The 57,671-nt window shown below is 38.1% G+C and carries 49 protein-coding genes (2 of these 49 running past the window's edge); 7 read left to right on the top strand and 42 right to left on the bottom strand.

Annotation, left to right across the window (positions count from 1 at the left end; translation table 11 throughout):
• The 3 genes from QA584_RS01410 to QA584_RS01400 all read right to left on the bottom strand — a co-directional run.
• Positions 1–441, bottom strand: the 5' end (the start) of a protein-coding gene (locus QA584_RS01410) for an APC family permease (protein WP_278272743.1). 918 nt of this gene lie to the left of the window's left edge; the window shows 441 of its 1,359 coding nt (coding positions 1–441); it begins with the start codon at positions 439–441; its stop codon lies off the left edge, out of view.
• 330 nt (positions 442–771) lie between these two features.
• A complete protein-coding gene (gene spoIIID, locus QA584_RS01405; RefSeq protein WP_278275095.1) occupies positions 772–1,032 on the bottom strand; it encodes a sporulation transcriptional regulator SpoIIID in 261 nt (86 codons plus the stop codon).
• 64 nt (positions 1,033–1,096) lie between these two features.
• Complete coding sequence (locus QA584_RS01400) at positions 1,097–1,570, bottom strand: acyl-CoA thioesterase (RefSeq protein ID WP_278272742.1); 474 nt, start codon at positions 1,568–1,570, stop codon at positions 1,097–1,099.
• A gap of 339 nt (positions 1,571–1,909) precedes the next feature.
• Between QA584_RS01400 and QA584_RS01395 the strand changes: the two genes are divergently transcribed.
• Positions 1,910–3,061, top strand: a complete 1,152-nt coding sequence (locus tag QA584_RS01395) for an FMN-binding protein (RefSeq protein ID WP_278272741.1) — start codon at positions 1,910–1,912, stop codon at positions 3,059–3,061.
• Between the two features lie 138 nt (positions 3,062–3,199).
• On the opposite strand, the gene QA584_RS01390 is transcribed toward QA584_RS01395, so the two are convergent.
• From QA584_RS01390 to dtd, 4 genes are all read right to left on the bottom strand, one after another.
• Positions 3,200–3,565: a NusG domain II-containing protein gene (locus QA584_RS01390; RefSeq protein WP_278272740.1), complete on the bottom strand. Its 366-nt coding sequence runs from the start codon at positions 3,563–3,565 to the stop codon at positions 3,200–3,202.
• A 273-nt stretch (positions 3,566–3,838) separates the two neighbouring features.
• Entirely contained in the window at positions 3,839–4,771 is a 933-nt protein-coding gene (gene cysK / locus QA584_RS01385) for a cysteine synthase A (RefSeq protein ID WP_278272739.1), read from the bottom strand.
• Between the two features lie 620 nt (positions 4,772–5,391).
• Positions 5,392–6,384: a hypothetical protein gene (locus tag QA584_RS01380; RefSeq protein ID WP_278272738.1), complete on the bottom strand. Its 993-nt coding sequence runs from the start codon at positions 6,382–6,384 to the stop codon at positions 5,392–5,394.
• A 360-nt stretch (positions 6,385–6,744) separates the two neighbouring features.
• Positions 6,745–7,200, bottom strand: a complete 456-nt coding sequence (gene dtd / locus QA584_RS01375; protein WP_278272737.1) for a D-aminoacyl-tRNA deacylase — start codon at positions 7,198–7,200, stop codon at positions 6,745–6,747.
• Positions 7,201–7,497: 297 nt separating this feature from the next.
• Here dtd and QA584_RS01370 point away from each other — a divergent pair, with 297 nt between their 5' ends.
• Positions 7,498–8,169 carry a phosphatase PAP2 family protein gene (locus QA584_RS01370; protein ID WP_278272736.1) on the top strand — a complete coding sequence of 224 codons (672 nt, stop codon included), beginning with the start codon at positions 7,498–7,500 and terminating at the stop codon, positions 8,167–8,169.
• A 70-nt stretch (positions 8,170–8,239) separates the two neighbouring features.
• Here QA584_RS01370 and QA584_RS01365 read toward each other — a convergent pair whose 3' ends face one another.
• On the bottom strand, positions 8,240–9,256 hold the full coding sequence (locus QA584_RS01365; protein ID WP_278272735.1) for a glycosyltransferase family 2 protein: 1,017 nt from the start codon (positions 9,254–9,256) through the stop codon (positions 8,240–8,242).
• A 190-nt stretch (positions 9,257–9,446) separates the two neighbouring features.
• Between QA584_RS01365 and QA584_RS01360 the strand changes: the two genes are divergently transcribed.
• The gene (locus QA584_RS01360; protein WP_278272734.1) at positions 9,447–9,800 is read left to right on the top strand and encodes a helix-turn-helix domain-containing protein; all 354 of its coding nucleotides are present in this window, start codon (positions 9,447–9,449) and stop codon (positions 9,798–9,800) included.
• 5 nt (positions 9,801–9,805) lie between these two features.
• Here QA584_RS01360 and QA584_RS01355 read toward each other — a convergent pair whose 3' ends face one another.
• From QA584_RS01355 to QA584_RS01340, 4 genes are all read right to left on the bottom strand, one after another.
• Complete coding sequence (locus tag QA584_RS01355; protein WP_278272733.1) at positions 9,806–10,921, bottom strand: aminopeptidase; 1,116 nt, start codon at positions 10,919–10,921, stop codon at positions 9,806–9,808.
• Between the two features lie 129 nt (positions 10,922–11,050).
• Positions 11,051–13,585: a hypothetical protein gene (locus QA584_RS01350; protein ID WP_278272732.1), complete on the bottom strand. Its 2,535-nt coding sequence runs from the start codon at positions 13,583–13,585 to the stop codon at positions 11,051–11,053.
• Positions 13,586–13,597: 12 nt separating this feature from the next.
• Entirely contained in the window at positions 13,598–14,779 is a 1,182-nt protein-coding gene (locus QA584_RS01345) for a class I SAM-dependent methyltransferase (RefSeq protein WP_278272731.1), read from the bottom strand.
• A gap of 414 nt (positions 14,780–15,193) precedes the next feature.
• Positions 15,194–16,210 (bottom strand): hypothetical protein, encoded by a 1,017-nt coding sequence (locus QA584_RS01340; protein WP_278272730.1) that lies wholly within the window; start codon positions 16,208–16,210, stop codon positions 15,194–15,196.
• Between QA584_RS01340 and QA584_RS01335 the strand changes: the two genes are divergently transcribed.
• Positions 16,209–16,898 (top strand): hypothetical protein, encoded by a 690-nt coding sequence (locus QA584_RS01335; RefSeq protein WP_278272729.1) that lies wholly within the window; start codon positions 16,209–16,211, stop codon positions 16,896–16,898. The genes QA584_RS01340 and QA584_RS01335 overlap by 2 nt on opposite strands.
• A 162-nt stretch (positions 16,899–17,060) precedes the next feature.
• Here QA584_RS01335 and QA584_RS01330 read toward each other — a convergent pair whose 3' ends face one another.
• Positions 17,061–17,870 carry a YwmB family TATA-box binding protein gene (locus tag QA584_RS01330; protein WP_278272728.1) on the bottom strand — a complete coding sequence of 270 codons (810 nt, stop codon included), beginning with the start codon at positions 17,868–17,870 and terminating at the stop codon, positions 17,061–17,063.
• Positions 17,871–18,516: 646 nt separating this feature from the next.
• Between QA584_RS01330 and QA584_RS01325 the strand changes: the two genes are divergently transcribed.
• Complete coding sequence (locus QA584_RS01325) at positions 18,517–19,026, top strand: GNAT family N-acetyltransferase (protein ID WP_278272727.1); 510 nt, start codon at positions 18,517–18,519, stop codon at positions 19,024–19,026.
• A gap of 502 nt (positions 19,027–19,528) precedes the next feature.
• Here the strand turns inward: QA584_RS01325 and rpiB are convergent.
• The 7 genes from rpiB to QA584_RS01290 form a co-directional block, all read right to left on the bottom strand.
• Positions 19,529–19,957, bottom strand: coding sequence for a ribose 5-phosphate isomerase B (rpiB, locus tag QA584_RS01320; protein ID WP_278272726.1), 429 nt, complete (start codon positions 19,955–19,957; stop codon positions 19,529–19,531).
• The gene (locus QA584_RS01315) at positions 19,954–20,412 is read right to left on the bottom strand and encodes a low molecular weight protein arginine phosphatase (RefSeq protein WP_278272725.1); all 459 of its coding nucleotides are present in this window, start codon (positions 20,410–20,412) and stop codon (positions 19,954–19,956) included. Before QA584_RS01315 ends, rpiB begins: the two co-directional genes overlap by 4 nt.
• A gap of 67 nt (positions 20,413–20,479) precedes the next feature.
• The gene (locus QA584_RS01310; protein ID WP_278275094.1) at positions 20,480–21,535 is read right to left on the bottom strand and encodes an L-threonylcarbamoyladenylate synthase; all 1,056 of its coding nucleotides are present in this window, start codon (positions 21,533–21,535) and stop codon (positions 20,480–20,482) included.
• A gap of 202 nt (positions 21,536–21,737) precedes the next feature.
• Positions 21,738–22,511, bottom strand: a complete 774-nt coding sequence (locus tag QA584_RS01305) for an N-acetylmuramoyl-L-alanine amidase (protein ID WP_278272724.1) — start codon at positions 22,509–22,511, stop codon at positions 21,738–21,740.
• A gap of 68 nt (positions 22,512–22,579) precedes the next feature.
• On the bottom strand, positions 22,580–24,286 hold the full coding sequence (locus QA584_RS01300; RefSeq protein ID WP_278272723.1) for a glycosyl hydrolase family 18 protein: 1,707 nt from the start codon (positions 24,284–24,286) through the stop codon (positions 22,580–22,582).
• 717 nt (positions 24,287–25,003) lie between these two features.
• Complete coding sequence (locus QA584_RS01295; RefSeq protein ID WP_278272722.1) at positions 25,004–25,630, bottom strand: hypothetical protein; 627 nt, start codon at positions 25,628–25,630, stop codon at positions 25,004–25,006.
• 25 nt (positions 25,631–25,655) lie between these two features.
• Positions 25,656–27,017 (bottom strand): serine/threonine-protein kinase, encoded by a 1,362-nt coding sequence (locus QA584_RS01290; RefSeq protein WP_278272721.1) that lies wholly within the window; start codon positions 27,015–27,017, stop codon positions 25,656–25,658.
• Positions 27,018–27,350: 333 nt separating this feature from the next.
• On the opposite strand from QA584_RS01290, the gene QA584_RS01285 reads away from it, so the two are divergent.
• Positions 27,351–28,145, top strand: coding sequence for an adaptor protein MecA (locus QA584_RS01285; RefSeq protein ID WP_278272720.1), 795 nt, complete (start codon positions 27,351–27,353; stop codon positions 28,143–28,145).
• 224 nt (positions 28,146–28,369) lie between these two features.
• On the opposite strand, the gene QA584_RS01280 is transcribed toward QA584_RS01285, so the two are convergent.
• From QA584_RS01280 to QA584_RS01265, 4 genes are all read right to left on the bottom strand, one after another.
• Positions 28,370–29,533 (bottom strand): ABC transporter permease, encoded by a 1,164-nt coding sequence (locus QA584_RS01280; protein ID WP_278272719.1) that lies wholly within the window; start codon positions 29,531–29,533, stop codon positions 28,370–28,372.
• The gene (locus QA584_RS01275; RefSeq protein WP_278272718.1) at positions 29,520–30,659 is read right to left on the bottom strand and encodes an ABC transporter permease; all 1,140 of its coding nucleotides are present in this window, start codon (positions 30,657–30,659) and stop codon (positions 29,520–29,522) included. Before QA584_RS01275 ends, QA584_RS01280 begins: the two co-directional genes overlap by 14 nt.
• A 22-nt stretch (positions 30,660–30,681) precedes the next feature.
• Positions 30,682–31,623 carry an ABC transporter ATP-binding protein gene (locus tag QA584_RS01270; RefSeq protein ID WP_278272717.1) on the bottom strand — a complete coding sequence of 314 codons (942 nt, stop codon included), beginning with the start codon at positions 31,621–31,623 and terminating at the stop codon, positions 30,682–30,684.
• Positions 31,624–31,850: 227 nt separating this feature from the next.
• Complete coding sequence (locus QA584_RS01265) at positions 31,851–32,054, bottom strand: DUF1858 domain-containing protein (protein ID WP_278272716.1); 204 nt, start codon at positions 32,052–32,054, stop codon at positions 31,851–31,853.
• Between the two features lie 224 nt (positions 32,055–32,278).
• On the opposite strand from QA584_RS01265, the gene QA584_RS01260 reads away from it, so the two are divergent.
• Positions 32,279–32,446, top strand: coding sequence for a DUF362 domain-containing protein (locus QA584_RS01260; RefSeq protein WP_278272715.1), 168 nt, complete (start codon positions 32,279–32,281; stop codon positions 32,444–32,446).
• A gap of 162 nt (positions 32,447–32,608) precedes the next feature.
• Here QA584_RS01260 and QA584_RS01255 read toward each other — a convergent pair whose 3' ends face one another.
• The 18 genes from QA584_RS01255 to QA584_RS01170 form a co-directional block, all read right to left on the bottom strand.
• Entirely contained in the window at positions 32,609–33,277 is a 669-nt protein-coding gene (locus QA584_RS01255; RefSeq protein ID WP_278272714.1) for a helix-turn-helix domain-containing protein, read from the bottom strand.
• Positions 33,278–34,232: 955 nt separating this feature from the next.
• Positions 34,233–35,573 (bottom strand): replicative DNA helicase, encoded by a 1,341-nt coding sequence (gene dnaB, locus QA584_RS01250; RefSeq protein WP_278272713.1) that lies wholly within the window; start codon positions 35,571–35,573, stop codon positions 34,233–34,235.
• Positions 35,574–35,602: 29 nt separating this feature from the next.
• On the bottom strand, positions 35,603–36,049 hold the full coding sequence (gene rplI, locus QA584_RS01245; protein WP_278272712.1) for a 50S ribosomal protein L9: 447 nt from the start codon (positions 36,047–36,049) through the stop codon (positions 35,603–35,605).
• A 65-nt stretch (positions 36,050–36,114) separates the two neighbouring features.
• The gene (locus QA584_RS01240; RefSeq protein WP_278272711.1) at positions 36,115–38,175 is read right to left on the bottom strand and encodes a DHH family phosphoesterase; all 2,061 of its coding nucleotides are present in this window, start codon (positions 38,173–38,175) and stop codon (positions 36,115–36,117) included.
• Positions 38,176–38,751: 576 nt separating this feature from the next.
• The gene (locus QA584_RS01235) at positions 38,752–39,561 is read right to left on the bottom strand and encodes a GNAT family N-acetyltransferase (RefSeq protein WP_278272710.1); all 810 of its coding nucleotides are present in this window, start codon (positions 39,559–39,561) and stop codon (positions 38,752–38,754) included.
• 121 nt (positions 39,562–39,682) lie between these two features.
• Positions 39,683–40,552: a GNAT family N-acetyltransferase gene (locus QA584_RS01230; protein WP_278272709.1), complete on the bottom strand. Its 870-nt coding sequence runs from the start codon at positions 40,550–40,552 to the stop codon at positions 39,683–39,685.
• Positions 40,553–40,563: 11 nt separating this feature from the next.
• Entirely contained in the window at positions 40,564–41,292 is a 729-nt protein-coding gene (locus QA584_RS01225) for a LytR/AlgR family response regulator transcription factor (RefSeq protein WP_278272708.1), read from the bottom strand.
• Positions 41,293–41,621: 329 nt separating this feature from the next.
• Positions 41,622–42,761 carry a hypothetical protein gene (locus QA584_RS01220; protein WP_278272707.1) on the bottom strand — a complete coding sequence of 380 codons (1,140 nt, stop codon included), beginning with the start codon at positions 42,759–42,761 and terminating at the stop codon, positions 41,622–41,624.
• A gap of 260 nt (positions 42,762–43,021) precedes the next feature.
• Positions 43,022–43,366, bottom strand: coding sequence for a hypothetical protein (locus QA584_RS01215; protein WP_278272706.1), 345 nt, complete (start codon positions 43,364–43,366; stop codon positions 43,022–43,024).
• Between the two features lie 73 nt (positions 43,367–43,439).
• Positions 43,440–45,983, bottom strand: coding sequence for an ABC transporter permease (locus tag QA584_RS01210; RefSeq protein WP_278272705.1), 2,544 nt, complete (start codon positions 45,981–45,983; stop codon positions 43,440–43,442).
• The gene (locus QA584_RS01205) at positions 45,980–46,666 is read right to left on the bottom strand and encodes an ABC transporter ATP-binding protein (protein WP_278272704.1); all 687 of its coding nucleotides are present in this window, start codon (positions 46,664–46,666) and stop codon (positions 45,980–45,982) included. The genes QA584_RS01210 and QA584_RS01205 overlap by 4 nt, the downstream gene beginning before the upstream one ends.
• 93 nt (positions 46,667–46,759) lie before the next feature.
• On the bottom strand, positions 46,760–47,989 hold the full coding sequence (locus tag QA584_RS01200; RefSeq protein ID WP_278272703.1) for a sensor histidine kinase: 1,230 nt from the start codon (positions 47,987–47,989) through the stop codon (positions 46,760–46,762).
• 13 nt (positions 47,990–48,002) lie between these two features.
• Positions 48,003–48,698: a response regulator transcription factor gene (locus tag QA584_RS01195; RefSeq protein ID WP_278272702.1), complete on the bottom strand. Its 696-nt coding sequence runs from the start codon at positions 48,696–48,698 to the stop codon at positions 48,003–48,005.
• Positions 48,699–49,376: 678 nt separating this feature from the next.
• Complete coding sequence (locus QA584_RS01190) at positions 49,377–50,186, bottom strand: hypothetical protein (protein WP_278272701.1); 810 nt, start codon at positions 50,184–50,186, stop codon at positions 49,377–49,379.
• Between the two features lie 1,050 nt (positions 50,187–51,236).
• The gene (locus tag QA584_RS01185; protein ID WP_278272700.1) at positions 51,237–51,620 is read right to left on the bottom strand and encodes a hypothetical protein; all 384 of its coding nucleotides are present in this window, start codon (positions 51,618–51,620) and stop codon (positions 51,237–51,239) included.
• A gap of 491 nt (positions 51,621–52,111) precedes the next feature.
• Positions 52,112–55,030 (bottom strand): leucine-rich repeat protein, encoded by a 2,919-nt coding sequence (locus QA584_RS01180; RefSeq protein ID WP_278272699.1) that lies wholly within the window; start codon positions 55,028–55,030, stop codon positions 52,112–52,114.
• A gap of 377 nt (positions 55,031–55,407) precedes the next feature.
• Positions 55,408–55,857, bottom strand: a complete 450-nt coding sequence (locus QA584_RS01175; RefSeq protein ID WP_278272698.1) for a staygreen family protein — start codon at positions 55,855–55,857, stop codon at positions 55,408–55,410.
• A 194-nt stretch (positions 55,858–56,051) separates the two neighbouring features.
• Positions 56,052–57,671, bottom strand: partial view of a WG repeat-containing protein gene (locus QA584_RS01170; RefSeq protein ID WP_278272697.1) — the 3' portion only. It continues 54 nt past the right edge of the window; the window shows 1,620 of its 1,674 coding nt (coding positions 55–1,674); its start codon lies off the right edge, out of view — the gene reads right to left on this strand; the stop codon is at positions 56,052–56,054.

Raw genomic sequence — 57,671 nt, 5'->3', positions numbered from 1 at the left:
TAAGGATAAGATATTCAACCCATAAATAAGTGTCATAAATCCCAAACCAACTGCTATCTGATTTTCCAGGGTTCCGTTAATACCTAAGAGGGAACAGGTATAGATACCCGATACCCAGGCAACTACCGCATTTAAAGTCGGGTAATAAATAAAAGTCTGAAACCAGCCAAACCCAGAGGCTACTCCTTTCGAGATAAAATCTTCATAATAGCCCACAAAACCTCCGTTTTTCTTAGTTCTTATCGAAAGTTCGGTAAGGGTCAGACTTCCGAATATGATACTAAACGCCCCAATACATAATACAAGTACTCCAAGGCCTATATTACCCCCGGTATATTTTAATACATCATCACTTTTAAAGAAGATTCCGGATCCGATCACGATACCGATAATCATAGTTGTTGCTGTTAACAGCCCATAATGTTCTTTTTTATTCTCCATAATAACTCCTGTATATTATTGTTTTTATCTATCTGTTCATATGGATTTCGCATATTTAATCTTGGTTTACTTGACTGGATTAATTTCCTGACAGTCAAATTTAAACTGACTACGGCTATATCGGTTTATCTATGTTTAACTAAAATCTTACCGTTTGAATCGATTAATCAATCAACTGAAATTAAATTCCAAAGCAGCCTTTTTACTTTTTAATAACAGCCTGGGTTCTGTACCAAGACTTTCCCCTGCTTTCTGCTAAGACCTGATGCTTTCATTCCTCCTTAAGTACCGGGGCGTCTGTTTAAGCACATCCTAAGACGCCCTGGATTTTCAGATCGCTTCAACAATACTAAGATACTTCTGCCTTGTAGCCATCCCGCCTCGAATATGCCTTTCTGATTTATTCATCATAAGTATTTCGTTTACGGCATGATACAATTGCTTATTGACATACGGCAAACGGTCCTGCAGATCTTTATGGACAGTTGATTTACTGATTCCATATTTTAAAGCCGTTTCCCTGACTGTCGCTTTTGTCTCGATGGTGTAATAAGCCAGCTCGATTATTCTATCCTCAATGTATTGCTGCATCATATGGGCCCCCAAGCTTGTTTTTTTAAATATATGCTTGTTTGTCCAATGATATGTCTGGTTACTAATAGCCTTCTTCTCTTCTTATTTTACGTAATTCGTTCCTTTTAAGGGCACCTTCCCATTCTCCCCGCTGGTTCTCTGTTTCTATTATTAAGCGAGGTACTCTGACAGGCTTTCCTTCGCTGTCCAATGCTACATAAACCATATAAGCCCGGTTAATTGGCCTTCTGATTCCTGATAATTCTTCCACATAAGTGTCGACCCTGACTTCCATAGAGGTATTCCCAACATAGGTGATCCTTCCAATTAACACCAGAGTATCGTTAACATAGGCACCCTCTTTAAATTGAAGGTTATCGATTGCTGCCGTTATAACATTACATCCGGAATGTCTTCTGGCTGCTACGCCGCCTACTATATCAATCCATTCCAGGAGTTTACCGCCAAATAACCTGCCATTTCCGTTAATATGACGGGGCATCAGTAATTGTATTTGCTCCGTAAAGGAATCTTCCACACGTTTTTCTGTTTCCATTCTTAAACTCCTTACCTATGAAACAATTCATATAAACCTGTAAATCCCAATCTATTCGTTATCCATAACGAAATAAAGTCAGACATATTATTATATACTTTCATACCTGTACTTGTCCATATATTTCTTTCATCTGCCCGGGCAAACCTAAGAGGAATTAACCGGGAAAGACTTTACTGCATACCCATATTATGATAAAATAATTGAGCAAGTCCAATCTTTAGCAATATAGACGTTTAAAGTAACAGGTAAAGTAATGAAACAGGTAAAGTATGAAACAGCCCCAGTTAAGCATATATAAAGTATTATCTGCTTTAAACGGGAGACAGGAGTAAGAAAATGAAGAAAAACAACAAATCTATTGGAATTTTAATTGCAGGTGTCATTGTTGTACTGGCAGTCATTATAACCGCTGGTATACTGTTTTATAATCAATCCAAATCCACTACCGGTATGGATGGCAATAATTCCGGTGCTATTGACCTGACGGGTTATCCAAATACCGGTGACATCGTTATCCAGTCTGCCTCCTATCTGTATACCAGTGACGGCAAGATCGATGGTTTTCTGGTAACTGCGAAAAGCAAAGGTTATAAGAGTGACTTACTGTTAGATATTACCTTTGACAGTACAGGAGATACCGTAAAATCTGTGGCAGTCAAGAATCAGAAGGAATCCAAGGGCTATGGTGACAAGATTACAGACCCAGCTTTCTTAAGCCAGTTTAACGGTATAACAGCCCCAGTTTCCATATCGGGCGAGGATCTTAACAGTACCGATAACCAAACTAGTTCAGATGATGTTAATAGTACGGAGCCAACAACAGATGCCCAGACATCTGAACCTAAAACCACAGAAACAGATACCAGTGAAACGAATACTGTTTCCGAAACCTCTGGCAACGTGCTGGCAGACGGAACCTATGAAGCAGAAGAACCGGAATTTGACGACCAGGGATACAAAGATAAGGTTACCTTAACCATTGAAAACGGTAAGATGACAGAAGTCATCTGGGATGCCTATAATGATAAAGGTGAATTAAAGAGTGTGTTATCAGCCGACGGTATCTATGAAATGGAAGGCGGCGGTCTTACCTGGCAGGAACAGGCTTTGGCTATAACCGATTATCTGGTAAAACAGCAATCTATCGATACCATTACTATGAATGCGGAAGGTAAAACCGATGCTGTGACCGGAGTTACCATATCAGTACGTGACTTTATAAATCTGGTACAGGAGTGCCTCAAAGATGCTGCTGCTAAGAAACCGGAAGTTAATACCCAGGAAGAATCCACGTCAGAGCAGACATCCGGTAACGAAACTGTACCTGAATCAGCAGAGGAGCCACAATCGGCAGCCACTCCTGATAATACCCCCGGTCTTTCCACCAAAGTCGATGTCGTATCCGGTGCTACTGTTTCATCAACTGCAGTTATTAATAGTATTAACAAAGCTCAGGAGTTTATTAAGGAGTTTGTACTTTCAAAGTAACGCCTTAAAACCCAAACCCAGGTTATAGACAAACCTGACAAATAGCAATCGTTACATAAAGGGTGGCTGCCAAATCTGTAGTAGATAAAGCAGCCGCCCTTATTTTAAACTCCTTCTGTATTTAATTAATATCCGGTTCTAATTGGCTACCGCATCGACTTCGCTTTCTTTGCTGCTTTCAATTTCCACTACTACCTTATTAGGCAGGCAGACTATGGTCTCACCATCATTTTCAATATCCCTTTGATGCACGCAGATTTTATCCGGGCAACTGGCATCTACTATATCCGCATGCCCGTCTTTTATTACCAGTTGGTTGGTTCCGCCATTTACTCCTTTAATTTCAAGGGAGGTATCCTTATTAAGGGGCAGTTCTTTATATATTTCTCCATCCACTCTGATTACTACTACATCTCCGTTCTGCTTTGCTATGTTCATATAAATCAATCCGGCTGCCGCTATAACTATTATAATTGCCGCCAGTATTAAATCATTCCGTTTCATAAGTAAACCACGCCTTTCTGCCAATACAGCCTGATACAGGCTTTAGCACTCCATATTATACATGCATCAAGACGATTGTGCAACGTATTTTTGTCGGAATCCTATTTCAGTAAATGATAAAATTCTGTTCACGCCACTGCTAAAAACAGCAGTAATATGAACAATAACACGCTTCGCGATGCACGAAAAACTGCACCGTAAGATACCAAAAGGGTTCTGGTATCAACAGTGCAGCTTGTATTCCTTATGACAAATGGGTTATATTCTTACAATTTATTCTGCAAATAAAGGAGTTGATAAGTATCTTTCACCGGTATCCGGTAACAATACAACAATTGTCTTACCGGCATTCTCAGGACGTTTTGCGACCTGGGTGGCAGCCCAAGTTGCAGCACCGGAGGAAATACCCACTAATAAACCTTCATGCTTTGCAATGGCTCTGCCAGTTGCAAATGCATCCTCATTATCAACAGTAATAATCTCATCATAAACTCCTGTGTTAAGTACTTTAGGAACAAAACCGGCACCAATTCCCTGGATCTTATGAGGTCCGGGAGTTCCCTTGGATAATACAGGAGAAGCACTTGGTTCAACAGCTATAATCTTTACATCGGGATTCTTGCTCTTTAGATATTCACCAACACCAGTTATAGTACCGCCAGTACCAATACCTGCCACAAAGATATCCACTTTACCATCGGTATCTTCCCAAATTTCAGGTCCGGTAGTATTTCTGTGTACTTCCGGGTTGGCAGCGTTTATAAATTGTCCAGGAATAAAGGAATCCGGAGTTTCTTTCGCTAATTCTTCTGCTTTAGCAATAGCACCGTTCATACCTTTGGCACCTTCTGTCAGTACTAATTCGGCACCGTAGGCCTTTAATAGATTTCTACGTTCTATACTCATTGTCTCAGGCATAGTTAAAATAATTTTATAACCTCTTGCAGCTGCTACGGAGGCCAGACCAATACCGGTATTACCACTGGTAGGTTCGATAATAGTTGCACCCGGTTTTAAGATTCCTTTTGCCTCGGCATCATCAATCATAGCCTTTGCTATTCTGTCTTTCACACTTCCTGCGGGATTGAAATATTCTAATTTTGCTACGATAGCTGTTGCTAAATCATTGGCTTTTCCATAATTAGTCAGCTCCAGTAACGGGGTACTTCCGATTAAATCTGTTAAACTCTTTGCTATTTTTGCCATAATCTTATTCTCCTTTAATGTTTATATTCTTTATAACTTGAAATTAATTTACTAAGTCCGTTTGGTTTATATATAATCTAACACAGTGAATACCATTTGTCAACGATTATTTTAATATTTCATATATGATTAGTATGAATTATTTTTCATACTGTTCTCAACTTGTATTTGCGGCATTTCTTTTGTGAGAACAGCAAAGCGAAACATCGTGGGAACAGTAACCAAATGATTGTTGCTTCTATACTCCCATACTGATTATTGTATTATTCTTTCACTTGTTTTATTCAGACCGGGCTTTTGATTTTATATCGGAGAACTTTTCTATGCAACAAGAACAAAGAATCTGGCTCACCAGAAGAACAAAGAATCTGGCTCACCAGAAGAACAAAGAGTCTGCCTCGCCAGAAGAACAAAGAGTCTGCCTCGCCAGACTCTAGCGCTGACGCGCTGTCACGACAGTGACAATCTTCCTTAAGTGCGTCATGCGCATCCTGCCTGGAAGGCTTTTTAATTTATAGGTAAGTTCTTAGAACTTTCCTCGTAAATTAAAAAAGGTATCCCATTCCCTGATGAGATACCAGAACGATTCTATCATATGGTAATACCCTTGTTATGCAATCTTATCCGCCTTGACCTGTTTCTATATCATGCAGGACTTTAACCAGAGTTCTCAATGTTATCTGCCCCTGAATCTGGGGTTGTCCGGTAAGCAGATCATAACCGGCGGCTTTGGAAGGATTTTGGATATCGTCACTGGTTTTCCGATTCAGACCTATGGGTACACTAAAATAATAATTTGCTACAACCTCTAAAAAGCTGGCTTTTTGACCCGATGAAAGGATCTCCTGGTTTATTTTTTCGGGCAGCCCTAAACTGCTAAGGTTAATTTCCTGCGTTTTCTTTAAAGTCTGTAAGTCATACCCGAAAGATAGATTTTCCTGGGGTGTAGCTTGTCCTTCTGATGCATGGTCTTCCCTTAAACTATAATTCCCAATGGATACAGTCCCCTTTAGTACACCTTTACTATAAGAAGTTATGGTGTTATATCCAAGGATACCAGATATATTTTCCGGTATTAGTTTATAGATAGCGTCAGGTACTCCTATATCCGGTAATCCAACTCCCCATGCACCACCTTTATTAACAATACACCAATATGGGGCTTCCCTGGTAAGGAACAGGGGGATATTGCCCAGGTCATAAACTCCGGGAGTAACCTGACTGGTATTCTGGCCAGGCTCATCTTTTGTCATGCGGTAATCGATTGCCAGGCTTACCAAGCCATTGATAAAATCAGTAAGATCAAATGCCTCTGCTCCGCTGATACCCAGAGTCTTACTATCATAATTCATATATGCATCCAAAGACCCATTTTTTTCTATCTTACTTACAGTATCGGAAGCAGATTTTTCTCCCGCCAGGTTATAAACCAGCCTTAGATTAAAATCCTGATCACTATCTTTTGAAAAAATAAAAGACGGGGTGGGGGGCATATCCTCTTTAACGGGATCGGCATCTGCTCTGACAGCATATCCGATACCAAGGCAGCACAAACTAAGTCCTGTAATAAGCAGAATAACCCAATTATGGATTAATTTATAACCTTTCATCATAAACCTCCAAGCACACGAGTGGATTTTAATGTCATCCATATTTTTACAGCATCTTATTATACCGTAAAACGATATGGGTTACAAACCGAATGACAGACAACCTTTCGACGGTTTTTCCGCTCCCGTTATGATGAAATGTTTCGTAATTCTTTTCAATACTGCTTATTTCTTTTAATTATTCGCACATAGCTGGCAATACAGGTAATTATATGTTTTTTTGCAGACCTCGATTTTTAGTAATTCTCTTTGCTTTATAGCATAAATTGCGAAAGTTTTTTATTCCTACCCTTTATAGAACGGGGCGGTACAAGGAATTTATGAATGTACTTTAAATACAGAACATGTTTTAAACAGGCATGTCTAGCATATTCCCAGTTCATGATCCTCAAGAACTACCGTAAAGGGTCCGTCATTTAACAATTCTACTTTCATATCTGCACCGAATTCACCGGCCTCTACTTTTCCAAGTTTATTTTTTATGCCATCAAGAAAATACCGGTACAACTCCTGTGCTTTCTGTGGGTCGGCTGCCTGCAGAAAATTAGGACGGTTACCCTTTTTACAATCTGCATATAGGGTAAATTGGGAGATTGCAAGTATCTCGCCGTTTATGTCAAGGAGGGACAGATTCGTTTTCCCCTGTTCATCTGAGAAAATTCTAAGTTTTAAGATTTTTTCAATATATTTATCTGCTATTGCCATGGTATCTTCTCTGCCAATTCCAATAAACAGCAAAAGTCCTTCTCCGATTTTTCCTACACAGACTCCCTCCACTGTTACCGAGGCCTGTTTTACCCTTTGTATTACAATTTTCATGAAAACTCCTTCCTTTAACTAAATAGCTTTGTAATTTACTGATCTTCTTTTTCATAACAACAGGAAGTTCTGTTAAGAATAATAAAGTAAAAATCAAGTATAGTGGTCGGAACCCTCTGTTTACCTTGTTTTATTTCTTACATTTTCCTTAATTTATCTGAATATTCTTTGTTAGATATTGTGGTGTGAACGGCTTTGTGCTATAATCGCCAATGAATGATATTAATATGATTATAATTAAATAAATATACTATTATAGTTTACACTTAATTTCTAATTTCAGAAAGGTTGATACTGTTGAAACAATTAATATTAAAATATAAACACGGATGGGTTCTGTCCTATTTTTTCATCTACATTGTCTGGTTTTTTGCATTGGAAAAACATATTACGACCAATTATACACCAGTTCACATCTGGCTGGATGATATCATACCTTTTAATGAATGGTTTGTTATTCCTTATTATTTATGGTTTGTATTCATCTTTGCAACCGTTGCTTACTTTTTCCTTACTTCCAGAGAAGACTTTTATAAAGTAACCGCCTTTTTATTTATCGGAATGACAGTATGCCTGATTATCTATACGATATGGCCGAATGGACAGAATTTAAGACCGGACCTGTCAACGATTGGCAGGGACAATGTTTTTATCCATATTGTAAAAGCACTTTACAGTACGGATACCGCTACCAATGTATGTCCCAGTATCCATGTGTTTAACTCCATTGGAGCCAATATAGCCATTCATCGAAGTGAGGCTCTGAAAAAATACAAGTGGTTAAGAGCTGGTTCCACGATATTAACCGTTCTCATATCCCTTTCAACCATGTTTTTAAAACAACATTCTGCATTTGATGCCATCGCTGCCATTGCCTTAAGTATAGTAATGTATCTTCTGGTTTATGTCTTAAGCGGCAGCAAACAAGCAGCAAAAGTAAAAGAAAAGAAAGTATTTGCACAATATTGATGTTATCTTTAAATCACTGATAGCAGTAACATCATTACTATAGTTAATAACGCATATATGGTTTCAGTTTTTAACTGAAACCATATATTTTTTTGGAAATTTTAAAACCGACTTCTACTATCTTACGACCTGCTTTTCCGGGGAGGTTCATAGATCTTCCAAGAAAACGGTTATAGATCTTCGTATACAGCTTTTTATTGGCTTTCTCTAAGTAGTTCCATAATTCCTGCTTTTTGGCGAGACTTTCCTCTGTATTTTCTTTGATTAAATATACGGAAGAAACAGTCATCATCATACACAGATATTTTATCATATAATTGCGGAGTTTTTTGTTCTTTATTGTCATTACATCCATATCATCAATCATTATTTTAGTAATATAAATCTGTTGGTCAATACGCTTGATCATATTCTTTTCATTTACAGATTGGTCATCTCTTCCGATAAAATACCGGTACAGGTTTACATCCAGATAATACAACGTCTTTACATGCGGCAGGGGGTGATAGACAAAAATATTATCCACATAAAAGGTGTGCTGGGGCAATTTAAGTCCACAATCCTTTAGCAGCTTGGTTCTATAAATGGCAGCATGCATAATAATCTGCTGGCTTTGTTTAAAATACATAATATCATTCCAGGTAAAAATCCGATCCTGTGGAAGTGCTGTCTTATAATCCATAACCTTATGCTTATTTATGCTGGGTTTCTCATACACATAATTAGCCAGCATAAGATCCGGACTTTGTCCGTCTACCACCAATTCCCTTAACTTATCAAGGACTTTTCTAAGTGCTGCTTCATTAACCCAGTCATCACTGTCCACTACTTTAAAATATAACCCTTTTGCATGGAGCAGACCAGTGTTAACCGCTTCACCATGTCCACCGTTTTCCTGATGAATTGCACTTATGATATCCGGGTATTTAGCGGCATACTCATCCGCTATTCCAGCCGTATCATCGGATGACCCGTCATTGACAATAATTATTTCTACGTCACTGCCGCCAGTCAATAAGGTTTCAATCGCATGCTTCATATATGCGGCAGAATTATAGCATGGTATTGCCACACTTAATAGTTTCATTTTGCATCTTCCTCCTAATGATCATAAATATCCATATAAAGTATTATAAAACATAAAAGATAAACATCAATTAATATCCCTATAAATTAAGAAATATTAAATTTTAGTAAGGTAAACGTAAGAATTATTTCGTTGTTTTACTTTTTCACGAATGATATAATACAAACAAAAACGTTTCCGGAGGTAATTTATGTCATTCGGTTCAAATTTAGAAAAACTTAGAAAAGAACGCAAAATCAGTCAGAGCAAGTTAGGATGCGCCTTGGGTATCACCCAGCAGATGATAAGCAGCTATGAAAAAGATATCTCTTCTCCTAACATTGAAACCTTAATCAAAATAGCGGATTTCTTCGAAATCTCCATAGACAGATTGGTTGGTCACATTGTCCGATCAGAGAATCCGGTATCCCTTAAAGTCCAGTTTGACCAATTATTTGACTCCTTCTCTAACGAGGATAAAGAGCGCTGCATCATCATTTTAAAAGCCTTACTTCTTGACCGGGAAAAAGCCGGTGAAAAGCTATTGAAAAAGAAGACCAGTTAATATGATTACTTTAAATTCTCAGGATTCAAACATTCTAATTCAGGGATTACAAACCGACCGTCTTTGCGAATCAATACATCATCAAAATAAATCTCGCCGCCGCCATATTCAGGAGTCTGGATACATACTAAATCCCAATGAATTGCAGATTTATTGCCATTCGGCGCTATATCATAACAATTACCTGGTGTAAAATGGAAGGAACCCATAATTTTTTCATCAAATAAGGTATCTTTCATAGGTTTTAACACATAAGGATTAACGCCGATGGCAAATTCCCCCACATATCTGGCACCTTCATCCGTATCAAACACTTTATTAATCCGCTCTGTATCATTGGCTGTCGCTTTTACTATCTTTCCATCCTGAAAAGTCAATTGAATATTCTCATAAGTAAAGCCCTGAAAGACTGCCGGGGTATTATAAGAAAGCGTTCCATTAATCGATTCCTTAACAGGTGCTGTGTATACCTCACCATCTGGTATATTGCATTCTCCGGCACAGGGGATACAAGGAATTCCTTTTATGGAGAAGCTTAAATCCGTTCCCGGTCCAATAATCTTAACTTTATCTGTCTTTTCCATCCGTGCTACCAGACTCTCCATGGCTTTTCCCATCTTGGAATAATCCAAATTGCAGACATCAAAATAAAAATCCTGAAAACTATCTAAGCTGGTATTAGCAAGCTGAGCCATTGCATAATTAGGATAGCGGAGTACTACCCATCTGGTCTTGCTGACACGAATATCGTGATGAACCGGAGTGGAGTAGTATTTTTCATATATCTCCATCTTTTCGGCAGGTACATCGGCTAATTCGGAAGCATTATCCGTACCTCTTATTCCTACGTAACAGTCCATTTCCGACATTTCCGCCGCATCTATTTTGGCCATAAGGGAAATCTGCTCTTTCGTGCAGTTTAAGAGAACCTTCCTTTGTATGGTCTGATCTGTAAAATGCGGAAAAGGCAGTCCGCCGGCTAAGTATACTTCCTTAATAATCTCTCCGGCCAGTTCCTTCGTGGAATTTCCAATATATTGAATATATACTTTATCCCCCTTTTTTACCGCCATTGAATAATTTACTAAGTTGTGAGCCAATACTTTTATTCTTTCATCCATTGTGATTATCCTTTCTTTCCCGCGGCGCTGTTTTAGCATACCCCGTTATTATATATGAAATACTTATATAAATGGCTTTTAAGTGCTGCTATGGCTTTTATGTACCATAACCACCTAAAGCTCAATACCTTACTGATTGCCTGGCAAATACCCAAAGAACAGATTTCCGGTCTGTTCAAACATGGCTGTTCCGTCACCAAGACCTATTTTCTTTTTCATATGAAGAGACGGATCGATTACAGTTATATTATAGGCATCATATCCAACAATTAATACTGCGCTGTCTTTATCTTTCATACCTATGACAGGAATATTTCTATCAATGTAATAGAGAATCTCCGTCAAAGTACAGCCCGTCAGGTTTAATGCTTTGTCCCCCATGCTTTGGCTTAACATATCACTTACGGTTCCGGATTTTAGGTTGCCGGCATTTACGCCCCCGCTTCTGTAGCTTAAAAGCATCTGTACACTGGCCTCAACGCTGTCAAGGTTCCCTGTTGTATAGACCGGAGTAATGTTACTGATTTCTTTCACACTGCTTTTGACTCCCCGTTCCCAAATCTTTTGCTGATTCTGATTCAGAACCACACCCGAAGTATTATATGCCTCATCAATGGCATCCCCTGCTCGTTCATAAATACCTGTAATGCCGCCTAAAGCATAAACGGTGTAAGGCTCTGATACAATATCGGAATCCTCAAACCTTAGAGTTGTATCCTCTGTAATAACCGTATTGATGGTCTTAGTATATTCCGGCTTTTCCACCATAGCAAATCCCGAGGGCAGGGAAATATAATATTCCGTTAAGGTATCTTTGGGAATCCTTGTAGTTAACCCGATGGGGTTTGTTTTTTCAATAACTGTATTTAATATATTGTCTGTCTCCGTGGTTACATAAGCTCCATCTTCTTTTTTTACACGGTCCAACGTGATTACATTATCTTTTACTGTGGTTCCCGACACATAATATCCTTTTTTGGAATACTCTTTTAAAATCTTTGAATTAGAATCCGCAATTATTACTTTATGCATGGGAACCAGCAGGCTGCCATCAATCTGCCTGGTAATAGCGGAGGTTTTCACATAACCATATATGATATTATTATCAATTTTACCAAGGAGGTTAATATTCTGCCCCGTTGGTGCGGTTATTTTCTGTTTGTTACCGGATTCCAGATCCAGTATTATTATTTCTGTGGCTTTATCCGGTGCACTGTTATTCTGCCACGCAATATAATGCATCTCCTTGCTGATGACATAATCCTCACTTCTGACATCGGAAGCAATTACTGTTAATCCCTTTGTTATCAGGTTATAAGCATATATTTTATGATTTAAGATAAAGTAAAAGACCTCCAACTGATTTACATAACTAAACTGGTCCAGTTCTTCTTTTAATATCTGATAAGTTACATTCATGGGTATATAAACCTGTTCTTCAATACGGTTTTGTGCACTGTAATATTTATAAAGCACAATGCCGACACGCCCTTCATAGACGCCCCTGTTCATATAACCATAGACACAGAAATCAATATTGCCGTCCTCATCCATGTTCAGAATCCTGACATCATGTTCATCATAAGTATCCCTGACATAATCCGTATCCTCCTGGCGGAAGGAAAACACCTTGACTGCCGTATTCTCTGCCAGATTGTAATACCATAATTCCCTCTGCCTTACAAAGGAAAGTTTATTATTATCGGTGCTTGTAAAAAGATCCGTATTACTTTGATTCGTAATACCAAGCTTTAATTCACTTTTTTTAAGGCTGGTAAGACCAATATCAAAAACTGACTCCATCGTACGTTGATAATCAAGGAGATACATTCTTGTTGTGGTATAACGTACACGGTAAAATTCCTTCACATAATAATACTCCTGTCCAGATTCGGTTTTTGCTGTTATCATATATTTTAACTGAACAGAAGCCGTATCGGAATTAATTTCGTTTACAGTCGGCACAATGGTACCAAGTACTACAGGCTTTAAGCTCCCCCATTTTACCAGGTCAAAGCTGGAGTGGATATTAACATAGGCAAGAGAGGAATTATCCGCATTCCCTTCCGGCTCCAAATATTTGATAATATCATCTGCTTTTTTCTTATCCATAAGCGCATTATGAAAATCCATTACAAAATCAAGTTTCTCTTTATAATAGGAAGAAGGTTCAAACACTACTCTTGTGTAGTAATTCATCTTTCTGCTCTGGCTGGTAACTATGGTTAATTTAACAGCATATTCGAAATCCTCTGATAGGGCTGTTTTAAATTTAATTTTGGCCGTCTTTTTATCCTCTTCTTTTTCCAGTGCATTAATAGTCCCGGTTTCTATCAGCTTATTATCCGTTACCGAACGCAGTTCATAGATAACCCGTTTTACATCGTTACCTTTTCCGTCTATTATTACTTCAAAGCTTTGATCCGTATCCAGGGGAGTAATGGTTTCCCTTACCATGTTGGCACTTAAATTGCTGCTGTAGCCATGAAGCTGGTTAATTTCCTCTTGATTCAGTCTTATGGTCAGGATGGGAAATGAGGTTTCTCCCATCTCAATGGTTTTTTGCACATCAAATACTTCCTCCTTGATATCCCGTCCAAAATAGTAGAGGGAAGCCGCGAAGATACACACTAATATAATACCCCTATATAATAATTTTAACATAAATTCACTTCCTTACTCCATACGTGATATAAACCGGTCAGACAGCAGTTTATATAAAGCAGGTTCCACTCCTAAAAAGTTTCTGCATTCTTCATATGCAATTAATTTGCTCTTTTGTATGGCTGCACCCGGTCTTTTAACTGCCCTGATAAGAATATTCTTAGGGGTATGTTCCATATCAATAAACTCCAGAATCTGTGTTTTATAACCTACTAATTCCAGTATTTCTGCTCTTAAGGCATCGGTGGTAAGGGCTGCAATACGCTCCTTTATAAGTCCATAGTGCAGTACCGGGTTAAGCAGGTCATTGCTAATCTGTGAATTAAGTTCATGCTGACAGCAGGGTACTGATAATATGACATCTGCATCCCAAAGTACCGCTTTATGGAGTGCGTAATCCGTAGCTGTGTCACAGGCATGGAGGGTCACTACCATATCAATCTTACCGGCACCTTCATAAGAAGCAATGTCGCCTTCTAAAAAGGTTAGTTTATCATAGCCGTAACGGGCGGCAAGTTTATTACAGTCTTCAATCACCTTTTTCTTTAAATCCAGTCCGATAATACGTATGGGATAGTCCTTTAATTCTTTCAAATAGTAATACATGGCAAAGGTCAGATAAGACTTCCCGCAGCCAAAATCAATAATTGTAAGTTCCCTGTCTTTATCAAGAAATGGCAGGATATCTTCTATAAATTCCAGAAAACGGTTTATCTGTTTGAACTTATCGTATTTTGGTTTTACAATCTTTCCTTCCGACGTCATTACTCCCAAATCAACAAGAAAAGGGACCGTATTTCCTTCTTTAAGGATGTATTCCTTCTCTCTGTTATGCTCAAGTGCCGGAGCCATCTGCCTTTGTCCCTCATAATTCTTAACCTTTATGCTAGATTTACCTTTTTTGCTGATTAATACAGTAATCTGCCTGCTCTGTGTCCTTAAAAGGAGTTGCTTCATATATGAATTTAACCATTCAGACAATTTGTCAAGCAGCTCCTCCTTAGTATAATTACTGTGGAAAACCTGCTTGTCACGAAATTCAGTCGCCTGAAATATGAGATTGTCTTTTACCATTACCGACCGGATCTTAATCTTACTGATTTCGGAACCAGCAGGAGGATTACTAAGTATCATATCTATAAATTCTATATTTAAATTATTGCTTATTATCTCTATTATATTCTGATCTGCCATAACTTTGCCCTTCATTCCTTGCAGCCCGCGGGCTGTCTTCTAATCTTCTTTATGTATTTTATCATATAAGCTAAAATATTCCTACTATTTTTAAAAACTTCCTGTTCTTTATTTATGCACGGTTCGCTTTCATAAGCATATATTGATAAATAAAATGATACCAAAATCCAAGGAGGATCTAATGAAATATTCCTTGCCTGAATATTCACCCTTTAATAATCCCAATGACCAAGAAGCTAATATTAGTTTCACGGGCAGTATGAAGGCCGCATCAAGAAGAGGAATCCCAAATTATTCGACTGTGTTGCCAAGTAATTCAACTGGAAATTATTATAAACCATCCTCGAATCCAAATTACTCGGACATGACAGGTAATGCGTCGAAGTCTTTTCCTGACCTTGTTAATATGCAGACTCAACCTAGGACTACCACTCCTTCGATGCCTGGTTCACCGGTACCAGGTACCCAGATCCCGCCAATTCCTGATACTTTGACACCGGGAATACCATCTTCGCCAGGTACAGCCGCACCCGGTATGCCAAGTGGTCCTGGCACTCCATCCAGTCCAGGTGTTCCAAGGACTACCACTCCTTCGACTCCGGGTTCTACAGGTCCCTCAAGACCGACAACGCCTTCTCCAGGCACTTCACCTTCCATTCCAATCATGCCAAGGCCTGTAGCTCCAAATATACCCCAGATTACTCCGATACCTAATAATCCAAGCCGTACAATGCCTGAAACACCAGGTGCTCCAGGATCTGTACCTTCCAACCCGGCAACACCAAGGACTACTACTCCACCTGCTCCAAGAACCACTCCAGGTATGCCGGCTGCTCCGACTACCCCTAGAACCACTCCGGGTATGCCGACTGCTCCAAGGACTACTCCAGGTATGCCGACTGCTCCAACTGCTCCAAGGACTACTCCAGGTATGCCGACTGCTCCAACTGCCCCTAGAACCACTCCGAGTATGCCTGCTGCTCCGTCTACACCTAGAACCACTCCAGGTATGCCGACTGCTCCAACTGCTCCAAGGACTACTCCAGGTATGCCGACTGCTCCGTCTACACCTAGAACCACTCCGGGTATGCCGACTGCTCCGTCTACACCTAGAACCACTCCGGGTATGCCGTCGACTCCGTCTACACCTAGAACCACTCCGGGTATGCCAGCTGCTCCGTCTGCCCCTAGAACCACTCCGGGTATGCCGTCGACTCCGTCTGCCCCTAGAACCACTCCGGGTATGCCGGCTACTCCGTCTGCCCCTAGAACTACTCCCGGTATGCCGACTACTCCGGGTTCCGTTCCGACTATGCCGACTGCTCCTAATATGCCTGCTATGCCGTCGACTCCGACAGTTCCGGCACCTCCAAGAACCGTTCCTGGCGCACCGGCAGTACCCAGAACAACGACGCCAGGTACTCCAACCATGCCGGGTACCACTTCACCTTCTATACCAAGACCAATTACCCCTACTATGCCAACTGCACCTACAGCACCTGTGCCTAATATGATTTTCCAGTCCAGACCGGCAGCACCATATCAGGAATCCTATGCTAATTATACTGACAGCCGGTCAGATTATGATTATGCCCCATTCCCGCCATATGGAAATAATGGGCTTTATATCTCGGATATGAATCCTTACCGCGTTCCCATGGGTGTTCCCATGATGCCTTTGTATGGCTATGACAACTGTGAAGATGCCGATAAAGACTGGGATTATATGAAACAGATGTATCCTATAATAGCCAGAAAGCTACTTGTCGATATTGAAGATGAATGCGATAAACTTGAATACGACGGCAGCTGTATGTTTGACGAATATCCAGATAAAGTTTATCTTGGACGCATTGTAGATAAAATTTACAACAAGTTTAAATATATGGAAGAAGACGAGGTTAATTCCGAAAGTATTAATACGGCAAACCCAATACATGGTACAGAAGAAGCTTCCTTGAAATTCAACCAATATAATTCCGATTGGGATTACCGCCGTGACCGTTACGACCGCCGTGACCGCAACCCCAGATGGGTAAGGGATCTCATAGAAGTATTATTATTTAACGAAATCTTAAATCGCCGCAGACGTTACAGAGGAAGAAAACGCTGGTTCTAAAACAATTTCCTTTACCAATCCCAAACGAAAAATTGTTAATGCTAAAATGTAATGCTCCCCATATCGCAGACAGATTATTATACCTGTGTGCTGTCCGGGGAGCATTTATTTCACCGTATTTATTGTAGTTTTATTATCTCTTTAAGCTAGACTGATAAAGTACTAATAACCACCGTTAATTACCGGCGTTCCTAAATATACATTCGTACTGTCGGTAGTTTCGTCATAATTAATAGCAACATGAATATTAATTTTAGTTCCTAAAGAGGTCACATATTCATCCAAAAGTCCGCTGTAAGCATATATGGTAAATAAATTTTCCTTTCTGTTCTCATAAGCAATCTTACCCTCCAGACTGTCAATCATACTGTCTGCAATCTTATTCATGTTGGCAAGACTTAATTTTCCCTTATAATTACTGCATAGCTGCATGTTTGTCTGTATATCCGAGGCTTTTAGATCTTGAAATATCTTCTTTAGTATATCCCTGTACTTTAAGGCGCTATCCATATTTTTATATAATTTAAGATTAACGATCAGATAATGATTTAAGTTTGTTAAGCCTTTCTGATTTTCTTTATCCATACTTACAATTTTAATCAGGGTTTCCGCATTTTTGCCTTTCTTCTGCGCATAAACTTCACTTTCATTACCATTTCTATTAATGGTCACATCCTTGCTGGCATCCAGTCCAATCTGGTTTGCTACATATAAAATGAGTTCTTTTTTATCTGACTCGCTTAAATATTGATTACCATAATTTGCAACCATCTCCAATTCAAAAGAGGAAACCTCTGCGTTCGTGCTTACAAACGCTTCCAGTATATTGTGCTCCGGCTTAAGCATCGAGTTTACCGCAACCTGCATGATTACGGCGATCCATAGTACACCTATAACATATATTGTAAACTTTGATTTTTTCCCAACGAACAATGATTTCAGCCGTCTTGAAAAACTACTTCTTGTATTCATATTTTTATTAACCTCCAAATGATACAGGTACTTCCTTTCCAAATACCTTTCTCGATAAAGTCCATTTTCTGGAACTGCAGTTATACAATTATATCTTCTTCCATATTCTGCCCAGAAACTTGCGATATATACAAATCTAGTAAGTTAACAGTGGTTAATTGATTAAATTTTATATTTATTAAGCAGGATAAAAGAAATATGTGTCTATAGGGGGGGCGGCAGTTTTCTGGTATACTTGTAATTTTTTTGTAGGGAAAGATTCCTCATGTCACTAAAAAACTTGGTGAACCGCTTAAAGCAGGAGGAAATGAGTAAAACTCGCTGACGCTCAGACAGTTACTCATTTCCTCCTTGGCGCGGTTCTCCAAGTTTTAGTGACATGGGAACCTTTCCAATACAAAAAAATTACAAGTATACCAGAATACTGCCTTAGTCTATGATTTAGCCGAATTTTTTTCAAACAATAAATTGCTAAGCCACTTATCTCTTAATATCTCTTAATATCTCTTAATATCTCTTAAAACCAAGGCGTAAGGCTTGATTTTTCACCGGGGTCATGTCAAAATATAAGCAGGTGTCCATAGGTAGGGCTGTAACTTACACTGCATAGTGATGCTTTAAGGAAATGAATTATTCGGAGGTATGAATGGAGCAGATATACTTTGAAACAGAACGCCTCATTGTCAGGCAATGGTCCTTTTATGATATACCGGCGCTTTTTGACATCATGTCAAATGATTTCGTGCATACCTATGCAGAGGACAGTGCCTGGGATATGGAAAAGACTGAGAATTACATTCGTTATATGATTGACAGAGACTTTAAGACTTTAGAATTATTTCATGGAGCTGTGGTTTTAAAGGGAAGTAATAAAATAATCGGACGGACGGGTCTTAACCCCTATAAAGAAAAACAGCCTGAAATTGAGTGGAAATTAGGTGTAGGATATTGGGGAAAAGGATATGCTACGGAACTTGGAAGGGCAATCATAGGAAAAGCATTTGCAGCAACCGACATATCATGTATATATGGTATGGCACATCCTGACAATATTGCCTCCCGCAAAGTCCTTGAAAAAATCGGTATGGAATGCATTGGCTTACATAAATTCAGAAATAATGAAGATATGTTTTATGTAATCAAAAAAGTTAATTGACTCCAACATTAACTTCTATCATAAACTTTTATCATAAACTACATTAACTAACATCATTAACTAATAACATCAACCGTTAACCTTGACATCACACGCCCCACGCCAGCCCCTTTATTATTGATATAAATTATTCTAATCACCCAAACAGACACAATTCAAAGATAAAAAACACTTGATAAAATCAGCTAATAACCCCTAATAAGAAAGCATGATTATGATATCTTTCATAAGCGCTTAATTCTGAGTCTGCCAATTCATTTATGACTTTTGCAGGTGGCTCAGAGTGAGAAGGCACACTGTCTGACGAGCTCTGCGAGGAGTTTGTGCCTTCTCACTCTTGCTTTGCCACCTGCAAAAGTCATTAATGAATTCAGACGAAGAATACTAAGCTTATGAAAGATATCATAATCGATGCTTTCTTCACAGCCTAAAAAACTGATTTTATCAAGTATCCAATAAACTTAAACTTCAAGATAAACACTAAACCACCTGAAGCCTTCAATTAATCTTCAATTAAATTAATCCTTCTGATATGCCTTTCATCATTAGAAAAAGGAGTATCAAGGAATGTATCCACAATCTTCAGTGCGTGGCCGGCACCCACTACCCTGGCTCCCATAGCAAGAATATTAGCATCATTATGGGATTTGGTGGCTTCTGCGCTGAAACAGTCATGGCAGAGGGCTGCACGGATTCCTTTGATCTTATTGGCAGCAATGGAAATACCGATTCCAGTTCCACAGATTAAGATGCCAAGTTCACATTCTTTGCTTAAAACAGCTTCCGCCACTTTTTTTGCATATACCGGGTAATCACAGGATTCGTTGGTGTAAGTACCAAAATCCTTATATTCTATACTTCTTGACTTTAAATGTTCCATTACTTCCTGCTTTAATTCAAAACCACCGTGGTCACAACCAATTGCTATCATACGATTTCCTCCTCGTTAAGTTTATATACGGTTTTTTTCACTATTCGTGCAAGTTCGATATAACATTCTTCATAATCAATTAACGTTCCGCCATAAGGATCGGTAACATCACCGCTTTCCCCTACAAATTCTTTAATTGTATAAACATTATCTGTATTATGGAAGGTCTCAAGGACACTTTTTTTCTGTTTGTCTGTCATGGTAAGTATAAGAGTATTCTCATCAATATCTGAATTCTTAAGCCCTTTTGAAATATGTCCCTCAAGCTGTAGATTATGGCTTTTTAAAACCGTATCTGCCTTTGGATTGGAGGGCTCTGAAAACAGCACTACCAGTCCTCTGGACATAACCTTTATATCACTGTTGGTTTCCAGACTTTTATATATTGTTTCTGCCATTGGACTCCTGCAAGTATTACCGGTGCATACAAATATGATTTTTTCATATTTAATCATATAAACCTCTTTTCCGGATATGAGACTGATAATATCCATCCTGATTTTAACTTTAATTGAACCAGTCCTAAACTTTTTCGATATGATACCCTGCGGCTTTTAACAACCGGTTCATTATGGCTTGTCCTAACTGGTTATTATCAAAACTTTCCGTAAAAATATAGTCTGCTCCTTCGGAATCAAACTCTCTTAAAATTTCAAACAAACCCCTGGCTATAGTGCTTTCATCTTTTCGTGTTCCAATGGTCTTAACTATGCCCTCTTCGTAAAGGGCATAGGTTTCATCCGTGGCAATAATTCCAACTTTAAAACCAGATTTCATTTTTTCTTTGGTAATTATATTAATTGCTCTTATCACATTATCACTATTACCTTCATAAATGGTAAGATCACCCTTTGGTGCATAGTGCTTATACTTCATGCCGGGTGCCTTGGGTTTTATGCTTAAGTCCTGTACTTTAGCAAGGACCGCTTTGTCAAATTCAACTTCACCTATGATCTCTGATATCATCCCTGCGGTAATATAGCCCGGTCTTAAAATAACCGGTACAGCTGAGGTTACATCTACTATGGTAGATTCAAGTCCGATTTCCACCATTCCTCCATCTATAATCATATCAATGATTCCATTAAAATCTTCAATTACATGGGCTGCCCTGGTTGGACTGGGTCTGCCGGATATATTGGCACTGGGTGCAGCAATATATAGACCGGACCTTTTTATTAATTCCCTGGCAATGGGATGGGAGGGCATTCTGATTGCAACCGTATCCAAACCACCCGTAGTACTATAGGGTACCTTGCTGCTTTTATTAAATATTAAGGTAAGAGGACCGGGCCAGAAGGCTTTCGCAAGTTTAATTCCATTTTCCGGACAGTCCGCAGTGAGTTCCTTAAGAGCCTCTAAATCCGCTATGTGAAGAATCAAAGGGTTATCTGATGGTCTGCCTTTGGCCTCATATATCTTTTTGGAGGCATTCCCATCTAAACCGTCTGCTCCCAAGCCATATACGGTTTCCGTAGGAAATGCCACCAGTCCCCCTTTTCGTAAAACCTCTGCTGCTTCTTCTATATCCGTTTGATTGATATTACTGCTATCTATTGTTACTATCCTGGTATTTATTTTCTTATTCATCTTCGCATTTGCTTCTGTATTCAGCTTTTCTTTCGTTTTTGCATTCATCTTTGTACTCATCTTTATATCCATTCCGGTTACTTATCAGTCCAGTAGTAATCCCTGGTTATCCACGATGCAAAACTCCCAAAAGGAGTCTATTTATATTATCAAATGACATTATAGCACTAACGAATGTATTATTCCATCATTATTTGCCCTGATAGCCATTTAGGTAGGAAAGAAGGCCCAGATGTATGGCAAATGCCATTTCCTCCTGGTAACTCTCCTCTGTTAACAGGGTTGCTTCCGTACTGTTGGACAAATAACCACATTCCACAATAACAATGGGGCATTCCACTTTTTTAAGCATATAATAGCTGTCATTGGCTTTTGCTACACGTTTATTGCCGTCCTTTAAGCTTTTCTTTAACTGTTCCTGCATCGTCTCTGCAAATTCTTTACCCTCCCTGGAATTATTATAATAAAACACCTGGGAGCCCTTAATACTTTCCTGGGTAAAACTATTCTGATGTATACTAATTGCTAATACCGCATTGCTCTTATTAATTAAATCAACCCGGTTTCTCATATCTGCCACTTTTTTATTAGGGTCGCTGTCCGAGTACAAACCGCTGTCATCCTCCCGTACCATAATTACATTAATATCATTTTGCTCCAGCAGGGTCTTTAATTTCTTAGCAATACTTAAATTAATATCTTTTTCCAGTGCCCCGTTAATACCTACCTTGCCGGGGTCCCGTCCTCCATGACCGGCGTCTAAAACAATTGATATTTCATGTCTTTTCATCTTACTATCCGGTGAACTTCCTGATTCCTTTTCTCCGGTTTGTTCTGCCGGTCTTATTGCATGTTCCGCTCGTTTCATAACATCAATTGCCGGATTGGCCAACAAAATGACAGCTAACGCCACCATAATAAAAAACAAAATATTAAAATATTTTTTAAATCCTTTCCTTTTCATAACCTTTACCAGATTCCAGACTTTAGTATATTCTATGAAAAGAAAGACCCTGCTATGAATAGAGTTGTCTATTTTATATATTTATTAATTATATTCCAGATTTTACTGTCCTCAAGACCTAACTTCCAGCAAGCGATACCTGCCATACCTGCCTTATTTATGAGTTTTAATTTGGCTTCGATGGAGTCTTCTTCTTCCAGCCAGATTTTATATGTTGCGCCGTCTTTTTCATATTCACCGTAATATTGACCGGTTTTTTCATCCCATTTTGGTTCTACTCCATTATTCTCTAATACAGACTGGGCATTTACCATTCCAAAAGCTTCGGAAGAAACGGATATACTGCCGTTATCTTCTGTGGTTTCCTTCCACTGCCTTGTATAGAAGGGAATCCCCATAATAACTCTTTCTTTTGGAACCATTTCCAAAATATTAGTAATGGCATTATCAACAAAGCCAAGAGAGGATACAGAACCACTTTCCTCGGAACCGGCGTGGTGTTCGTCATAAGCCATTATTACTACATAATCTGCAACAATTCCCTGTTCTTCACGGTCATAATATGTGGTATAACTGGAAGGAACATAATTGTCGATCGATAATACGATTCCTTCATTCCTGCACGTTACAGAAAGTTCCCTGATAAACTGGATATAGTGTATACCGGCTCCCTCCGGTATTTTCTCAAAGTCGATGTTAATACCATCTAAATCATACTCTTTTGCTTCCTTTAATAACTCCTGAATTAATTTCTCCCTGGATGAGGTATGGGACAGTAACTCTGTCATACTAACCTCCGTATTAAAATCATCCACCAGGGCCCACACCTTAATACCCAGGGAATGTGCTTTTTCCACATAGCTTTTATCCGCAAGGGAAGCTATATTCCCTGTACTGTCTGTTATAGTAAACCAGGTGGGAGATATAGCCGTCACACCTTTGGTTTTATTTATTAATTTGGTAAGGTTGTTATTAGCATCCCGATTGGTTACCTGATGCCAGACCAGATTGACTGCTCCGTCCTCTTTGATATGAGTATACTCTGGTGCTTTAAAGTCACTTTTTACCGAATCATAATAAGATTCTTCCACATATTTGCTCTGTACATAACCAATAATCCCATCCTTAGTCATTACCTTGCTAAAACCGTTTTTTACCACTTCGCTGGTATCCACATAAGACAAAAGATCCTCTGCCTTAAGTTCTGCAAGTATATCACTTTTAATATCTGGTTCATATCTGAGTTTGGAATCCTTTTTCACTTTGGTAAATAAATAATCCCCCCATTGGTATTGTATAACAATACGGTCAGGAGTACTAAAGTATTCATAACGCATGTCCGAATACTGCTTAACGAAATCAAGGGCGATATAGGGAACTTCACCCTTTCGGATAACAACAGGATAATCCATTTCATTTTTATCTTCATTAACGGTATAGTCTTTACTGCCTGCTTCTGCTTTAATTATTTCCGTTGGGGTAGTATAACTTAGAAGGTTCTCATTGGCGTCCCAATAAAACCGTTTATTCAACAATCCGGTTACAGTGTCATAATCCAGATAAATAGTCCCCCCTTCAGACAAAGCCTTTTTATCATAGATTTTATCCTGCAGGATTACCGCTACTTCCTGTGTATTCAATTTATAATAGTCCGTCAGATTCATTACCTGATTGCTGGGCGTAAATTTCTTAATTATAGCAGCTCCAATTATTACGGCAAATAAGACCAATGCTATTAAAGTGCCGATGATCGCCTGCTTTCCTCTTCTATCCATACCAATCCTCCTGAAATAATATAGGTACTGCTTAAATAGTACCGATTCACCTATCCTATTATAGCATTGAATTAACATACCGTCATTATTTAAATCGACTTTTTTACAAAAAAATACTTAAATAAGTCTTAATACATAAATATTTGTCAGATTTAGAAAAATCTGATGTAAAAAGAAAGGGCCGCTGCAAAAGAAAGTATCCAATTTCGCAACGGTCTTTTTCAACTATAGGTTGTGATACGGTCTGTATTCCACGGCGTTATATACAGGGCAGCATATACAGGGCAGTATCTGCCCGGGTAGTATGTGCAGGGCAGTATCTGGGCAAGTATTTACAGGGCAGTATTTGCCCGGGTTATTTGGCTTATCTTTATCATAAGCCAGCTCTTTAACATAACCATATCTCTGACCTACCTTAATTGATTGGTAAAGTTCTTCTTTAATCTATCAATCATACAGCTTAGTCATTTGTCAGGTTATCTGTCCTTAGCATTGAGGATACGGTTGACAGGCCTTATAACAGTTATTTTATCCCGGGCAGTTCCTTTTTAAACAATATAAAAATATGCAGGGTATCAAAGGGTGGAAAGATTCTTCCCACTGGAAGGCAATTCTTTCAACCTGTTTTATTTATGGATAAGAAGGTCATTTGTGATATGTCATACTTACCAAAAGCTTACTTATATTCATTCAAAACGGAACTATACTTCCCTTTGATTATATTAATTTCTGAAACAACCTTATGATATTTCCGGTTAAAAGAAATGGGTCCGGCTCATAAGGTACCCCCTGGATTATCCTTTTATACTTTTTCTCAGCCTCCCTTACTGTTTTCTTTGTTGCAAACGGTATGGCGTAAATCCATTGTTCACAGTTTTTAATAGGAGCGGTTATATTGATAAATTTCTCTAATTCGTGAGTTTTCCACACAGCCAGGCTGCCGATTACTATTTTTTTATCACATCTCAGGAATTCACTTTTGTGCTTTGCCAAATCCGTGCCCAAATCCAGGATAACACAGTCATACTTATCACCTATAATTTCCGGCAGTCCCTGTAACCTTTTATTCTTATGAAAGGTTACCCGGTTAAGGGTAAAGGACTCCTGGTTATACTGCTCCTCTTCGGGATGAAAGAAGTGTTCCTGCAAATGCTTTAAGTCATTGTTTCCACCGCATTCTATAAAAGCAGTTTTATGCCCCAGGCATTCACTTAAGTAGACCGCCAGTAATATTCCAAGGTGGGTTACCCCGGCACCGGTGTGGGTACCGATTAACCCGATGACTAGTTTCCCTTGTGACTTTTCCTTATTCAGTTTGTTCATTAATATTGGTTTTCGCAGCATAAAGGGTACTCCTATCCTATTTAACTTATACGCCATCAGCTATATTCTTTATGAAATCCTCCAAATATTCATTATTCTTCCATGTAAATGGGTTGGGTTCATAAGGAATCCGCTGACAATCCAGCCTGTCCATATGTTTTAAAATTGATCTGTATTGGTTGCCATCTAAAAAGTTGAATAAAAACTTTATGTTCTTCTCATCCCTTAGCAGTTTAAGCACTTCCTCCGCTGCCTCTAGCTCCCATTCCTTTGCACCGGATATTACCAGCTTGATATCTGCTTCTAAAAACTCTTCCAGATTTTTAGTATGTAATGTTGCGTAATCCATAACCGTAACCGGACAGTCTTCTTCCTTAAGGAAATCATTCGCAGCATACTCAAGGATTATCTTGCAGTGAAACAGCCTGCAGATACCATTTATCGTCTTTATATTCTGATATCTGTTCAACACTTTTAGTATATGGCCTGAATCATTCTTTTCCATATAAAAAGCATTCTTACCATATTTATTTAAATAGGTTGTGATAAGGATAGCCAGATGGGTTACCCCAATTCTATGCTGCGTACCGGCAACGGCTATGCTTAATGGTTTGGTGGTGGGAGAATTACCTGTTGGATTTTTACGATTTATACCTGATAATTTATTTTTTAGAATGAATACAGAAGAATATCTGAGAAACGGGTTATAACGCAGATTCTGAAATATAATATGCTGCAATGCTTTGGAGCAGTGCTTTAAGAATTTTCTTTGAATTTTTTTCGAAAGCTGTCTGTCATAAGACCTCCCGGCAGCCATGTAAAAAAGCAGGGATCCAATCCCGTAAATATCCGTCCGCTCATCCGGCATATTCACAGTATATAACTCAGGAGCTGCATATCCTTTCGTTCCTACTGAAAACGTTCTTTCCTTTAATTGCTCTTTTGAACCGGACGCACCAAAGTCAATCAGCTTAACTGTCTGATCCATAATAATAATGTTATCCGGTTTTAAATCTAAATATAAAATTGGATTATCCAGGGAATATAAATATAGTAATAAATCACAGATCTGAATTGCAAAATCGATAATAAGATTTTCTTTAAACTTAAGGTATTGCTGTTCTTTTAATACCGTTAAAGATACACCTTCTATATACTGTTCAATGATGTATGAATTGTTCTCATCCTCTTCAAAATCATAGATAACCGGTATACAGGAGTGTTTTAGATTCTTAAGAATATAAGCTTCGCTAAGTAATTGTTCGTGGAGGATATTATCTTTTCTAATTCGCTTGATTGCTCTGAGGGTTTTTAGCTTTATATGTTCCGCCAAATACACCTCGGCACTGCCCCCACGCCCTAATAATTTTATGATCCGATACTTATTTAACCAAATCTGGTCTGCCATTCTCTCCTTTCCTATCAGTATAAATCTTTTTGGTAATTCTATTATTATTATATACTAACCTGATTTGTATCTCAACTGTTTTTCCTTCGACTCTTTTACCAAACTTTTTTTATTTCTTTGGTTATTTTGTTAATAAGTATATCTGTCATATTATGGGAAATGGAGTAAATATTTAATAAATCTTTCATAAATAATCATATTGACTTTATTTCGCATTTAAATTATACTTTGTTTACAACATAGCGAAAGGTGTTCTTATACCTTAAAATAGAGCATGTTGCTACTCTTTAATTTATATATTCCAGGCCAGCACATAGAAAAGGATGTGATTCTATGAAGATAGAGAAAATTAGTGAACGCCAGATTCGCTGTACTTTAAGCAGAGATGATTTAGTTGATCGTGAATTACGAATTAGTGAACTCGCTTATGGAAGTGAGAAAGCAAAGGCCTTATTTCGAGATATGATGCAGCAAGCAAACTATGAATTTGGTTTTGAAGCAGAGGATATTCCCTTGATGATAGAAGCCATTCCGGTTTCGCCTGAATGTTTAATATTAGTGATCACGAAAGTGGAAGACCCTGACGAACTGGATACGCGTTTTTCAAAGTTTTCACCCGACTCGGATGAACATGAAGATATATATGATGACGAAGCAGATGATTCTTATGCAGATGAGATTATTAATGTATTCGGTCAGATGGATGACTTAATCGGTGAATCAGGTGAAGATGAAAAAGAAGATTTTGTACCCCTTGCCGAAGCCTTATCCATTAATAAAGATGAATCCCAGGAAGAAGAGCAGGATAATAAGAAGAGCGTTTCTTATCAGACAAATTTAATGAAAGTATATTCCTTTAAAACTCTTAACGAAGTATCAAAATTATCCGAAGTAATTTCTACTTACTATAAGGGTAATAATAGTTTATATAAAAACCCTGTTAATTCCATGTATTATTTAATTATTACGAAATCCGACCATTCGCCGGAAGAGTTTAATAAGATATGTAATATTATTTCGGAATATGGGCGCCCGGAACGCACGACTTATGCAAGTCCGTTTTATTACGAAGAACATTTTGAAGCGCTAATCAAAAACAACGCTGTACAGGTATTAGCCGCACTGTAAGCTTCCGATTAATTATTAAAAACTATATAATGCTTGTGTAAATTCGAATTTATGTAAACATCGGCCTCCGTCAATTTGACGGAGGCCTTTTTATATTACAGAACGACTCCTTGTATAAAGATTCTTGTATGAACCCAAAGCCAGCAGGGTCAGTAGCCCTGCTCACTCAAAAGTATTTGTAATCTGCGGCAATAAGTTCTTGTTTCAGATTTTTTTTTGCGCTATCAGGCATTCTGAACCAGGGTCCTGGAACGGGACAGCAAAATTGCTGCGGCAAAGATGATAACCGCAAATACGGCTTCAATTCCCAGGTTCCTTATTACAATATGAAACTGTTCTGCAGTGGAATTAAAAGATTCAATAGTCTGATTTGTTACCACATACCAATAGGTGGGAAGGAATTTTGAAAATCTTAATACACTGCTGCTCATATATTCCTGTGGAACAAAGATTCCTCCAAGGAAACTTAAACCAAGGCCGATAATATTGGAGGCCATGTTTAATGCACTTGGGGTTTTCACAAGAAAACTGACCAGATAAGTTAAACTCATCGCCACAAACAAAAATACCAGGCTGTTTAAAAGAAAGAGTCCGCCTTTTATCCCGGTTACTTCCCCCTTATAGAGAATGACAGATAAAAGGATAAAGACTGCCCAGCAAACAAAACCAAACAACAAGCTGGCTAAAATCAAAGCCGTATTACGTCCTGTCTCCGTAAGTGCTGAGCACTTAATCCTCTGGTTTAAATCCTTTTTCCTAAAGATGATCAGGATACTGCCGAGTCCGCTTATCAGCATACAGATTAAAACATAAGGAATATAGCTGTAAAAATAGTAAGCACTGCTTTTTTCTGCTTGCTTTCCTTCTACTTTAAGAAGGGTTACCTTAGCCGATAGATCTGCTGTTTCAAGGGTTTTAGCAGCTGCCTCGTCTGTGGTTAAACCCCCTGCGGTATAAGCTGACAGCACCGATAAATATTGATTAATCTTATTATCCAGCAATTTACCGCTTATGCTATCCGGAACCTTAACGTTCTCAAGGAGGTCCTCGTAACTGCCGGATTTTATTTTCTCTTCAAAACCAGTTTTAATTATCAGCACATATTCTACATTTCGGTAGAACAGCTCATCACTTATGGATTCCTTATCATCCTTTATGGATACAAGCTCCTGAGTCTTATTCAGATAGTCGTACAGACTTTTACTTAAAGCGGTATTGTCTCTGTCAAACACTGCAACCTTTATTTTTGCATCGTTATAAACCACCTCTGTCTGGGTTCTGCCATTACCGGAAAGGACCAGGGACAGAACCAAAAATATGATAAAATAAATCAATATACTAAAAGACTGTTTCTTAAGTGTAATAAAAAATGCCTTAAATACTTGCATATCGGTTCCTCCTTAACAGCAGATAACTTCCAAAGATAAACAGTACCGCAATAATCCCCATAATTGCAATATCGGTGTAAAATCGGTCAAATGTCTGGTACATATTCAGAGAATAAAGACAGTCTGTAATTAAGGCCGCAGGATTGATCCGGTTTATAAAAGGCACTGTATGTTCTACAATATCCTTCATATTATTAATCATAAGTCCGCTTAAAAAAGATAAGCCCAGACTGATTACTGATACCAAAGCTTCTTTCACATTCATTGAAATCCCGCCAATGGAACCGATAAAGGTGCCCATAGCGACACCAATTACAGAGCCGGCAAATGCAGTTAGTATGATATAAGGTATCCTGGTACCGAAATCTACCTTCAGTACTGCCGTCAGATAAAAGAACAACAATACTACCGAAGCAAAATCAACGACTACTGCACCGCAGAAATCAGCAAAGATAACGGTCAGTTTATGTGCCGGCGAAATCTCTCTTCTGGCACCCAGTGGTGATAGATTGGCCTGAATATCTTCCACACACCTCCTGCCTATAACGGCACCATACATACAGGTCATAGCAATAAGTGCGAAGAAGTATTGAGATAAATTATCCATTTTGCTGTTGCCAAAGGATGTTTCCTTATTATAACTGATCTCTTTTGTCAGAATATCCATTGCAGCAGACAGCTTCTCTGGATTGGTGCTTCCGATTTGTTGTAATACCCTCCGGTGCTTTAGATAAGTATCCAGAAAGGACTTTATAATCGTCTGGTTTAACCCTTTTGTACTTACGATTACTGAAATACCTGCCGTGTCCTCTATAATACCGTCTATATCTCCTTTTTTTAGCAATTCCTCTGCGTTACTCTTATCCGTCCTGGTTACCTGGAACAATTGATTTTCTGTGTTTTTTCCCAGCTCCTCCAATACTTTTGCAAAATTTGCGTCACTACTGCTCTCTGAAACAAACGCAATGGGTACCGGTTTAAAGTCGTTCTCACCATTATTCATTATGGTCCCAAAGGACAGATAGAAGAAGGTACCTAATACAATTGGAAAGGCAAATATCCATCCCAATAAATCCTTTTCCCGAAACAGCACTTTTAATTTGTACCTAAATAAGTGAAAAAACATGATTTCTTTCCTTTCTGAACTCCTAGTCCCTAAGTTCCTTACCTGTTATTTCTAGAAAAACGTCGTTGAGGGTAGGCAGTTCAGAGTGGACTCTGCCAAAGGTTATACCTTTTTCCTGTAAATAATTCATGATATGAATCAGGTTATGCTTGCCCCCATTGCATTTTACCATAAGCACTTCATTGGTATAGGAGGCCTCGGCAACATGATTTAACTTACTTATATTCAGAAGATCTTCTTCCGGCAGCACCCTCATATCGATAAATATAGTCTCATTATTCTTTGTCATGGTCTTTAATTCATTGGCTGTGCCATTTGCTATGTTCTTTCCTTTATCCATAATAACAATTCTAGAGCATATGGCTTCTACTTCCTCCATATAGTGGGAGGTATAAATGATGGTGGTTCCCTGCTTATTTAATTCCACGATACCCTCAAGTATTTTATTCCGGCTCTGAGGATCTACTGCCACGGTAGGCTCGTCCAAAATGATTAATTTCGGTTTGTGGGCAATTCCGCAGGCAATGTTGAGTCTTCTTAGCAACCCACCAGATAGTTTCTTAGGATAGAATTTCTGAAATTCTGAAAGCTCTACAAACTGTATGGCTTCTTCTACGCATTTTCTTCTGGCAGCTTTCTCTTTTATGTATAGACCGCAGAAAAAATCAATGTTTTCGTAAACGGTAAGAGTATCAAATAATGCCACATTCTGAAGTATGACTCCAATATTCCGCTTTAAGGAGTAACTGTCTGGGTTCATCTTCTGACCAAATACTTCAATGGTACCTTCATCAAAATCAAGAAGTGAAAGAAGGCAATTAAGGGTTGTTGTTTTACCCGACCCATTAGGTCCAAGAAGCCCAAGTATCTCTCCTTCTTTTATTTCAAGGTTAAAATGATCCACTGCCGTAAGTTCTTTATATCTCTTTACCAGATTCTCAATCTTTACAACTGTTTCACTCATGTAATTATCCTCCATACTATTAACTATACATTGATTCTACCAATACTTGGCAGGAAGAAACAGTGTTAATTGTAAATACTTCATATGACAATTGTCATTGGCTTTCTCACTGTAATAACAGATTCGGATTTAAACCAGATAGAAATAAAAGCTTAAAAAAAGAGACCGTCTACCAAACGGTCTCTCAAAGTCTTTCATCAGCAATTATATGTCTACTCCAGGAACAATTATTTTGTTCCAAGATACTCATTAATTGTTTCTAATAATTCTTCTGCATCCATTCCATGAACCATTGCAGCTTCTTCTAAGGATTCACCCTGAGAGGAAGGACATCCAACACAATGCATACCAGATGCCATTAAAATCGGGATAATTCCCTGATCAACTCTGATAATTTCACCAATTGTCATTTCTTTTGAAATCTGTGCCATGTATATACCTCCTTACGTTTATCGAAAACGATTATTATTAATTTATATGTGAACTCCTTCATTATAATCTAAGTTTTTAAACCCGTCAAGGGTTTAATTTTCAAACTACATGGGGTTATTATTATAAGAATTTTTTACTAAAAGAAATTTTATATATTTAACTTGTATTATATTCAATTTTATATTAAAATAGTGGAGAAAACTAAAATAGGAGGTACATAATCATGGCATATAAAATCACTGACGAATGTATAAGCTGCGGAGCTTGTGCTGGCGAATGTCCAGTAGGCGCTATCGCTGAAGGCGCTAGTCATTATGAAATCGACGCTGATGCTTGTTTGGATTGCGGCGCTTGCGCTTCTACATGTCCAACCGGTGCTATCGAAGCTTAATATATTCAAATTCTCAGGGGCTTCATAATGGATCCTAATTCTTTGACAAACAATACGGTTTGTTGTTTTATCCAAGGATTAACATTCATTATGAAGCCCCTGATTTTTCATGTTTTCTTAAATACCCGAATCATATAAATAAACATTTTCAGATATCTAAACTTATATTCTGCTGCCCTTATTAAAAATCCCTTTTTTCTTTTTGAATCTATCTGCTTTTGAAACCGCAAATTCTGCGCGGCTGTTCTGTAACTCTCTTAAGGTCCGGTCAAATTGCTTAAAACGTTCTTCTTCTCTTTCTTCTTTCACCCTAAGCAAAAAATCCATTTCTTTTATAACACTTTTGGTTACGGCATCGCTGACCGTATCGGAAAGAGCTTCATTATTGTTATCCAGGGCTTCCGTAATAAGACCACTCATGAGCGCTCTGAATTGATCCATTTTCCCGGAACTTTTATGAACAAATCCCTCTGGTTTCTCCGACATACCGGCTTCTGATACGGCTAAAGAAGCCTTGCTGTTTTCCCCAATGATTGCATCCATATATTTTTTGTCCCACTCCTGTTGCATTTTTTCAACTTCTTCTTTATCCAGATTACTTAGTTTTTGAATTTCCGGCAAAAGCATCTTGATTGCACGCAGCTGGTATCCTTTTTCCTTTAGGATTTTTACCGCTTTTAATACTTCTATGTCCTCTTCTCTATAATACCGGTGCCCCATTTCGTTTCTTAGTATATGTAAATCCAGTTCTTCCTCCCAATACCGTAATGTATGCTGTTCAATATCTATTCTTTTTGAGGCCTCTGATATCATATATCGAGTTTCGCGCATCGCTCTTCCTCCTCTGTTTTTTTGTAATATTTTTACACTTCTTTAATTATATCACAGTGGTTTTTCATTGCAAGATATCTAGTTTACTTTCTTAATTAACTTATCGACAGGGTTCCTCAGAAGCTTGTCCGGCTCAGCAGTCCTTGACATATTTATACGGCATTTCGCATTTTGGAACTTTTTTTGGGGAGCGGGGGGCTTCACAGTTGTGGAGCTTCACAGTTGGAATGTGATTGGATACTTGATAAAATCAGTTTTAAGGTTGTGAGGAAAGCATTGAGCAGGCGCTCGGTCATAAGCTTAGAATTCTTCATATGAATTCACTAATGATTTTTTTATGTGGTAAAGCAAGCTTGATAAAGCACAAACTCCTCGCTTGGGCTCGTCAGACAGTGTGCTTTTTCAAGCTGAACCACATAAAAAAGTCATAAGTGAATTAGCATATGTAGAATGAAGCGCTTATGACCGAGCGCCTGCTCAATGCTTTCTGCTTTAGTTTTTGGGCTGATTTTATCAAGTATTTTTTAGTTGCCGAACTGTGAAGCTTCTGCGTGAGTTTGTTGGTTACTTACTTAATGCTGGGTGTATTGGCTGTTAGATTAACATTGGCGGATTTGAATGGTTGAGTTTATGTTTTGCATTTTGTTAGATTTTTAGATTATTTTTTTCTGTGAAGAATAAGGTGTCAGCTAACTGTCGCTTTCGCGGGGTGGATTTAGTGATAAATGTCCTTGGTGCATCGTGAGCATACCCCAGAGGGTTTTTATTAGAATAAATATACTTTATTTGCAAAAAAGTGTTGAGGTTTGAGAACTTATTCTCTCGCCCAACACTTTTTAAAGGTATCATTTCAATATAAACTTTTTTGATCCATTTTTTATTTTTAGATGATTGATTTTATTTAGTAATTACCTAAGCCTTGCTGCTATATGTTCGTGAATAAAAGTGATATTGTTTACGGGTTTCCCTGTCTTTCCAGGTTGGCGAATTTGGTGAATTGGGAGAGCCAGGCTAGTTTTACGGTGCCGGTGGGGCCGTTTCTTTGTTTACCGATTATGACTTCTGATATTCCGGCTTCTTCTGAATCGTGATTGTAATAATCATCACGGTATAAAAACATAACGATATCGGCATCCTGCTCGATGGCACCGGATTCTCTTAAGTCGGATAGCATAGGGCGTTTATCGGGTCTTTGCTCTACGGCACGGCTTAACTGGGACAAGGCAACTACCGGGACACTTAATTCCCTGGCAAGTCCTTTTAAGGAACGGGAGATTTCTGAAATCTCCTGTTGTCTGGACTCGGATTTTTTGCTGCCGGTCATTAACTGCAGGTAATCGATGATAACCAGCCCTAAATTGTGCTCCAGTTTGAATTTTCTGCATTTGGAGCGGAGTTCACTAATGGAGATACTGGACGTATCGTCTATGATTAAATTGGAATTACCGATAACCCTGGCACTTTCAACCAGCTTTAACCAGTCCTCATCACTTAAATCCCCGGTTCGCATGGATTGGGAATTTACTTTGGAATGCATGGACATGATACGTTTTACCAGCTGGTCTTTTGACATTTCCAAACTGAAAATAGCTGTGGTTACGTTATTTCTTAATACAACGTGCTCTGCTATGTTTAATACAAAAGCTGTTTTACCCATTGAGGGTCTTGCGGCAATCAGTATTAAATCTGAGGGCTGAAGTCCTGCTGTTTTATAATCCAGGTCATAAAAACCGGTGGCTACACCGGTTACACTTCCTTTATTCCTTGCTGCTGCTTCAATGCTTTCCAAGGACTTAAATACGATTTCCTTAATACCTACAAACTCTCCGGAGTTCCTTTTCTGAAGAATGTCAAACATCTTTTTCTCGGAATCCTCCAGTATGGTTTCTAATTTCTCTTTATCCAGGTAACATTCATTGGTTATGGACTCTGTTACTTTTATTAACTGGCGTAATGTCGATTTCTCTTTTACGATGTTAGCATAATACCTGACATTGGCTGAGGTCGGTACGGAAGTAATTAAATTACTGATAAATTCCAGACTGCATAATTCAGGAGGAACATCCTTTTCCTTTAACTTATTCTGCAGGGTAATTAAATCTACCGGCTTTCCTTCATTAAAGAGCTCCAGCATGGCATCAAACAAAACACCATAACGCCGTTCATAAAAGTCTTCCCCGGTTACTGTTTCAGAAGCTGCCACAATAGCATCTTTATCCATTATCATGGATCCGATTACAGACTGCTCTGCTTCTGTACTATGCGGAAACACTTTTTTTATAAATGCCTCATCCATCTGCCTATCCTCCTAAGTTTACATCCCTTTTACTGCTCAGATACTTTAACCTTAAGTTCAGCCGTTACCTGAGGATGGAGTTTTGCCGGAACAGTATGGGTTCCGATGGTTTTAATAGGTTCGGGAAGATGTAATTTTTTCTTATCAATGTCTATATTAAACTGGGTTTTTAACGCACTGGCTATCTCTTTTGAAGATATGGAACCAAAGGTTCTTCCGCCTTCTCCCGCTTTTATCTTAACTTCCAAGGTCTTGCTTTCTAATTCCTTGCCTAAAACCTGTGCTTCTTCTAATATTTCCTTTTGTCTTTTATCTTCAGCTGCTTTTTGTAATTTTAAGTCATTCAGGTTTTTTGCATTTGCTTCCAGACCTAATTTTTTGGGTAAAATGAAGTTTCTGGCATAGCCGTCACTTACATTCACCAATTCTCCTTTTTTGCCTAATGCTTTTACATCCTGTAATAATATAATCTGCATATATATTCTCCTTTCAATTAAGTAAGCGATTTGCATAATTTTTAATGTGTCGTTGTTCGTTAATCCTATAATTCCCCTTCTTGTTTCATAGCTGACAAGGTGGTTTTTAAGTTATACATAGCTTCCATCAGGGTGGCACCGGTAAACTGGGCACCTGCAACACTCATATGCCCTCCACCGCCTAATCGTTCCATGATAAGCTGTACATTTACCTCATCAATAGAACGGGCACTTAGATAAATTTTATCATTAAATTCTGTAAAGACGAAGGTAGCCCTGATATTCGTTATATTTAAAAGTTCATTGGCCACCTGGGCTGCAAGAACTGTCGGACTGTTAATTCCCACGCCTGTACAGGCGGTAATGGCATAATGATCCAGATATACTTCTGTTGCACTGACTGCTTCTGCTTTTGTTTTATATTCATCCATATCGCTTCGGAAGGCTTTTCGGATACGGGTCACATCAGCTCCATTCCTTCTTAAAAATGCAGCGGCTTCAAAGGTTCTTACACCGGTTTTGGTTAAGAAATTATTGGTATCAATCATAACCCCCGCATACATGGCATCCGCTTCTACTTGTTTTAACCGAAGTCCGTCACCGATATATTGAAGGATCTCCGCTACCATTTCACAAGAGGAGGACGCATAGGGTTCAATGTAGGATAATACCGCATTCTCAATGGCTTCACCGGTCTGACGGTGGTGATCTAATATGACGATGGTTTTGGTCAGGGAAAGAAGCTCCTTACATTCCGTATAATTGGGTCGGTTAACATCTACAATGACTAACAGGGTATTACTGTCTACCACACCCATTGCCTGTTCCCCTTTTAAGAACATGTCTTCCTCATAATCCGGATTATTAATGAATCTGGTCATTAATGGACGGACCGAAGTGGTTACCTCATTGATTACAATGTGTGCTTTTTTATTCAGGGTTTTTGCAATACGGTAAATACCGATGCCGGCACCAAAGGAATCCACATCACCAATGGCATGTCCCATAATGACTACCTTATCCTTGGCTTCTACGAATTCCTTTAAGGCATGGGCTTTCACCCTTGCTTTTACTCTTGTACTCTTTTCTAACTGGATGCTCTTACCGCCGTAATAAAGAAGCTTATCTCCGTCTTTTACCACTGCCTGGTCACCGCCCCTGCCAAGTGCCAGGTCAATGGCGGCTCTGGCATATTCATAGCCCATCAGGTAGGATTCTGTATTAACACCAAGCCCGATACTGATGGTTACCGACATGTCATTACCGATATTAACGGCACGGACTTCTTCTAAGAGACTGAATTTACTGGTTTGGAGCTGAGGCAGGTATTTTTGCTTGAACATAAAGATGTACTTATCTTTTTCCAGCTTTTTCACTATGGCATCGATACTCTGCATATATTTATTGATTTTACGGTCTACCAGGGCGACTAATAAGGAACGCCTTACCTCATCAATACTTTCTAAGGCTTCTTCATAGTTATCAATATATAAAAGACCTGTAATCATCTTCTGGTCATAGTTCTCCCGGATTAAGGTCTTGATTTCCGTCTCATCGTAGACATACATGGCAATTAAGGTATTGGAATCGTTTAACCCCATGTCATCTTCCTGATATTCAAAGGGTACACTGTCGGAAAAATCAACTGCTACGATTTTCCTTAAGATAATCTTATAGTAACTGTTATTTTTAGCCGCTCTTACAGTTTTATCCTGCATATCCCTTGGCAGGGAAGCCCCGGTTATCTCAGGAAATATGTTGGAGATGGACCTTCTGGCAGATTTTTCATTCTCAATAATATCTAAGAATTCATTATTTCCCCATAATAGCCTGCCGTCATAATCTAATATGGCATAAGGAAGGGCCATTTCTTTTAATAATTGTTTTTGTACCTGTCCGTAGTCGGCTGCATAGCGGATTAAATCCCCGACGATGCCAGGCCTTTTAAAAAAGTACAGAAACATGGCTATAACTATATACAGCACAAGAAAACCAAGCATTACGATTCCTGCCTGAGCGTCTATCACATAAATTGTGATATCCATGCACACCAATAACAGTGATAGCATTAGCGGCCAGCGCAAATATGTCTTTAATGCTCCTTTGATTTTTACATTCCGTTTCATTTCCCTTGCTCCTTATGAAATCTATAATAAAGAGTTAGCCAAACCTGGCATCCTAAAAATAGCCTGGTTTTCCTTATAATTTGATTGTGATGTACATTATACCATTTATGGGTTTGGAATAAAAGATTTTTTTATAAATTAAATGATTATATGTACGATTTTATAAAGGATATCACCCATTAGATCAAGTATTGTTACCCAAATTTTAAGCAGATACACAAAAAGGACTGTCCTGAAAATGTATCTTAATGATGGTTTAAATAAGGTTTAAATGACATCATCAAAATACATTAGAACAGCCCCTTAGATCCTGACTGATAAAGTATCATATATTTTATTTCATTTTTCAGTTAATTATTTCATAATTGCCTGCCATTGTTACATGTCATAATTGCCTGTCATTATTACTTGTCATTATTACTTGTCATTATTACTTGCCATTATTACTCGTCATAATTACTTGCCATTATTACCTGTCATTATTACTTGCCATTATTACTCGTCATAATTACCTGTCATTATTACTTGCCATTATTACTTGTCATTATTACTTGTCATTTTTACTTGCCATTATGACTACAAATGATTACTTACCATATTAATTTCAATTTCATCGTTTGGAATAAAACCGGTACTTTTATATAACCCTAATGCATTGATATTGCAGTCATCCGCCATTAGGAAGGCTCTTTTGGCACCTTTACTTTTTCCATAACCAATACTTTGCATAATCAGCTGTCTGCCGATTCCCTTTCCCTGGAGCTTTTGTAAAACTGCTAATTCCCGAAGCCATAATACGGCTCCTTTTTTACTGTCGTGACCGTAGATTCCTACACAGGCTACTCCTGCCACTTGCCCATTTTCTCTATGTACAATAATGTTACAGTCCGTAATATCATCCATATTGGTATTCTCTCCCTTAATCCAGTTCCCAATCCATTCGGTGCTTTCGCCATGAAATCCCCGGCTTTGGTTTTTAACGGATTTGGTAACACGGGATGCCTGCTCGTATTCCTGCTCCTCAAGTAAGGAATAAGTTGGAAGGCTCAAGACGGATTCAATGTCGTCAATCCAGTATTCCCGGTACATGGCATAATCGGAAAAACCCTGTTCAGACAGATATTCTTTCCATTCCCCCGGGATAAAATTAATCAGTGTTTCAGACCCAAGACATTTCACTCCCTCTGCCAGTATCCTTACATCATCCGCTGCCCAGTAAGCGGCATCTATTCCATTTTCCTGGTTTCTTCCATATATAAGCAATAACACTTCATCTGCTTGTATTATTTTATAATCCGCCACCGATTCATAGTCCAGATATTCAAAGGAATGATAGCGATAAGATCCCGCTTTTACTTTTATTAATTCAAATTCTTCTAATGTCATAACTTTTCTCTCCTTCTATTCTATCGTTAGTTTTGAGTGTCATAAGGTTATTATTATATATCGCTATTATTGTTACATCGTTATTATTAGATATCGTTATTATTGTTACATCGTTATCACCTTAATTTCTCTTTAAAAAATAAGAACAATTTTTTGAAGTAACCTCAAACCCTGCCTCCACGCAGATTTCAAGGAAATCTCTGTCATCTGTTTCGATTACGATTCCGATATACTCTATTTCTTCATTTTCATAAATACCTGCTATCATTCCGTCCAGCAAGGCCTGTTCATAGCCCTGATTACGCAGGGCAGGCACCACATAAATAATATCTATGGAGGCACGGTCCGGGGTTACCCAGAACCGACAGGCACCATACCCGGCTAATTCCCCCCCTGCTGTGATGTAGACTACTTTTCTTTCGCTTTTTGCTGATGATATCATCTCCTTGCCGGATAAATAGCTGTCTTTAAAATTGGTGTCATGTATTTCTTTCACTTTATCTGCGTAATTTGGGGACAGCTCCTTAGCCCGCTTTTTAGTCTGATGCTTTTTATAATTACTTCTTCTAAGTAATAAGCTATATTCCTGGTCCTGATATTCTGCCTGGATTTCTTCCATGAATTCCAGATATCTGCTGTTTTGCTCATCAAAGAAAAAGTTATACCGGTAACCCTCCTTTAGCTTTCTATCTGCGAAAGCGAGCATATCCGCTGAAACAGACCGGTAATCTCCTTCCTTAAGAAACGGTCCCACCAAATCCGCAGTTTTTTTCTCCTTGTCCACATAAAATCCGCAGATACCCATAAGAGTACCTTTATTCAAATAACCCAACACAAAACTTTCTTTACTTTTAAGCATTTGCAGAAAGTCATCTTTTATGGCTTCTCTGGCTTTAAAGCAATAAGCAGAGTTGTACTCCGGTCTATTATTCTGTTCATATGCCAGATTCGTGATTACCTCTAGTTCCTCTATATTACATTTTGTTATCATAATCCTCCTGTTCAGATTACATCCGAAGTTCTTCCCTGTTCATGGCGCAGTCTCTGGGTTCTGATCCGTTTCCTGTTCGGCTGACTTATGGGCAGCAGGGTACCATCACTTAAGGTAACCTGATTGTACTCATATTTTACAATATAATCGGCATTTACTAAATAAGATTTATGGATCTGGGTGAAGGGATGGGCTTTACACAGCCGAGCCGTCTGTTCCATATTTCCATAAAAGCTGCTTTTGCCTTGTACTGTCAGGATATTGATTTTTCTTTTGGAATTCTCAAAGTACAGAATCTCCGAAAAGGGTATCTTATATAGACTGTAACCTGCCTGATACTCAAAGTATGCTGATTTTTTTATAAGCAGCCTTTTTAAAATACAGAGGCTGTCGAAAACATCTGAAAAGGAGAGGGGTTTAATTAGAAAGTCCATGGGTCTGCTTTTAAAAAGCTTCATCGCACAGTTTTTTGCATAAGCTGTGTAAATAATCTGGACCGTATCATTGTGTAATTGTTCCCGAATCCGTTTACCTGTCTCAATACCGCTTCCATCTTCCATATCAGCTTCTAAGAATATAAGGTCAAAGGAAATGGTTTCAAAACTTCTGAAAAATTCCGAGGTTGTTAAAAATACTTCTATCTCATAGTTTTCGCCAAATACTTCAGCAGCTTTCTCAAGACTCTCTTCTAGTTTTGAGCTGTCGGTCAATGAGCTGTCACAAATTGCAATATGAAACATTTGTTACTCTCCCCCCTTTGTGCCGTACCTGTTTTGATATTTTTATTATAACACAAGTTATGTGTGTTTGTTTTGTTCTGTTATATTTGATAAACTTTGATGTAATAACTTAAAATAACTTTACCTATTCCATGCTGTCAATTTCGAACAAATAGAAAAAAGAAGCATTCACAAAACAGATCTGTTTTGTAAATACTTCTTTTCCAGCAGATTAATAATTAATCCGCTAAATATCTATTAGGTACACAAACTCTCCCGGTTGCTCCCTACTTTGCTTTATGGTTATAAAATGCTACGCAACATTTTATCCCCCTTACTGCTGTTTTTATTTACTTAACTTTTACTGAATAAGAACCTGAAGAACTACTTTTATCTTTTGTAATCTTTATGTAATAAGTTCCTTTGGGCAGTTTTTTGCCTTTCCCATCAAAGCTTACTAAATACGGTACGGTAGAATCATCTTTTGTATATTCACTGATTACAAGACCACCCCAGAAAAGATTGGAAGAATCATAGAATTCCAGTGTAACGATTCCGGTTACATCTCCGGATAAGGACAAGGTTACGGACTGATTTTTGGTCAGTTTGATTTTGTACCAGTCTGCTTTGCTGGCTTTATCCTGAACTGTAATTACGCCTTTTGCAGCTGTTCCAAGCTTTAAGGATGCCGCTTTTTGTTTTGAGGAACCACTCTTGTCAGAAGAAACCGTCAAGTCATATTTAAGTGAGTAATAGCTGGCTTCACCCTTTAATTTAAGGTAATAAGTGCCTTTTGCAAGACCAACAACGGAGCCTTCTACGGCTGATTCCAGTTTTGCAACAGTTTTATAACTTGAGCCTGCTTTCTGGCACACTTCCACCTGGGCCTCGCATTTTGTTCCATTGCCGTAAGTAGTATATACTTTAATTGCACCATCCTGCTTTAAGCTGAATTGGTAGTAGTTAACATCTTTGCTGTCAACAAGTGTTACATATTTGGCCTTACCGCTTGTGATGGTGTCATTCTCAGAAGAGGTAACGTCTGCGGATATGGTATAATCTACATCCTCTGTCTCAAAGCCTCTTATATCCAAATAATAGGTTCCTGCTTTGGGTACTGTTACTGGTGCAGTTTTATCTTCATCTGTGCTTAAGGTCGTATAGGCTACATCCTTTTGAAGAGCTTCGTCTGAATATAAAGTCAGAGAAAGTTGATCCGAATTGTTTCCTTTAATATAAAAGCGGATTAATCCAGAACAGTCGATTTTAACTTTTACTACATCGGATCTTACATATTCGTTGTCTGGTTGTGCTGTCATCTTACCGGAAATACTAGAAGATGATACATCCTGATTTCTTGTTTTAATTGTAATTGCTTTTAATTCCCCATCTGCCGCCTTGGCATGACTTACATTAGCTGTCATTAATAAAGCAAGTGATGCCACTGCCACAACAGCCTTTAAAGCACCTTTTATTGATATCTTTTTCATGCTATATCCCTCTCTTATCCAATTAGTATAATATAATAATTTATATCATATCATTCCAACCAATAACAATCACCCGAACATACGATTTGCCTCGCCCAAAAGTTGTATTATGACGAAATAAGGCATATTATAGGACCTAGCTTCTTACTATATGAAAAACAGCCTGCTGCAAAAGCAGCAAGCCATTTTCCGGAGGTTTTAAAAGCCCAGTTATTTTCTTAATATATAATTAATCTCCCCTCATGATGATTAAGGAATACTTAGAAAACATATGTACCAATTGTTCCTTTAAAAGTTGCTTTGAATGTTCCGTTTGCCTGAAGTGTGATATTTTGCAAAGACAAATATCCACTGCAATAAGCACCAATACCTGTGTTGTATTCGCTGTAATAAATTGAATCCGGAATACTTTCACTAAAAACATAACTCTGGCTTATGGTTTTGTCATAGGAATAATACCATGAGTTAGGAGTAATCACGGTGCCGCTTTCTAATACTGCACCCTTGGTATTGCTGTTTAGTCCTGTTGTTTCAGCTCCAAAAGCAGTCAGGCTAAAGGATAAAATCATTACTACTGACAAAAAAAGTACTGCAATTTTTTTCATTGGTAAATCTCCTTTCCTTATCTATAAGAAAAGTATAACAATGCAATCTTACATTAAAGTGACATTCTTTTATTTATTCCTTTAATTTTCGATATTTTTTTACCGGAATTATGGCAATCAGTATATTAACCGTTAAATAGGACAGCGTAAAAATTCCAATATAAGCCCAAGGCAGACTGTGTAAATACTGTTTCAATACATAACTGTCTGCATTAATAATCTTACCGTCATCAGGGATGAAATAAAACACCTTTATAAACAGAAACGTCTGATATAGATAAATTGCAATGAAACCTGTCAGTGCTGCCAGAAGATTGTTTTTTAATATGTTATAAAGGTAAATGAAATGTATTTTCCATTTATCCATCCCCAGCACACTTAATATACGGTTGCGTCTGTAATCTGACTCCATTTTAACCACCTGGCTGTTGTATAGTACGGTTACTGTAATAATCAGGGAAATAAAACATAACACCAGGGAAATGACACTGCTTACCATGGCACTGTATTTCGCGTCTACTTTTTGGAGCCGGTAATTTTGAAAATAGAAATTATTTTTTATCTTGGATATTTCCACATCGGTTCTTTCATAATTGGCATTTTTATTGGTAAATATCTGGAGATATTCATAGGTCTTATCCTTAGTACTATCTACTAATTTATCATACAACGAATCATTACATATAATGGAATATGGCTTTGCTAAAAAAGATTGGGAGTTTTTCTTGTCAAAATTATAAATAATTCCTCCGATCTTAACAGTCACCTCCCCCTTATCCCCTTTTACTATCAGTTCATCGCCTGGTCTTATGGTATCTTCTTTCAGAACATGATAGGGCTGTCTTATGTAAGAATTGACCACATTAAGACTGCTTATCATCCTTCCATCCTCCGTTTTATGATAAGCGGGCAGATAAAGAAGTACTTCATTGCCCTTTCGCAGCTCGTCAATTGATACCTTCCCTTGATCCACTTCCTCTAGGTAGAACTCATAATCCCTCTCATCCTCCGTCAATCCATAAACAGAAGCAAATATACCTGCCTGCCCTGCATACTTTTTAAAAAAACCTGTCTTTAGACTATCCGCATATTCACTGTTTTCGATACCGTTCCAGGTCACCGGCAAATAGTTGGAACACCGGTAAGCCCTAACATAATCAATACCATAAATTTTTCTTATTTTTTCAACCTCAGCCTCTTCTATATGTGACTTCGGTTCAAAAAAGGTAGCCATAAATCCATAGTCATAATCTTCGGGATAAGTATTGGTCACAGTGGAATATTCATAAAATTTCTGATAGGAATTAAAAAAAGTGCTTACCAGTACCAGAAAAGACCCGATGGTTAACAAAAAATAGACTAAGGATTCCTTCTTATGAGTATAGTTAAAAATCTTTACCATATGCTTTATAGTCAAGGGTTTAAATTTATTTTTGTGCTTTGGAGATATCCTATAATCGGGCTGTAATGCTATGCTGCCGGTTAAAGGTATTTTTCTGATATGGTTTACCGAAAATACTGCTAACAAAACTACACAAAAAATCATAATCCCTAATAAGAGTATCAATTTAACCGGTTCAAAATAAAGCACAAAGCTTTTCACAATAAAACGCTTTATAATCAGATAACCTCCATAGGACGAGAGGAAGCCAAAAAGAATCCCTGCGGCAAAAGACAGCACCAGTATAAATGCAAGTTCTTTACAATACAAGCTGGATATTTCATAATTACTTGCTCCTAAGCTGCGCATGATTACAAAGCTCTTATTATGTTCCCTTAAAGAAATGTAGAAAATATTAAATATAAAAAAGGCAGAAGTTAAGGCTACGATAAGAATCAGTAAGGAACCGGACAGAAAAGATTCATAACGAACATGCTGCTTTGGTATAAATTGGTAATACGTGTAATCATTTTTTACAAATTCACCACGGTTCACCGTTAACATGCCCAGTTCATCTGCATTTTTAACATATTCCTTCTTAAGAGAGACAAAAACATTCTCTGTCACCGGTAAAATCCCAAGGGACGAATCCGTAACAAAAAAGGATACGAGGGAATTATCCTCTGTCTTCCAAATGGAAGAATAATTCCTTAAAACCCCTGTGAGGGTATAGGTTTTCTCAATTAGCAGGTATCCGTGGCTTTTACTGTCATAAAGTTTAACTTTCAGAGGAATCTGCTGTCCTAATTCATAGGAGATCCCAAGCATGGACAGATAGGACATCTCGACTGCTATTTCATTATCCTTTTTAGGTAAACTGCCGTCCATTAAGGAAATGCCCAACTGTAACATGCTCTGATCCGCAGAACCGATAACCCCCACTGCACTGTTGTCTGCTCCAAGGACTTCACCATATTCAGAAGTCTTTCCCACGGTTTGTACTGTTCCGTGATGGACCATATCCTGATACAACGTGTCATCTGTGTTATAAACGGAGATATGCCAGCTGCCGTATATGCTTTTACGCTGCTGTTCCTGGGTTTTAATCAGGCTGTCACTAAATATGGTTACGGCCAGGGTAAAGGTGCAGGATAAAAGTATCACTGTAAAAAGGGACAGATAGGATTTTTTAAATTTTTTCAGATTTAGTTTTGCAAGGTAATTATAATAATTCATATCATTTCACCAGCCGAATCACATACAATACTGCCATCCTGCAGTGTAATTACCCGCTTGGACTGCTGGGCAATCTCTAAGTTATGGGTAACTAAAAGGGTGGTCTGGTTAAAAATCCGGTAGCAATACCGAATTGCATCCAAAACCTGTTCCCCGCTTTTTAAATCCAGGTTACCGGTAGGCTCGTCTGCCAGTAAAACCTCCGGTTTGGTAGATAAAGCTCTGGCTAATGCTGTTCTTTGCTGCTCTCCGCCGGATAGTTCGTAGGGATACTTATCCTTCATACCGGAAAGTTCAATGAAATCCAGTATTTCGTCGATAAATTTCATATTCGGTTTACTCTGGTCAAGATAAGACGGCAGGCATATATTTTCAAGTACCGTAAACTCCGGTATTAAATTAAATGCCTGAAATACAATTCCTATCTTCTTTCTTCTTAACTTTGATAATTCACGATCCTTAAGACTATATAGGTCTGTTTCCTCTAATAATACCCTGCCGCTGTCCGGAGCCGTTAGTCCCCCCGCAATATTTAATAAGGTGGATTTACCGGAACCGCTTCTCCCGATAATCGTTGTAAAACTTCCCTTTTCTATGGCAAGATCTACTCCGTTAAGGGCTTTCATCAACCCGGAACCTTTTCCATAGGTCTTTACGATATTCTCTATCTTTAGAATACTCATGTTCTCCCCCCGGCCTTAATTCATAAATAATATAAATCCCCGTTAATGCTAAATACAATCAATAACTATTACTATAACAGGGAAAGCTTGCATTTATCTTACATGATAAGAATTATATACATCTTTTCCCTTTATAGCCGGCAGCCGGATTTCAAAGGTTACTCCCGCGGATTGATTGTTTTTAATACCTATCTGTCCGAAATGGCGGGTAACCGCCTGTTTGGCTATGGCAAGCCCTAACCCGTTACTGCCGTCTTTCTGCCGGATACTGGATAAAAACCGTTCAAATAAAAGGGGCAGGTTCTTTTCTTCTATTCCAGTGCCCTGATCCGTAATCCTTATTGTTAAATCATGACTCCCTTTTATATATTCAACCGTTATTGTTGTATCATCAGGAGAATGTTCTATACTGTTCTTAAACAGATTAATAACAGCTTCCTTTAGCCAGAAAGAATCAAAGGCGAATACTGCCTTCTGATCTCCGGTAATAGTAATCTCTATGTTCTGATTATCAAGCAGCGGCTGTACATCCTCACTGCATTCTTCCAAAAAGGCATATACATTATGCTGTCTTGCTTCTATTTTAGTATTACAGGATTTAAGCATGCCGATTTTTAAATAGGAATTAATTAATAGTGTCATTTTTTCCAGCTGCTTTAAGCCTTCTTCCAGTTTATCGGTTTTAAGCTGGGGATTTTCAAATATATATCGTTCGATGCATATATGGGCAACGGTCAGAGGTGTCTTCATCTGATGGGATAAATCCTCCATAAAGTCATGGATCTTCTCTTTTTCTTTCTGCAGCAGGCTAATGTTGTGTTTTGCATTTAAGGATAACCGATGCAGCTTATTCAGAATATTTCTTATATGCAGATTGGATTCGTGAAAGGAATCGGTCAGGTTGTTAAAATCATCCAGATATCCGTCAAGCCTTTCTAGGAATTTCAAATGATTTTTAAACATAAAATACAGACTTGTCAGCAGAAATGCTATACTGATAAAGAGAAGAACAGATATGTCAAGGATTTCCTGGTTCATGGAGTTCTTAATTAGGGTATCGCCGCTTAAGTAATAGCCATACTTTTTTAGAACAATTTTTCCTTCCGCATAGGTTTCATCACTGCTGTTCATTACACTGTCTACTACTTCCTTACTAATCTCCCCATAGGTCTTTGTCATGGCTCCCAAAGCACGGATTATACGCTCCGAATAACTGCTTCTTATGGTGTATGACATAAATAAAACATTGGCTATGTAAAATACAAATATGACCACCCCTACGATGCCAATATAATGTCCATCTAAAAACTGATTCTTTTTCATATTGCAGTCCTCTTTAGTTTTTTATTATTTCCACATTCCAACGGTATCCAAAGCTCTTAACCGTCTCAATATACTGCATTCCATGGTATGTTTTTAAGGATTTTCTTAATCTGCTGATATGTACGTTTAATGTATTTTCTTCTATAAACTTATTTTTGCAATCCCAGATACGTTCAAATAATAGATCTCTCTTAATAATCCGTCCATTATTCTTAAGCAAAATTTCGCATAGATCAAATTCGATACTTCTTAACTTTATCTCTTCTTCGTTATAATATATTTTCCTGGTATTAAAATCTACCTTTAGATCTCCGCTGAAAATAATCTGGGTATCTTTTTTGGTCTGCCATTCATTCCGCCTTAACTGGGTTTCAATCCGCATTAATAAGATTCGTATGGAAAAAGGTTTTGTTATATAATCATCGGCACCGTTTTTAAGTCCGGTTATTATATCTTCTTCCTCATTGCATATGGTTAACATAATAATAGGATTCATAAAAAATGAGCGGATTTCCAGACAGAGGTCAAAACCGGAGCAGTCCGGCAGCTGGACATCCATAAGGCAAAGGTCTATTTTATTAAATTTTAGGATTGCTAAAGCTGACGCGCGGCTTTCGGCACAAAAGACCTGATAGCCCACGGAGGTCAATAATTCTTTGATTTCATTCTGCAGCTCTAAGTTATCTTCTATCGTTAGTATATTGAACACTGTAATTTCCTCCTGCAATGTATTAACGCATGGTTACACTAACTGTATCATAATACATAATATGACATTTATCAATGTGTAGTTGTTGGTGATAGTAAAAAAATAGGCTGAGGTACTTGATAAAATCAGCTTTGTTGCTGTGAAGAAAGCATCCAGGGGGATATGTTTCATAAGCTTAGTATTCTTCGTCAGAATTTACTAATGACTTTTCCATGGGGTAAGGCAGAGCAAAAATGCACAAACTCCTCGCTTTGCTCGTCAGACAGTGTGCATTTTTACTCTATACCCCATGAAAAATTCATAAGTAAATTTTCTGACTCAGAATGAAGCGCTTATGAAACATATCCCCCTGGATGCTTTCTGGTTTAGGGGTTTTTTAGCTGATTTTATCAAGTAATTCAGGTTTACTTAAGAATATATACGGATTTTATGTGGGCTTTTATGTAGTTTTTATACCGGTTATATGTGGGTTTATTGAATTAATATATGGATTTCGGTATTCTGGTCGATTTTCAGAAGGGCTTTTTCGTTTCATTACTTCTTATAACTTCTGTGGTTTTGCTAGTAGAACAAGCCACAACTCTTAAAGCACAAGACAACTGGCTCCTCCAATTAATAGGAATTAGTCAGTTGTCTATTGGTCTCTATGATAATAGCTAAATTACTTTTAAGTTTTAATTATTCATTGTGAAGTTGGTTTGATTTTCGGTGGTACAATGTAACAGAGAACCCCGCTATTAATAAAATGCTTATGGAAATAATTACTTTTATTAAGGAATTACCCTCATTAATTGATGTTTTTGTATCAGAAACACCATAGCTGACTCCATATTGGTTTCCCTCCATCGAATCCTGATTGCTTTCTTTTAAAGCTTTTATTATTTCTTCTGAGTTTACAAATTCAGTATTATTTACATTTGAAAAATTATTTGCTGATTCCGCTGAGATTAATGGTAAGACTTGCTCGTTACTATTATCACTAGCCTGTGATATCAAAAAATAGTTATTCTGTATTTTTGCTACAATTGGTTTTGAGTTTTTTTCGGTTTTAGCTGTAAGTTGGTTAAAGTTATTAATTGTGGCATCAAGTCCCTGTGCCTTTCCTCCCAGTTGTACTATTTTATACTCTCCATCTAAAAGACCAACCGTCATGTAGGTTTTAGGAGCATCATTTAAATAAATAATATATAGCCAGAAATCTGACTCAATAGTTACATCCATTAATTTACTGCTATTTGAATTCATAAGTTTATCTTTATCTAAATAGCGAAGCCTATACCCGTTACCAAGAGTTATTCTGCTAATATCATCATCCTTATTGAATCCCCATTTTTCAGGATCTTTACTGAATTTATCCTTTGCAAATTCTACACCTTTGTCAGCAGCACTCTGAACTTCTTGCTGAACATCATAATCATCAGCATAAACAAAGTTTGGATAGGATAGTAATAAAAGTACGCCAACTAGTAAAGCGACCAATTTTTTCATAGTTAATACCTCCAATCTAATTAATAATTTAGTTCATTCTTCTAAGCGATTCTATCCATATGTGGTCATAAGAACTGCCACCCTTAACATATGAATATGTCGCAAAGTTATAACTTCCATCTGCAGGGTCCATATAGTCTACATAGTTAGTTGAATCTTCAGAATATCCATCAAGTACAACAATATGGCCTCCTCCTCCGCTCCATACTCAACCAGCGATAATCGGACTATTATAATTATATAACTTCTCACAGACGAAAAAGTCATAGAACTATCTAGCGTACAGGATACTCCAAAACTAAAAACTTCATAAACCAGACTTTACTCTCACTACTAATTAGACGATAGATATAAACTTATGGTTGAAATAAATGTAAATATTTTGATTAATAAATATTGTGTTAAAATTAGCATACTCAAGCTATGATTGAAATTATAAATATGTATTTCATTTCCATATGTTATGTATATCCTACATGTTTTTCAATTTGCACTGTATTTGAAAAGATTTTAAGAGTTTACTACGGAACCAATGCTTAAATAAATTCTAGAAACAGGCATCCATGCCATTAATAAAAATTTGATAGAATCCTTGATAAAATCAGCAAAAAACTTAAAACAGGAAGCATTGCTTGGGATTTGTTTCATAAGCTCGTTATGCTTCACTTGCTAATTCACTTATGGCTTTTTCATGCGGTTCAGAGTGAAAAAGCACACTGTCTGACGAGAGCAGCGAGGAGTTTGTGCTTATTCACTCTTGCTTTACCGCAGGAAAAAGCCATTAGTGAATTCAAGTGAAACATTTGAGCTTATGAAACAAATCCCAAGCAATGCTTCCTTCAAAGACTTCCGTCTGATTTTATCAAAAATTCAATCATGCCCCCCAAAACATAAAATGTTAATAAAAAAACAGATCACAAGTACCGTCATAAAACTAAAACGGATTTATACTTGTGATCTGAGCTATTTAATTATTATGTATCTACTTTTTTAGAAGATAACTCCCACAATTAACTTCCAGGATTTCAAGTGTTGTCGTCGTCAAATTAATTATTTTTGCTTTTCAAAATATAATTCACTGCCATCCTGTTCAATTGTCATCTTATCGCCTTCTATCGTAGCGCTAAGTTCTTCACCACCGGATTCTAAGGTTATAACATTATCTTTTTCTGACCATTTTGTATCCTCTGTATCTCCAGATACAGTAACGGTAGCAACACCTTTGTCTTTAAGTTCAATTTTAAAGTCTTCGATACCGCCCATTGCAAGGAATTCCTTTGTAATTTCAATACCGGTTGCTGCATCTTTTCCTCCGGATATTGCCCATGTGGTTCCTATATAAGGTGATTTTGACCCTTTGCTGCCGCATCCAGCCAAAACAAAACTAAATACTAATAAAACTGATAGTAAAACTAATACACTTTTTCTTTTCATTTAAAAAGTCTCCTTTTCCTATTATTTTCTACGCATTTCGACAACACGTAACCAGTATAGCATAATTTACCATTTGTTTCTATTAGACTAAATCACTAATTTCAGCAAGCTGCTGTAGTAAATTTTAGTAATAATTGTTATACATTTCCGGTAGTTAAAAGATAAATCCATTATAAATTCTTTACAAAAACCAAAAAGTACCATCATACATTTCTCAGTATAATGGCACTTTTATATTCATTCACTTAAATCCTGATTATAAAACCTTAAAAAATATTATATATGAACTTAAAATACTCTTACATAAACCTGGAAATACCTCTTACACGACTTGGATATACCTCTTATACGACCTTGGATATATCTCTTACACGATCTTGGATATACCTCTTACACGATCTTGGATATACCTCTTACAAAACTTGGATATACCTCTTACATGACTTTGGATATACCTCTCTTACATGACCTTAAAATACACCGTTGATCCTTTATATTTTAACCGAATAAACCTTGGTAAATTTACTGTAGACTTTCTTAGTTCCTACCATTTTGTAAGCCCTTACCTTATAGTTATAAGTTCTTCCTTTCGTCAAACCAAAGTTGATAAAATGCTGTGAGGTGGTGGAAGTGACTCTGCTATAGGCTTTGGTTTTATCGGAAGAACGGTATACTTCGTAGCCGGAGGCACCTTTTACTTTATCCCAGGTAAATTCAATTCTTCCTGAGCTGACTTTTTTCAGTTTTCCTTGAACAGGTGTAGAAGGTATGGGCTTTACTGTAATAACCGGTGAAAAACTGCTGTACACTTTTGCACTGCCTTTTTTTAAGTATGCCCTGACCTTGTAATAATAGTTGTTGCCGGAGGTTAAACCGGTATTGGTTAAGGACTTTGCTGTGATATCCTTTACCACAGTATAGGTCCCGGTTATTGAGGAAGCACGGTATATCTGGTAGCCTGATGCGCCGCTTACTGCTCCCCAGGTAATCTTAGAACTATTGTAGCCTGACGAAACTGCCTTTACAGAAGAGGGTACCCCTAACTTAACGGTTACTTTACACACCGCTTTCCTTTTTCCTCCGGCGGTTGCAGTAAGCGTCGCTGTACCCGTTCCAACAGCTTTTATTTTACCTTTTGAGTCTACTTTTACAACGTTGCCATTACTGCTTGTCCAGATAATGGTTTTGTCATCTGCTGGTTTAACGGGATTAAAGGTGACTGACTGGCTGGTGCTGGCACCTAAATAAAGAGTAAGACTTGTTTTGCCTAATTTTATACTTTGTATATCTGTATTTACGGTAACCAAAACAGTTGTGGTCAAAGAGCCGCACACCGCGGTAATGGTAGCTTTACCATTGTTTTTTGCAACAATTACACCCTCTTTATACTCCGCAACCGACGGATTGGAGGAAGTAATTATGACCTGATCGGTAGTATCCTCTGGCAGAACCGTAAGGGGTACGGCCAGCTTTTGTCCCGAGGTTAACAGGACCAAGTTCTGGGAAAAGGAGAGGGTTTTAACTGGGGCTTGCACACTTACTGATATGGTATAGGATAAGGTGCCAACCGTTGCTCTTACCTTTGTGCTGCCAGGCTTCACCGCTTTTAATACACCATTCGCTATGGTGGCGATGGCTTCGTCTTCACTATTCCAGAGAATCGTTTTGTCTTCGGTGGTATCGTAAGGCTCCAGAGAAACAGACAGTTTTCTGGTCTCTCCTTTGTTCAGGCTGATGGCATTATAATCGGAATAGATCTCTTTCAGGGGATTATTAACGGTTACTTTACACTCCGTATAAACTCCCCCGGATTCTGCCCTGACCGTTGCAGTACCGGGATTTTTAGCAAATACATGACCATTATCCACAGTTACCACAAAAGTGTCGGAACTTATCCACTTAACAGACCGGTTTGTTGTCTCTGCCGGTGCAAAACTTAAGTGAAGCTTTGCTGCTTCTCCTCTATTCATTGCCAGGTTATTCTCGGTTATATTAACTGACGTAGGATTTACTACAGTGCCTCCCACAACAATATGACAAACTGCCTGAAAATTACCCATAACCGCGGTGATATCAGCTTCACCGGCTCTTAGGCCCCTTATGGTTCCATTCGCCTCTACCGATAAAACTTCTGGGTCAGAACTGGTCCACTTAATCGTTCCGGCTGTATCCGTGGTATCTGCCGGGTAAAAAACAGGTTTTAATGTCAGTGAAGCACCTACCCCTAAGTTCTTTACCTCTTCTGCAAATGTCATTTCTTCCAGCGGCACCCGGATAATCTGATAATAATTCGGGAATTTCTCCGCAAAAAAACCTTCGGCATAAGAATTTTTATACACCAGGACACCGGTATAAGGAAATTCACCAACTCCGATACTGCTTACTCCCCTGGGTATCGTTAACGGTCGTAAATTATCACAGCCATAAAAAGCGTAATCCCCTATACTGGTCACACTATCCGGAATACTAACCGTGATTAAACTGCTACAGCCATAAAAGGCGAAATCGCCAATGCTTGTCACTTTACCCTGAAACCGGATGCTGGTAAGCTTCGTACATAATAAAAATGCCCTGTTTTCAATTTTAGTTACTTTATAAGGTATCTTAATACTAGTTAAACTTGCACAGTTATAAAATGCATACTCTCCGATACTGGTAATTTCATCGGATAAATGAATTTCTTTTAATTTTTCGCAATTATAAAATGCATTCTTACCAATACTTGTAATGGTCTCCGGCAGATTGACGGCGGTCAGACTGCTGCAATCCTGGAACAGCCTGTTTTCTATACTGGTTACTCCATCCGGTATGTTTACGGAAGTTAAACTGCTACAGCCCGAGAAGGCACTGGCTCCGATTTTTTTGACTCCCTGGGGTATGGTAATACCAGTCAGCTTACTACAGTCTGTAAAGGCGCTGTTTCCAATAGAAGTAACCCCCTCCGGCAAATACATCCCTGTAAGGCTGCTGCAGCCATAAAAGGCATAATCGGCAATGGTCGTAACACCGCTTGGAATATTAACACGAACCAAACTGCTGCAGTCTCTGAACGCATTGTCACCAATATATGTTATTTTAGAAGGCAGCTTAATGCTTGTTATTTTGTCTGCCTCTGTAAATGCATCCGATCCGATCCGGGTCACCGTATAAGTCATAAGTTTATTGGTAACCGTCTCAGGGATAATTACTTCTCCGGTCAGCTTTTCGTTGATGCCATCCGCATAAATGACTTGTGCCGTTCCGTTGTCAGTTACCGTGGGTTCACTAAGTACTTTATAGGTAATCGTCTGATTATTATACGTATACGTAAAAACGCTTCCTACATAGGCGTCGGCCGGTATGCTCTTAATTAACACCAGCAGAGCTGTTGTTATGAATAGTGTGATGAGATATTTACCTTTTACGTTCACTTATCTTTCTCCTCCAGTTTCTCGTTACAGGTCTTTTTCATGTTACATTGTGCAAAGAATCTGACTGCTTATTATGAATCTGCTTACCTTAAGGATATGCTTGAATTATTTAACAGTAATTTTGGTTTACGAAGGAGCTTTTTATCGTTTTCCAGATAGCCTCATATCGATTATCCTTTCGAAATAGCTTCTTATCCTTTACCAAATAGCTTCTTATCCTTTACCAAATGGTATCCCGTACCGCCATCCGGTTTACATAAACAGTTTACATAACTTCATTGTAACATTCTTAAAATACGGATTGCAATCTGTAATAAATGTCAATTTACATACATGTTTAGGGAGGTTATTGCTTTTACTCACCAGTGAACTTATGGTCATACAACATAATCGGAGAAGGTTCCCCAGTACTCTGTTTTATTTTGTTCCGTATTTGTAAACTGGAAGTGTACGATAATCGGATCATGATCAAACTCTGTCCACCTATGAAAGAAAATCCGGTCACCATACCGGATTGCAGAAAGGGCAAGGGGCAGTTCCCTTCGGAAAATGGTTTCACGGATTTCTGCTCTTCCCTGCCCTAGTTCACCATCCACATACAGATAAACATGATATTGTATACCCTCCTCCAGCCAAATCCATTCCCCCAGGACTTCATCCCGGATTAGAGTAATCTTACCATAATCAAAATCCAGACCAATGGTCAAAAACAATTCTCCGGTTATATCCGAATGGGTTAGTGTATACCGCCTGGGAATAAGCGGTGAAACTTCTGTAACTCCTTCCATAAATTCTACCGTCAGCTTATCAGGATTAAACTCGCTCATACCTGCTTCTCCATACTATTTGCTATTACTATTATATACATATTGTGTTGTTTGGAGCCTTTGTTTACATAAAAATACCTCCAACTGCCATTTGGTAATTGAAGGTATCAAAACATTTTTTTATTTTCCGATTATTTTCCGGTCTGCTTAAAAGAGGTCTGTCTGTAGCTTATTTATTAAGGACTTATTCTATCTTAATGAAATGCCTTCCAGAAAGAACCCTCTGTATTAATAATACTGTTTATATCCTTAAAGGGTATCTCAAACTTAGGAAAACCTGCGGCATATGCGGCAATTGCCCCTGGGTCAAAATAAATCATAAGACTGTCTTTGCTGATATAGAAAAACTGGTCTTTACCAATCAATCCCTTGCTGTCGGCGAAATAAACCATACCGCTCTTGGTGTTTGCCTTCATCTGCTTGGCAATTATTGTCTCCAGTTTTTTTGCATAACTGCTGTTACTCTTAAATAAATCCTTTAATTGATAGAACTCACCGGTCTTTACATTAATGAAATAATAAAAATTAAGGGGAGTACCATGCGCTGCACCAACGGGGTAATCATATCCCGTTTGGTTTATAATCAGAACATCTTTTATTAAGGAAGCGGTATAAGTATCCTCTACTGATAGATTATCACTTGCTTTTAAATTCTTACGTGAATCTGTAAATAAGGATTTCAATTTTTTATTGATTGCTTTTTCAACGCTTGCATCACGAATTCCGTCAACTTCCGGGTAATTTACGATAACATATTTATTTGGTCTTAAATTGAGGGTATTTACGCTAATGCCGTCAGCTAACACGGTTGTATCAGCCTTTTTCCAGATTATCGTTCCGTCTTTTTTCATATATGTGAATTCATTGTAGATATTAGCCTTAACCACATCTCCTAGTACTTCCATATTCCCTCTGCCGAAAACTTTGGGTAGTGTCGTCACTTTCTTACCGTTTTTATCTATAAAATAAGTGTAGTTATCATCGGTTGCAGAAGCATATTCACCGTTAAATTGGCTTAAATCATAGTACTGATAAGAAGTTAGCTTTTTTCCTTCACTATTAAATATGGCTGCCGGTTTTAAGCTGAGCAGATAGCCTTCATCATCAGCCACCTTCTTTTTCACACCAAATAAATTATTACCAAGATAGGTAACTTCACCGTAAACCGGTTTTAAAATAACCTTACCGCTTAAGGAAATTACACCCTGCAAATAGGTTTTAGGATCGTTTACGATAATATATCCGTCATCTGCAATATTAAAGCTTTCATATTTTTTATCCAATTGATAGGTTTTTAAGATTTTGCCCTTCTTGTCTATTTTGTAAAATTTATTTCCCTTTGCTGCCATAGCCGTATGGTCGGCTTTAAAGTCTCCGGCAAAGGTAAACTGAGGTTTTATAACAACCTTTCCTTTTGTATTGATATAACCTTGTTTGTAATCTGCTTTGGTATCCATATAGGCTGCCAGGCCATCATGAAAATTCTGAATCGCACCGGAGCACTCAAAGATTACTTCTCCCTTTTGATTGATTACCTGGCTTTTATTACCGTTATATATGACCGCAAAGCCCTCTGAAAAATTCTCAGCATTATCATAGATGGGTTTAATCACCGTTTTACCTGTGGCATCAATATAACCATACTTAATTCCTTCCTCTGTTTGAACAGATATGGGATATAAAGCATTCGTATCCACTACTTTTTGAGCTGGTAAAACTCCCACGTTTTCAACTTTTACTCCATTCAGATTCACTGCTGTATTAGAAGCATATGCCACATCGGAAGTATTCCTGCTTCCGGCATAACCTGCCAG

This window comes from Anaerocolumna sp. AGMB13025 (genome assembly GCF_029689925.1).
In the GTDB taxonomy this organism is placed as follows: Bacteria; Bacillota; Clostridia; order Lachnospirales; family Lachnospiraceae; genus Anaerocolumna.
The sequence above is the reverse complement of the archived record's forward strand: the minus strand, read 5'-3'. Positions and strand labels throughout refer to the sequence as shown.

Coding starts and splice junctions, on each gene's coding strand:
- QA584_RS01300 (WP_278272723.1), bottom strand. CDS start 24,286: ATGGATAGAAGAGGAAAGCAGGCGATCATCGGCACTTTAATAGCATTG.
- QA584_RS01225 (WP_278272708.1), bottom strand. CDS start 41,292: ATGTTTCATATTGCAATTTGTGACAGCTCATTGACCGACAGCTCAAAA.
- QA584_RS01380 (WP_278272738.1), bottom strand. CDS start 6,384: ATGATGAAAGGTTATAAATTAATCCATAATTGGGTTATTCTGCTTATT.
- QA584_RS01275 (WP_278272718.1), bottom strand. CDS start 30,659: ATGTTTTTTCACTTATTTAGGTACAAATTAAAAGTGCTGTTTCGGGAA.
- QA584_RS01270 (WP_278272717.1), bottom strand. CDS start 31,623: ATGAGTGAAACAGTTGTAAAGATTGAGAATCTGGTAAAGAGATATAAA.
- cysK (WP_278272739.1), bottom strand. CDS start 4,771: ATGGCAAAAATAGCAAAGAGTTTAACAGATTTAATCGGAAGTACCCCG.
- QA584_RS01215 (WP_278272706.1), bottom strand. CDS start 43,366: ATGAAAAAAATTGCAGTACTTTTTTTGTCAGTAGTAATGATTTTATCC.
- dtd (WP_278272737.1), bottom strand. CDS start 7,200: ATGAAAATTGTAATACAAAGGGTAAAACAGGCCTCGGTAACAGTGGAG.
- QA584_RS01205 (WP_278272704.1), bottom strand. CDS start 46,666: ATGAGTATTCTAAAGATAGAGAATATCGTAAAGACCTATGGAAAAGGT.
- QA584_RS01175 (WP_278272698.1), bottom strand. CDS start 55,857: ATGAGCGAGTTTAATCCTGATAAGCTGACGGTAGAATTTATGGAAGGA.
- QA584_RS01360 (WP_278272734.1), top strand. CDS start 9,447: ATGTCATTCGGTTCAAATTTAGAAAAACTTAGAAAAGAACGCAAAATC.
- spoIIID (WP_278275095.1), bottom strand. CDS start 1,032: ATGCAGCAATACATTGAGGATAGAATAATCGAGCTGGCTTATTACACC.
- QA584_RS01185 (WP_278272700.1), bottom strand. CDS start 51,620: ATGAAAAGAAAAAGTGTATTAGTTTTACTATCAGTTTTATTAGTATTT.
- QA584_RS01325 (WP_278272727.1), top strand. CDS start 18,517: ATGGAGCAGATATACTTTGAAACAGAACGCCTCATTGTCAGGCAATGG.
- QA584_RS01220 (WP_278272707.1), bottom strand. CDS start 42,761: ATGAAAAAGATATCAATAAAAGGTGCTTTAAAGGCTGTTGTGGCAGTG.
- QA584_RS01235 (WP_278272710.1), bottom strand. CDS start 39,561: ATGACATTAGAAGAATTTGAATTAATAAAAGTAAAAGCGGGATCTTAT.
- QA584_RS01390 (WP_278272740.1), bottom strand. CDS start 3,565: ATGAAACGGAATGATTTAATACTGGCGGCAATTATAATAGTTATAGCG.
- QA584_RS01290 (WP_278272721.1), bottom strand. CDS start 27,017: ATGGCAGACCAGATTTGGTTAAATAAGTATCGGATCATAAAATTATTA.
- dnaB (WP_278272713.1), bottom strand. CDS start 35,573: ATGGATGAGGCATTTATAAAAAAAGTGTTTCCGCATAGTACAGAAGCA.
- QA584_RS01260 (WP_278272715.1), top strand. CDS start 32,279: ATGGCATATAAAATCACTGACGAATGTATAAGCTGCGGAGCTTGTGCT.
- QA584_RS01400 (WP_278272742.1), bottom strand. CDS start 1,570: ATGGAAACAGAAAAACGTGTGGAAGATTCCTTTACGGAGCAAATACAA.
- rplI (WP_278272712.1), bottom strand. CDS start 36,049: ATGCAGATTATATTATTACAGGATGTAAAAGCATTAGGCAAAAAAGGA.
- QA584_RS01265 (WP_278272716.1), bottom strand. CDS start 32,054: ATGGCACAGATTTCAAAAGAAATGACAATTGGTGAAATTATCAGAGTT.
- QA584_RS01200 (WP_278272703.1), bottom strand. CDS start 47,989: ATGAAAAAGAATCAGTTTTTAGATGGACATTATATTGGCATCGTAGGG.
- QA584_RS01345 (WP_278272731.1), bottom strand. CDS start 14,779: ATGGCAGATCAGAATATAATAGAGATAATAAGCAATAATTTAAATATA.
- QA584_RS01305 (WP_278272724.1), bottom strand. CDS start 22,511: ATGAAAAGGAAAGGATTTAAAAAATATTTTAATATTTTGTTTTTTATT.
- QA584_RS01335 (WP_278272729.1), top strand. CDS start 16,209: ATGCCGGGTACCACTTCACCTTCTATACCAAGACCAATTACCCCTACT.
- QA584_RS01395 (WP_278272741.1), top strand. CDS start 1,910: ATGAAGAAAAACAACAAATCTATTGGAATTTTAATTGCAGGTGTCATT.
- QA584_RS01295 (WP_278272722.1), bottom strand. CDS start 25,630: ATGCTGCGAAAACCAATATTAATGAACAAACTGAATAAGGAAAAGTCA.
- QA584_RS01330 (WP_278272728.1), bottom strand. CDS start 17,870: ATGAATACAAGAAGTAGTTTTTCAAGACGGCTGAAATCATTGTTCGTT.
- QA584_RS01240 (WP_278272711.1), bottom strand. CDS start 38,175: ATGAAACGGAATGTAAAAATCAAAGGAGCATTAAAGACATATTTGCGC.
- rpiB (WP_278272726.1), bottom strand. CDS start 19,957: ATGATAGCAATTGGTTGTGACCACGGTGGTTTTGAATTAAAGCAGGAA.
- QA584_RS01340 (WP_278272730.1), bottom strand. CDS start 16,210: ATGGTTGGAGTACCTGGCGTCGTTGTTCTGGGTACTGCCGGTGCGCCA.
- QA584_RS01365 (WP_278272735.1), bottom strand. CDS start 9,256: ATGAAACTATTAAGTGTGGCAATACCATGCTATAATTCTGCCGCATAT.
- QA584_RS01230 (WP_278272709.1), bottom strand. CDS start 40,552: ATGATAACAAAATGTAATATAGAGGAACTAGAGGTAATCACGAATCTG.
- QA584_RS01255 (WP_278272714.1), bottom strand. CDS start 33,277: ATGCGCGAAACTCGATATATGATATCAGAGGCCTCAAAAAGAATAGAT.
- QA584_RS01280 (WP_278272719.1), bottom strand. CDS start 29,533: ATGCAAGTATTTAAGGCATTTTTTATTACACTTAAGAAACAGTCTTTT.
- QA584_RS01355 (WP_278272733.1), bottom strand. CDS start 10,921: ATGGATGAAAGAATAAAAGTATTGGCTCACAACTTAGTAAATTATTCA.
- QA584_RS01350 (WP_278272732.1), bottom strand. CDS start 13,585: ATGTTAAAATTATTATATAGGGGTATTATATTAGTGTGTATCTTCGCG.
- QA584_RS01210 (WP_278272705.1), bottom strand. CDS start 45,983: ATGAATTATTATAATTACCTTGCAAAACTAAATCTGAAAAAATTTAAA.
- QA584_RS01315 (WP_278272725.1), bottom strand. CDS start 20,412: ATGATTAAATATGAAAAAATCATATTTGTATGCACCGGTAATACTTGC.
- QA584_RS01190 (WP_278272701.1), bottom strand. CDS start 50,186: ATGAAAAAATTGGTCGCTTTACTAGTTGGCGTACTTTTATTACTATCC.
- QA584_RS01285 (WP_278272720.1), top strand. CDS start 27,351: ATGAAGATAGAGAAAATTAGTGAACGCCAGATTCGCTGTACTTTAAGC.